This window comes from Aeromonas sp. JL9, assembly GCF_024436075.1.
GTDB classification, from domain to species: domain Bacteria; phylum Pseudomonadota; class Gammaproteobacteria; order Enterobacterales; family Aeromonadaceae; genus Aeromonas; species Aeromonas veronii.
This window is the reverse complement of the sequence record NZ_JANFNV010000017.1, coordinates 1-57,321: the sequence shown is the minus strand read 5'-3', so window position 1 is coordinate 57,321 and position 57,321 is coordinate 1. Positions and strand designations below refer to the sequence as shown.

The window sequence follows — 57,321 nt, the reverse complement described above, 5'->3', positions numbered from 1 at the left end:
CAGGTTGCCACGGCCGTTGACCAGCCGTCCCATTGCCTTGTCGTAGCTCTCCTGCGCCTTGTGCAGGCTGCCGCCCATCTGCTGCATCTCCTCGACAAACAGCCGCAGCTTTTCGTAGAGGCGACCGGCCCGCTCGGCAATCTGGCGGGCATTCTGGTTCTGCCGCTCGTAGCGCCACAGGTTCTCGATAGTGCGCAGCGCCACCATCAGGTTGGTGGGGCTCACCAGCAGGATATTGTTGTCGAGACCGTAACGCACCAGCGAGGGATCGGCTTCCATGGCAGTGAGGAAGGCGGGCTCCACCGCTACGAACATCAGCACATAGTCGAGGGTACGCACACCGGGCAGCTGCTGGTAATCCTTGCGGCCCAGCTCGCGGATATGGTTGCGCACCGAGGCGACATGCTCCTTGAGCGCCACCGCCTTCTCCAGCTCGTCATCGGCGTTGTACCAGCGTTCGTAGGCGGTCAGCGACACCTTGGCGTCGATGATGATGTCTTTCTCTTGTGGCAGGTGGACAATCACGTCGGGCTGGTAGCGCTTGCCCTTCTCCACTTCGATATTGACCTGGGTGTGGTACTCGTGACCTTCGCGCAAGCCGCACTCGCTGAGGATCCGTGCCAGCACCACTTCCCCCCAATTGCCCTGCTGCTTGCTGTCACCCTTGAGGGCGCGGGTCAGCGCCGCCGCCTCCTCGGTCATGCGGGCATTGAGCTCGGCGAGGCGCTCCAGCTCGAACTTGAGGCTGTGGCGCTGAGCCGTCTCTTGGGCGTGAGTCTCCCCCACCTGACGGCGAAAGCCCTCGAGCTGCTCTTTGAGCGGGGTGAGCAGCAGATCGAGGCTGTTCTGGTTCAATTCGCGGAAGTTGCCGGAGTTTTGCTCGAAGATCCGGTTGGCGAGGTTCTCGAACTGCTGGCTGAGGCGCTGCTCCGCCTCCTGTTGCAGTTGCAGCTTCTCGGCGGCAGCCAGCCGCTCGCTGCGCAGGGTCGCTTCCGCATCCTTGAGGCGGGCGGTGAGCTTGATCAGCAGGGTCTGCTGCTGATCCAGCTTCTGCTGGCCCTGCATCCGCTCATCCTGCAACTCGTCGAAGCGATCCTGGAGCGCCTGATAACGCTCCTGCGCCAGCAGCAGCTCCTGAGCTTGCGCCGTGGCAGCCCGCCGCCCGATCAGCCAGCCAAGCCCGAGGGCCAGTGCGGCGGCAGGCAGCAAGATCCCCCAGAGTCCGGGGTCAATCATTTGCGGCTCCGCTGACGCAGGAAGAGTTCGAGATAACGGTTAACCAGGATCCAGATCACCACGTAGATGAGGTAGGCGGCCAGCACCACCCACTTGTGGGTGTTGACGCCGGTATCGAGCTCGGCGAACTCGATATCCTTGATGCGGCAGTAGGCCCACATCAGCAGGGGAAAGACATAGAGCAGGGACGCACGCCAGAGAAATAGCCACATATGTTTTCATTCAACCACGTAAAAAGACCCGCCTAGCTTACACAAGGGCAACTGCGCTTGCGATCCTGACGGCCGCTATTCTCTGGCCTGCTTCCCGAAACTTCGATAAAATTAACCCCTAATAGGTATCAGGGGCGAGCATGACTCACTATTTCCTCCGTTGGCTGACACAAGGTTGGCAAGCTTCCCGCAAGCCCGCCGTGGTTTGCCATGAAGCGCGCCCGCCATGGGCCATTGAGGAGTCCCAGTACCTCTCCCTCTGCACCCGCTGTGGCGAGTGTTTCAAGGCCTGCCCGCGCGGTCTGCTCAAACCGGCCACCCAGGAGGAGTACGAGGGGAGCCCCATCGCCGGTACGCCAGTGCTCGATCTCGCCTGCGGCCAGTGCAGCTACTGCGGCAGCTGCGCCAGAGCCTGTCCCACCGGCGCCCTCGACCTGCAACTGGGCCGGCAGGTGCAGACCCGGGTGCAGATTGAAGAGAGCTGTCAGGCACGGCAGGGCTTCTACTGCCTGCTCTGTGAAGATGCCTGCCCACAACAGGCGATCAAGGCCACCGCCGACGGCATCAACGTCAATATGGATGCCTGCAATGGCTGCGGTGCCTGCGGCCTAGCCTGCCTGCACGGCGCCATCACCCTGATCCGCCAGCCAGGCAGTCGCTAAAAACCACCTGCGTACAAAAGCAAAAGGGGCCATCAGGCCCCTTTCACATCTTGTTCGATATCCGCGCCCTGTCAGGCCATGGTCACAATAGTCTCTTGCTCGATACCCAGCAGGTGGCAGAGACGGTTGGGATCGCGCACCGCATCAGCCAGAGTGTACTCACCCAGCACTTCGAGGAAGGCGTTCATGGCGCGGCGCAGAATGCCCTGAATGCGGCAGCCACCGGAGAGACGGCAGTTTTCGCGCTTGCAGTCGACCGGACAGAGCACATGCTCCATGTCCATCACCACATCCCGCAAATTGATGGAGACCGCCGAGCGACCGAGGCGAATACCACCGTGCTTGCCACGTACCGTCTCGATGTACCCCTTGATGCCAAGCTGGTGCACAATTTTGACCACGTGGTTGCGAGAGATGCCGAAGGTATCGGCCACTTCGGTAATGGTCGACAGACGATCCCCCGGCTGAACCGCCAGGAAGGTCAGGGTACGCAGGGCGTAGTCGGTAAATCGTGTCAGTTGCATGGTCGCACTTGCCTCTTACTACAAGCCAGGAATCAGGACGACAACATTGAGCTAAGAGGCAGGAGACAACCGATTTGCCTCTGTTCGCCATTGGTTCACCAGAGGGGGCCTGTCTCTTAATCTGAGTTGCGGAGTGACAGGTTAAGAGCAGCACAACCGGGTGTCGATGAAGATGCACATAAATCGACACTTTCTTTGATTGATCGCAAACTTGCCGGGTTAGCCCGGCGTTTACCCGCTTTATAGCGGGTAAATCTCCCGAATAGTCCCCCTCACCAAGCCCCTTCGACCAGCGGCCATATGGCCCGCAAACCGCCCCTCAATCGACCGTCAAAGAGGTGGTTCAGTGGGGTTGTTTCAGCCAGTTTTTCAGCGCAACCGAGGGGATGGAGCTCTCGGAGGCGACGGCAAACGCCCCCCAGTCCACCGCGCACTGTAGCGCATCCTTGATCGCCATGCCCCTCGCCAGACCATGGATCAATCCGCCAGCGAAAGCATCCCCCGCCCCCGTGGTATCGACCACAGATACTGGCCGGGCGGCGACCCGGATCTGCTCGTCACCATGGATGGCCACCGCCCCCGCCTTGCCCTCAGTCAACACCAGCCATTCGAGCTGCTCCCCCGCCAGCTGGCGGGCATGCTGCCAGGGGTCGCTCACCTCGCCGAGATCAGAGCGGGAGGCTACCAGCACATGGCAGGGACGGCGCGCTTGGCCGCCCTTGGGATACTGGGCTACCACGAAGCTCTTGCCGAGCATCTGGCGCATGTAACTGATGATGGCGGTACCGGGATAGTTCACATAGAGGCAATCCACCCCATCCAGAGGCAGATCGCCGGGCAGGTCGGGACGCCGCGGGCGGCGCAGTATGGTGCGCTCGCCAGTGGAGTCCACCAGGATCAGCAACTCGCCGGTCTCACCGCCAAAGCGCTCCACATGGCTGCAATCCAGCCCGTAACCGGCCGCCTGCTCCAGCAGCCAGTCGCCGGTCTCGTCCAGCCCGATGCGGGAGGCGATGGTCACCTCGTGACCCGCCCATACCAGCCCGATGCCGGTATTGGCGGCGCCACCGCCGAGCCTGCGCCCCTGATCCACATATTGCAGCCGGGCCCCCGCCACCAGCGGTTCGGAGAGGGAGAGCACATGATCACAGTTGAGATTGGCAAGCAGCAGAATGCGGGACATAGAGACCTCGGACGATGGAGATAGCCCAAAAGAGACAGGCTGAACCCCGAGTAGAGCCCAGCCTGACAGAAGAGACAACCGGCAGCGATCGGGAATCCGATCGGGATCAATAGATGGGCAGCTCCACCCCGGCCAGCAGCTCGTCAATGCGCGCCTGACTCGGCTGCTGCATCACGCTCTGAATCACCTCTTTGGTGAGGTGGGGCGAGAAGGAGCTGATGAAGTCATACATGTAGTTCTGAAGCAGGATGCTCTTGCTGAAACAGATCTGCGCCGGGCAGGGCTTGAACAGGTGCTCCAGATTGATGGAGACCAGCCCGGGGCTATCGGTGTCGTTGGCTACCAGCGAGGAGATGATGCCGATGCCAAAGCCCAGCTCCACGTAGCGCTTGATCACCCCGGCATCCATCACCGTCATGTAGTAGCTCGGGGTGAGACCGGCGGCATGGAACACCTCGTCCTGCACCTGTCGGCCAGTGGCACCACTCTCGTAGCTGAGGATGGGGTAGTGGCAGAGCTGCTCCAGGGTCGGCTTCTTCACCTTGGCCAGCGGATGATCCTGCGGCACCACCAGCGAGAGGGTCCAGAGGTAGGCGGGCAGCGCGATCAGCTCCTTGTCGAAGCCAATCTCGTGGGCAACGATGGAGAAATCGGAGTAACCCTTGCTGATCTGCTCCTTACTCGCCGACATCACCGGATGGAGGTGGAACGAGATCTTGGGATACTTCTTGGTGAAGTAGGTGACCGACTTGGGCAGCAGATAGCGGGCGATGGTGTGGGTGGTGTGAATATTGAGGGTGCCCACGGTCGGATCCAGATACTCGCGGGAGATCGCCTTAATCTTGCTCTCGATATTGAGCATCGCCTCGGCACACTTGATGATCTCCTCCCCCACCGGCGTAATGCGGTGCAAATGCTTGCCACGGCGCTCGAAGATCCGCACCCCCAGCTCGCTCTCCAGCAGGCCAATCTGTTTGCTGACCCCCGGCTGGCTGGTGAAGAGCGCATCGGAAGCAACGGACACATTGAGGTTGTGGTCCCGGATCGCGATCAAGTACTTCAATTGCTGTAGTTTCAAGGCTTCACCCTCTCAAGCTGGTGCGGCGATCACGCCAGACAAACAGGCCGCCACAAAGGGCGGCCAGTGTATCATCCGATCCCGACATCGCAGCGCTTGATCCTTCATTTTGCTACAAAATCTAGCACCCGAAGGGGGTCGCTGACAAACCGGGCTCAGGCTGCGCCAGCCCGCAGCGGCAGGACCCCCAAAAACTGCAGCAACCACTGCATCATGGTGGTCGAATCCACCTCCCCCTCCAGCGAGGAGAGGCTGCTCTGGTAACGCTCGTCGGGCAGCAGGCCACGGCGTCGCTCGATCAGCGCCCGGTTGTACTCCACCGAGAACTCGGGATGCCCCTGAATGGCCACTATGTTGTCCCCCTGCAGGAACATGAAGTTGGGACAAAAATCGTTGCCCGCCAGCCGGGTTGCTCCGGGGGGAAGCAGCGCCACCTGATCCTGATGGCTCGCCAGAATGCGGATATGATCCCGCGCCGGCGCCATCCAGGGGGCATCTTCCAGCATGGGGTGAACCGACACCCCCAGCCCCCACCCCTTGGTTGATTTCACCACTTCGCCACCGAGCGCCTGGGCGATCACCTGATGGCCGAAACAGATCCCGGCCAACTTGACGTCGGCATCATGGGCATGGCGGATCCAGCCGCGCAGCGCCTGGATCCAGGGGATATCGCTGTAGGCGTCGTGGCGCGAACCTGTGATGAGCCAGGCATCGCACTCATGCAGATCCTCCGGTAATTCGCCATCGATGGCTGACCAGACCCGAAACTCCAGCTCGGGTGCCAGCGGCTGAAACCCCCTGATAAACATCTCGGAGTAGACGGGGCCAAAACGATCCGCCAGATCGGGATCCAGCCGGTCACAATCGAGAATTCCCAATCGCATCTGTTGCTCCTTTACAGAAGTGCCCCCGCAGACCAGCGATCTGCGGGGGCAAGAGAATCAAATCATGGTGGTGAGCTCTGGGCTCATCACTTCATGGTTGGCATGGAGAACTCGGCACCACTGCGCAGGCTCTGGGGCCAGCGCGCCGTGACCGTCTTCATCCGGGTATAAAAGCGAACCCCGTCCGGCCCGTGCATGTTGAGCGGCCCGAAGATGGAGCGCTTCCAGCCGCCAAAGCTGTGAAACGCCATCGGCACCGGAATGGGGACGTTCACCCCTACCATACCGACCTGAACTCGCGCCGTGAAGTCCCGCGCGGTGTCGCCGTCACAGGTAAAGATGGCGGTGCCGTTGCCGTACTCGTGCTCGTTGATGAGGCGCAGCGCCGTCTCGTAATCCGGCACCCGCACGATGGAGAGCACAGGGCCGAAGATCTCCTCGCGGTAGATGCGCATCTCGGGGGTTACCTCGTCAAACAGGCAGCCCCCGATAAAGTAACCCTCGTCGTGGCTCAGCGTGCGACCATCGACCCGCAGCACAGCTCCCTCGGTCACCCCCTGATCCACGTAGCCGCGCACCTTGGCCAGATGCTCCTTGCTGATAAGCGGCCCCATCTCGTTCTCCGGGCTCTGGCCCAGCCCCGGGCCCACCCGCAGTTTTTCCACCAGCGGCGTCAGCTTGGCCACCAGCGCATCGGCGGTCTCGTCCCCCACCACCACGGCCACCGAAATAGCCATGCAGCGCTCACCCGCCGCCCCATAAGCAGCCCCCATCAGGGCGGAGACCGCCTGATCGAGGTCCGCATCCGGCATCACCACCATGTGGTTCTTGGCGCCGCCCAGCGCCTGCACCCGCTTGCCGTGGGCAGAGGCGGTGGCATAGATGTACTGGGCAATGGGGGTGGAACCGACAAACGACACGGCTCCGACCCGCGGGTCGGTCAGCAGCACATCCACCACCTCCTTGTCACCATTCACCACGTTGAGCACGCCGTCAGGCAGACCGGCCTCCTTGAGCAGCTCGGCCATCCGCAACGAGAGGGAGGGATCCTTCTCGGAGGGCTTGAGAATGAAGGTGTTGCCGCAGGCGATGGCGACCGGGAACATCCAGAGCGGCACCATGGCCGGGAAGTTGAACGGGGTTATACCGGCGCAGACCCCCACCGGCTGCATCATGGAGTAGCTGTCCACACCGCGGCCGACGTTGAGGGAGTGCTCCCCCTTGAGCAGATGGGGAATGCCGCAGGCAAACTCCACCACCTCCAGCCCGCGGGTCAACTCACCCTGCGCATCGGAGAAGACCTTGCCGTGTTCACGGCTGATGAGCTGGGCCAACTCGTCCCTGTGCTGCTCCATCAACTCCTTGAAGCGGAAAAAGACCCGGGCCCGCACCAGCGGCGGGGTTTGCGACCAGTCGGCAAAGGCGCGCTCGGCGATGGCGATCGCCTCCTGACACTCGGCGGCGCTCGACAGCCCCACACTCCCCTGCTGGTTGCCGCAGGCGGGATTGAAGATGGCCCCCTGGCGCTCGCTGCGACTCTCCTGCGGCTGGCCGTTGATGAAGTTGCTGACCCTGTATGTCATGTATCCTCCGTGATAACTGATGTGGTAAATGCGCTGAGCAAACCAACGCAAGGCCCCGCAGTGCGGGGCCATCAAATGGATTAAGGTTGTACCTGCAGGGCATCCTGCAGCAGGGTGAAGAGATCGTCGATCTGGCTGCGCTCGATAATGAGAGGTGGCGACAGAGCGATGATGTCGCCGGTCACCCGGATCAGAGCCCCCTTCTCGAAGCAGCGAACAAACACCTCATAGGCGCGCCTGCCCGGTGCATCCGGCATGGATTCCAGCTCGATACCCGCTACCAGCCCGTAGTTGCGCACATCCTTCACATGCTTGCAGCCCTTCAGCGAATGGGCCGCCTCCTCCCAGTAGCCCGCCAGATCGGCGGCGCGGCTGAGCAGGTTCTCGTTGCGATAGATCTCGAGGGTCGCCAGACCCGCAGCCGCAGCCACCGGATGGCCGGAGTAGGTGTAGCCGTGGAACAGCTCGATGGCCCCTTTGCCTGCCGCCATCATGTCGTCATAAATGTGCTTCTGCACCAGCACCGCCCCCATCGGGATAGCGCCGTTGGTCAGCCCCTTGGCGCAAGTGATCATGTCGGGGATGACATCGAACTCCTGTGCGGCGAAGGGGGAGCCGAGGCGACCGAAACCGGTGATCACCTCGTCAAAAATCAGCAGGATGCCGTGCTTGGTGCAGATCTCCCGCAGCCGCTTGAGGTAGCCTTTGGGGGGCATCAGCACGCCAGTACTGCCAGCGATGGGCTCGACGATCACCGCCGCGATATTGCTGGCATCGTGCAGAAAGACGATCTTCTCCAGCTCGTCGGCCAGCGCCACATCCTCCTCGGGCAGCCCTTTGGTGAAGGCGTTCTTGGCGATGTTGAGGGTATGGGGCAGATGATCCACCCCGGTCAGCAGGGAGCCGAACCACTTGCGGTTACCGGGAATGCCTCCCACCGAGATGCCGCCAAAGCCGACCCCGTGATAGCCACGCTCGCGGCCAATCAGTCGGGTGCGAGTGCCCTGACCGCGAGCCCGCTGCCAAGCCAGCGCGATTTTTAGCGCGGTATCGACCGACTCGGAACCGGAGTTGGTGTAGAAGACATGGCCAAACCCCTTGGGAGCGATCTCCACCAGCCGGTTGGCCAGCTCGAACGGCAGGGGGTGGCCCATCTGGAAAGTGGGGGCAAAATCGAGGTGGGAAATCTGCTGGGAGACCGCCTCGGCAATCTCGCGCCGACCATGGCCCGCGTTGCAACACCAGAGTCCGGCTGTGCCATCCAGTATCTTGCGGCCATCCTCTGAGTGATAATACATCCCCTCTGCCGACTTCAGGATACGCGGCGCCGCCTTGAACTGCTGGTTGGCGGTGAACGGCATCCAGAACGCGGACATGTCGGAGGGCGTATTAATGTCGCTGATCGGTTTCATGGTCACCTCATCCTTAAGGTGTTTAGCAACTGTCGGCCAATGCCTATTAAATTAAACACCTGAATCCATAAAAAAGGGCCCGTTATCGCCCTGTCTGGTGCCACCCCTAGCTAGACGCATCAGCAGGGTGGTATAAGATATTTAACACAATTTTAATAATAGTAAACAGTCAAGGAGTGTCTATAGATGGATATCGGTCACCGCCTCAAGGCGGTTCGCACCAAGGCAGCCCTCTCCCAGCGCGAGCTGGCCAAGCGCTCCGGTGTGACCAACGGATTTATCTCCCAGATCGAGAAAAATCAGGTGAGCCCCTCTGTCGCCTCCCTGCGCAAGGTGCTGGAAGGGATCCCCATGTCGCTGGCCAGCTTCTTCACCGAAGAGACTGAAATGGGCACCGAAGTGATCTTCCGCGCCGCCGATATGCCGGATCTCGGCACCCATCCCATCAGCTACCGGCTGGTCGGGCACAGCCGTGCCAACCGCGCCATCGGCATGTTGCAGGAGGTGCTGCCACCGGGCGCCGACACCGGCGACGACATGCTGAGCCACGAGGGTGAAGAGTGCGGCATCGTCATCAAGGGCGAGGTTGAAGTGACCGTGGGCGAGCAGATCTACCTGCTGGGCGCCGGAGATGGCTACTACTTCGACAGCCGCACCCCCCACCGTTTTCGCAATAGTGGCGAGCAGGAGTGCGTGCTGATCTCGGCCAACACCCCCGCCAGTTTCTGACATTCAGAGGCGCATCGGCAGGAGAGCAATGTTTAATGAATTGTTACAATATGGATTTACAAGCGGCAGGATGTTTAGCATATTGATACGCGGAAACTGACTTTTGCCGGTTCAAGGAGTGAACATGAGTGACCTGACCCTGGCCCAGTGGCAACACAAGGCCGCCCATCTGACCCTGCCCTCGCAAGCCTTTATCAACGGCAGCTATCGGGATGCCGTCAATGGCGCCACCTTCGATTGCATCAACCCGGCCAACGGCAAGCTGCTGACCAAGGTGGCGGCCTGCGATGCCGCCGATGCCGAACTGGCGGTACAGGCTGCCCGTGACGCCTTCAACGACAAGCGCTGGAGCGGCCTGCCGCCGAAACAGCGCAAGCAGATCATGCTGCGCTTCGCCGAGCTGATGCGCCTCAACAAGGTGGAGCTGGCGCTGCTGGAGTCGCTGGATATGGGCAAACCCATCGGCGATGCCATGGGCTATGACGCCCCCGCCGCCGCCAACTGCATCGCCTGGAACGCCGAAGCCATCGACAAGATTTACGATCAGGTCGCCCCGGTGGAGGAGTCAGCACTGGCGCTGGTGACCCGCGAAGCGCTCGGGGTGGTCGCCGCCATAGTGCCCTGGAACTTCCCGCTGGTGATGGCCTGCTGGAAGCTGGGCCCGGCGCTCGCTACCGGCAACTCGGTCATTCTCAAGCCTTCCGAAAAATCCCCCCTGACCGCCCTGCGTATCGCCGGTCTGGCCAAGGAAGCGGGCATTCCGGACGGCGTGTTCAACGTGCTGCCGGGCTTTGGCCATACCGTGGGCGAGGCGCTGGCCATGCATATGGACGTGGATTGCATCACCTTCACCGGCTCCACCAAGATCGGTAAACATCTGGTGGAGTGCTCCGGCAAGTCCAACCTCAAGCGCGCCTTTATGGAGTGCGGCGGCAAGAGCCCCAACATCATACTGGCGGATGCGCCGGATCTGGACGCTGCGGCCAAGAGCGCCGCTGGCGCCATCTTCTACAACCAGGGCGAGGTATGTACCGCCGCCTCTCGGCTGCTGGTGCAAAACAACATCAAACCGCAATTTATGGAGCGACTGCTGGCCCATGCCCGCGAGTGGATCTCGGCCAACCCGCTCGACCCTGCGACCCGCATCGGCGCCATGGTGGATCACATCCAGATGGAGCAGGTGCTGCGCTATATCGAAATTGGCAAGCAGGAGGGGGCCAAGCTGCTGCTGGGGGGCAACCGCACCAATATGGAGAGTGGCGGCTTCTATATCGAACCCACCATTTTCGACAACGTGACCCCGCAGATGCGCATCTTCCGCGAGGAGATCTTCGGCCCTGTGCTGGCGGTGACCGGCTTCGATACCCTGGAGGAGGCTATCGCGCTGGGCAACGACACCGACTATGGGCTGGCGGCGGCGATCTGGACGGCGGATCTCAACAAGGCGGTGAAAGGCTCCCGCGCCCTGCGCGCCGGTACCGTGTTCGTCAACAACTGGGACGGTGGTGACATGACCATGCCATTTGGCGGCTTCAAACAGTCCGGTAACGGTCGCGACAAGTCACTTCATGCGCTGGAGAAGTACACCGAGCTGAAAAGCACCTGGATTCAGCTGGAATAACACGACAAAGCAGCACTATCGGATCAAAAAGGGGGAGAAATCCCCCTTTTGCATTTTTGGCCTTCCATCACCGGGCTCAATCCTTATAATGATAAAAAAGCCAACATGTTAAATATAAAGACAAAAATGCTATTTTTTCTGGGAAGCGTACTTTTTCTGGTGATCGGTTTGCCCCTGCTGTTCTTCGTGCTGGGGCACGGCGAGGCCTACGTGACCTGGGGCCCCTGGATCTCCGCCATCGCCCTGATGTTGTGGCTGTTGATGGACGTCGACAAGATCCGCCGCGGTAAAGGCTGATCGGCCAGCCACAATCCTCTTATTCCTCAAACTTCGTTTATTCGCTTCTTTCCCCGCAAAAGGATCGCTACACTGATTTTTTGCGATGTTTTCCCGCATCCAACGCTTCAGTAAAGGTCATCCGCATGCCGCAACAGATCCAGCGTCAGGGCGTCATCTACGCCCTGTGCGCCTATACCCTTTGGGGCATAGCCCCCATCTATTTCAAGACCATCTCTGCCGTCCCGGCCGCCGAGATCCTGACCCACCGGATGATCTGGTCCTGCGTGCTGCTGATGGTCCTGACCCTGGCAGGCCGTCAGTGGCACAAAGTGCAGGCGGTGCTGCGCCAGCCAAAAGTGCTGCTCACCCTGGCGTTTACCTCGGTTACCGTCGGCGGCAACTGGCTGCTGTTCATCTGGGCCATCAACAACGGCCATATGCTGGATGCCAGCCTCGGCTACTACATCAACCCGCTGTTCAACGTACTGTTGGGAATGGTGTTTCTGAGTGAGAAGCTGCGCCGCCTGCAGTGGTGGGCGGTGGCGCTGGCCTTTGCCGGCGTGGCGATCCAGCTTATCGCCTTTGGCTCCTTACCCTGGATTGCGCTGGTGCTGGCGTCGAGCTTTGCCATCTATGGGCTGGTGCGCAAAAAACTGGCCCTCGATGCCCTCACCGGTCTGCTGATCGAAACCATGATCATGCTGCCACCAGCGGCCATCTATCTGTGGGGCTTTGCCGACAGCCCCACCAGCCATCTCACCCAGAACGACTGGCACCTCAACCTGCTGCTGATCGCCGCTGGCGCCGTCACCACGGCCCCCCTGCTCTGCTTCACCGCCGCCGCGACCCGGCTCAAGCTCTCCACCCTGGGCTTCTTCCAGTACATAGGCCCCAGCCTGATGTTCATCCTCGCGGTCACCCTCTATGGGGAAGCGCTGGCGATGGACAAACTGCTCACCTTTGCCTGCATCTGGAGCGCGCTGGTGCTGTTCAGTCTTGATGGGCTGCGCAGCGGCAAAGCCGCGCCAAGCCGGACCTGACACCGCCTCACCACCATCGACCCCGGCTCATCAGCCGGGGTTCTTTTTCGTGCCACCGGAGGTTTTCAGACTGCTACTCCCCCTTTTCCAGAGCCGACTGACCATCAACAGACCACACCCGAGTCTCACTATCCCGCCAGAGAGCTATGCTATCCATGAACGGAGCCGAATGGAGGCAACATGCTCAAGCACATTCACGACAGATCTCTGCTTTTTGGTCAGGTTCTGGGGATCATGGTCATTATCACACTGATCTCCATCAGCTTTTTCGGGCTTTATTCGGTCCGGAGCGCAGCCGATCAGATGGGACAGGGGAAGGATGTGGTAGCCGATATTCTGCCGCCGCCCCTCTACCTCATCGAATCCCAGTTGCAGGTCTACACCCTGCTCCATGCCAAACCGGAGGAGCGGGAGCCCCTGCTGCAAACCCTCGCCCGACTGCAGCAAGAGTTCGAGAGCCGTAACCGTTTCTGGCAAGAGAGCAGCCTGAACGAGCCCCTCAGGGAGCTGCTGCTAGGGGAGCAAAAAGTGCAGGGGGAACTGTTCTGGCAGTTGCTCAACGACAAGTTTGTCCCCGCCATCAAGGCGGGGGACCTGGCGCAGGCGGGCGCGATTGCGGCACGCCTGCACACCCTCTATAACGCCCACCGGCTAGGGGTGGACGCCACCGTCATCCGCGGCAACGAGTATGCCGCCGAGCAGATGGCCCATCTCGCCAACACTACCCGACTCTGCTACGGCCTGCTGTTGTGCGCCGCACTGCTGGGGGCCGGGCTCATCTTCTGGCTGGGACGCCCCACCCAACAGCGGCTGCTGGCCGCAGGCAAAGCCACCGCCGCCATCGCCGAAGGGGAGTTGAACCGCCCCATGCCGGAGCCAGGGCTTGATGCCATCGGCGAGCTGATCCACCAGATCGGGGCCATGCGTGACCAGCTGGCAACCCTGGTGGAATCGCTGCAACGCAGCGCCAGTACGCTGGATGATCGCGCCACCAGCCTGACCGCCATGGCACAACGGCACACCGATGACAGTCAGGCTCAGGTCGGGGCGGCCCACCATATCGAACAGGCCATCGAACAGCTCACCCACTCCATTGAACAGGCGGGTAGCCAGCTACACCAAGTGGGGGAGCAAACCCTGCAGTCAGCAGAGCGGGCACAAGAGGCGACGATCGCCATCCACACCGTGGAACAGGTGATCGGGGAGCAAGTCACGGGAGTGAAGCAGGTCTCCCATACCATTTCGGATCTGGCTGGCCTCTCGCAGCAGATTGCCGGGCTGGCGGGCGCCATTCACGATATTGCGGAGCAGACCAATCTGCTGGCGCTGAACGCGGCCATTGAAGCGGCGCGGGCAGGTGAACAGGGACGCGGTTTTGCCGTGGTGGCGGATGAAGTACGCTCGCTGGCGACCCGCACCGGCAGCGCCACCACCGAGATCAACACCATCATCGGCAAGATCCAGGATGTCAGCCTGCGCGCCGCCAGCGAGATGGATACCGAGCTGGCCCGGGTCGAACAGGCGGTCACTCACACGATGACAGCGCGCCAGAGCGTCGCCCGGATCGCGCAGAGCTGCGAGGAGATCAACCAGCGCATCGCTCAGGTCGATCAGTTGATGAGCGATGAGACCCGGCTGGTGCAGGGGATCCACCATCAGGTCGGCGAGATGTCGCGGTTGGCGGCCGAAGTCAATCAGAGCGCCAGCCACGCCGCCGAAGAGGCGACCATGGTCGCCCAGCACGCCCGCATCCTGACCAGGCAGACTCACCACTTCCATCTCGACACCACCCGCCATTGATCCCCGGCGCTGACGGGAGTCAGCGCTCCCCTTTTTCTCTGCACTGGTTAAATGGGTAGCATTAGACTCCATGAGGGAATAGGATCCGCCCCTCTGAAAACCAACTGCAAGGATCAACTGACATGACTCGAAAATGGTCGCTCCCCATCGTGATAATCGCGGGGGGAGCGTTACTCTGGCTTGGCAACACCTTTGGTATGAAATGGGCTCTGATGGCCCTGATCGGATTCGGCTTCGGCTTCACCCTCTCCTTCAGTCGCTTCGGCATCGTATTCGGTTGGCGCGAAATGCTGACCAAACGCAACAGCTACTACGTGCGGGTTCACCTGCTCACCATCGCCATCGAAATTCTGCTGTTCACCACCTTCCTCTCCTTTAGCCACGCCCTGTTTGGCGATGCCATGGTGGGTAACGTGATGGCTATCGGCATTCCCTTCATCGTCGGAGCCTTCCTGTTCGGCATCGGCATGCAGCTGGCAGGCGTCTGTGCCACCGGCACTCTTTACTGCTGCGGCGAGGGGCAACCCCGCTTCTGGCTGGTGCTAATCTGCTACGGCATCGGCACCCTCATCAGCAACCAGTTCCGCCCCGAACTGGAGGCTACCTTCTCCAGCCATGTGGTGCTGGCCAAGGATTTGACCGGCAATATCTGGAGCGGCATGCTGCTCAACCTGGCGCTGGTCGCCGCGCTGTTCCTGCTGTTTCGCAAGAGCGAACTCAAGCGTACCGGCGAACTCAAGCCCCTCTTCAGCGGCGGCAATCTGTTCTGGCGCGATGGCCGCTTCACCGTGCTGACCGGCGGCATCATCATCGCCATACTCAACTCAACTGTCGTCGCCCTGCACGGCTCGGCCTGGACCATCACCGGCGCCGTCTATGACATGGCGCTGCGCGGCGCCTCCCTGTTTGGCCTGTTCGAGGGCAACCCCAAGCTGGCCCAGCCACTCTTTATCAACCCCATGGTCGGCATGTTCTGGCTCGGCATTCTGGGGGCCATGCTGGCGCGCTGTTTGAGCGGTGGCGGCACCTTCGCCCCGATGCGACTCGGCAACAGTCTGGCATCCATCATTGGCGGCCTGTTGATGGGGATGGGCGCCATGTACGCCGCCTGCAACCTCGGCGGCTTCTTCGATGGCACAGCCTCTGGCAGCCTGCACGGCTGGGTCTGGATGTTGATGGCCCTCGCTGGCAGCCTGATCGGCATTCGCCTGCGCCCGCTGTTCGGGCTCTGAGGCTCGACATCGTAAACACCCCATAAGAAACGGGAGGCCAAGCCTCCCGTTTTTACATTTACTGCTCCCGTCGCTCTGCTTATTGGACAGGCTGGGAAACCCCTTCCAGATGGATTTCCACCCGGCGATCCGGTGCCAGACAGGCAATCAGCTCCTGCTTGGAGCGGCTGGCACAGCTGCTGCCAGTGACCGGATTGGCCTTGCCACGCCCCTCGACTCGTACCTTGTCGGCATACAAGCCTTTGGATACCAGATAGCTGGCCACGCTCTGGGCCCGCTTCTCGGAGAGGGCCAGGTTGTAGTTGTCGGAACCGATGCGGTCGGTATAACCGATGACAGTTGCGACACCATCTTTCGGATTGGCCGCCACAATCTGGCTGAACAGGGCATCGAGCGCCTGATTGGCAGCCGGTTTCAGGGTCGCCTTGTTGAACTCGAACAGCACATCGGAACTCAGGCTGAAGGTCTTGGGCTCAACCACGGCTACAGGTGCCGGTTCGGCGGCCGGAGCTGGCGCCGGTGCAGCGACCTCGCCACCTTGCTGACCGAAGCGATAGAGCATCCCGAACGAAATCAGGCCGTTATCCATCTCGATACCGGAGCGATCGAGAGACGCATCTCCCAGCGGCGTAGTGTACTGGTACTCCAGACGGGCGGCCCAGTCACGATCGATGGCGTATTCGGCACCCAGCGCACCAACGAAGGCGGCGCCATGCTTCTTGCCGGTCTCGCTGGTATTGGCGAAGCTGATCTCGCTATCCGTCCAGGCATAAGCACCGCCCAGTCGGCCATAAAGATCGAGCACATTCGTTGCCGGGAAGCTGATCTTCATGGTGGCCTGAATCATCTGGCCTTTGGCTTCGGTATTGAGGGTATTGGTGCCAGTGCCCGAAGTGGTGTCGTATTTGCCAAGCCAGTCATAGCCCAGCTCGAAACCCAGGTTGGGGTTGAGCTGGTAACCGGCGAACAGGCCCAGACCCAGATCATCCGTGTTCTCGCTGGTATTACCCAACGTCTGGGCAATCGACTCGGCATACTGATTGTGGTCAACGCCATAGTAATTGGACCAACCGGCCTTGCCACCGACATACCAGGTATTGTCCTGAGCGGCGGCCTGCACGGCACCGGCCGCCAGCAAACCACTGACCAATACGGCAAGCATGGATTTATTCATATTTTCGCCTCTGCAATAAGTCGTTATGGGCGCCTGAGTGCGCACTTTCCCTGTGTGAAGCCGTCAGGCGGCCTCTCCGCTATTCAGGGTATCCCATCCGAACGCAGCCTCAAATGACCAAGCCATCAGGAGTGTGAGCTTGCCAGCAATATCCGGCGTAAAAATCACCTGTGTACCTATTCACACTGTTTTGCCAGTTAAACCATGACGTTGCGTCGTACGGAGTGAACCTATCTACACGCAGCAATAGAAAAGGGAGGCATAACGCCTCCCTCCTGATGAGTTGTTGCAGCCCCCTTGCTCAACTAGCCAGGAATAAACGGTAGGCGGGGTCGTCGCTCACCTCTTTCCAGCCGTAACCAATCTCGCGCAGGTAGTCGTGGAAGGCGGCCACGTCTTCGTCTGGCAGCTCAAAGGCACACAACACCCGGCCGTAGTCGGCACCGTGGTTGCGATAGTGGAACAGGCTGATGTTCCAGCGACAGCCCAGAGTCTCGAGGAAGCGCATCAGGGCGCCCGGCTGCTCCGGAAACTTGAAGCTGTAGAGCCGTTCACCAAGGGGCCGGGCCGGGCGGCCGCCAATCATGTAACGCACGTGGTTCTTGGCCAGCTCGCTCTCGGTCATGTTGACCACCGGGTAGCCGTTGCCACCGAGCTGATCGATGATCTGGCCCAGCTCCTCGTCACCGCCGGTGAGGCGCACCGAGACGAACAGCGACGCCTGCTCGGCATCGGCGTAGCGATAGTTGAACTCGGTCACCATACGGGGCCCGAGCTGACGGCAGAAGTCGAGGAAGGCCCCCTTACGCTCGGGGATGGTCACCGCCAGCATGCCCTCGCGCTTCTCGCCGATCTCGCAGCGCTCCGACACGTAGCGCAGGCTGTGGAAGTTGACGTTGGCACCGGAGAGAATGGCCGCCATCCGCCCCCCTTTGACCTGCTCCCGCTCGCTGTAGGCCTTGAGGCCCGCCAACGACAGGGCGCCCGACGGCTCGGCAATGGCGCGGCAGTCGTCGAAGATGTCTTTCAGCGCGGCGCAGATCTGGTCGTTGGAGACGGTCACTACCTCGTCCAGATACTGGTTGCACAGGCGGAAGGTCTCCTCGCCGATCCGCTTGACCGCTACACCATCCGCAAACAGCGAGACCCGCTCCAGATTGACCGGCTCGCCAGCAGCCATGGCTGCCTTGAGACAGGCGGAGCCTTCAGCCTCCACCCCGATCACCTTCACATCCGGCAGCAGCTGTTTGATGTAGACCGCCACCCCGGCGGCCAAGCCGCCGCCACCCACCGGCACGAACACGTGGGTGAGGTGGGTATCCTGCTCCAGCAGCTCCTTGCCGATAGTGCCCTGCCCGGCGATCACCTCAACGTCGTCAAACGGCGGGATCAGGGTGTAGCCCTCAAGCGTGGCGAGGCGGCGACTCTCGCCATAGGCCTCGTCGAAGCTATTGCCAAACAGCATGACGTTGCCGCCCTGACGGCGTACCGCATCGATCTTGATATCCGGCGTGGTCTTGGGCATCACGATGATCGCCTTGATGCCGAGCTTGGCGGCCGACAGGGCGACCCCCTGCGCATGGTTGCCAGCAGAGGCGGCGATAACGCCGCGCGACTTCTGCTCCTCGGTCAGGGTGGCGATCTTGTGGTAGGCACCGCGCAGCTTGAAGGAGTGGACCGGTTGCAGATCCTCCCGCTTCAAACTGACATGGTTGCCGAGCCGCTCGGAGAGTTTTTTCAACGTTTGCAACGGGGTCACTCGCGCCGCCTCGTAGACGGGAGAGAGCAACACCTTGCGTAGATAATCCGCCGCAGAGACCATGATTTATTCCCCCAGCATCGAGCGATCGCGAACCGCGCCTTTATCGGCGCTGGTGGCGAACATGGCGTAGGCACGCAGGGCAAAGGAGACCTGGCGCTGACGATCGAGCGGCTTCCAGCCACGGGCTTCCACGGCGACACGGCGGGCGGCCAGCACGCTGTCGGCCACCTCCAGCACCATGCTGCGGGCCGGGATATTGATGCTGATGATGTCGCCATCCTCCACCAGACCTATGGTGCCGCCGGAAGCGGCCTCCGGCGAGACGTGGCCGATGGAGAGGCCCGAGGTACCGCCGGAGAAGCGGCCATCGGTGATCAGGGCGCACGCCTTGCCGAGCCCCATGGACTTGAGATAAGTGGTGGGGTAGAGCATCTCCTGCATGCCCGGGCCCCCTTTCGGCCCTTCGTAGCGGATCACCACCACCTCGCCCGCTTTCACGGTACCGTCGAGGATGCCGCTCACAGCGCTCTCCTGACTCTCGAATACCCGGGCCGGGCCACGGAAGGTGAGGTTCTCCTCATCCACCCCGGCAGTCTTGACGATGGCTCCATTGACAGCGAGGTTGCCAGAGAGCACCGCCAGACCACCCTCCTGACTGTAGGCGTTGTCCAGCGAGCGGATGCACCCTTCGGCTCTGTCCAGATCCAGCTCCGGCCAGCGGCAATCCTGGCTGAACGCCTTGGTGGTGCGGATGCCGGCCGGGCCAGCGCGATAGAAGTCCACCACCTCCTGACTCGGCTGGCGGCTGACGTCATATTCATCGAGCTGTTCGACGAGGGAGCAACCCAGCACGGTACGGGTATCCCCATGCACCAGACCCGCTTTTTCCAGCTGGCCCAGAATGGCGACCACGCCACCGGCACGGTGCACATCTTCCATATGGTATTTCTGGGTGGAGGGTGCCACCTTGCAGAGCTGTGGCACCTTGCGCGACATGCGGTCGATATCGGCCATGGTGAAGTCGACACCTGCCTCCTGCGCCGCCGCCAGCAGGTGCAGCACGGTATTGGTAGAGCCGCCCATGGCGATATCGAGCGCCATGGCATTCTCGAATGCCGCCTTGGTAGCGATGTTGCGCGGCAGTGCCGAGGCATCGTCCTGCTCATACCAGCGCTTGGCCAGAGTCACGATGCGCTGACCCGCCAGCTTGAACAGCTGCTCGCGATCGGCGTGAGTCGCCAGCATGGAGCCGTTGCCCGGCTGGGAAAGGCCGAGCGCCTCGGTCAGACAGTTCATGGAGTTGGCGGTAAACATGCCGGAGCAGGAGCCACAGGTGGGGCAGGCACTGCGCTCCACCTGTTCGCTCTGGGCATCGGAGACCTTGGGGTCGGCGCCCTGGATCATGGCATCCACCAGATCCAGTTTGATGATCTGGTCGGAGAGCTTGGTCTTGCCCGCTTCCATGGGGCCGCCGGAGACGAAGATCACCGGAATGTTGATGCGCAGGGCCGCCATCAGCATCCCCGGGGTGATCTTGTCGCAGTTGGAGATGCAGACCATGGCGTCGGCGCAGTGGGCGTTGACCATGTACTCCACCGAATCGGCGATCAGCTCCCGCGATGGCAGGGAGTAGAGCATGCCGCCGTGGCCCATGGCGATGCCGTCATCCACGGCGATGGTGTTGAACTCCTTGGCAACGCCGCCCGCAGCTTCGATCTCGCGCGCCACCAGCTGACCCAGATCCTTGAGGTGGACGTGACCCGGCACAAACTGGGTAAAGGAGTTGACCACGGCGATGATGGGTTTGCCGAAATCCTGATCGGTCATTCCGGTGGCGCGCCACAGGGCGCGGGCCCCGGCCATGTTACGTCCGTGGGTGGTGGTGGCGGATCTCAACTTCGGCATGTCTCTACTCCCTGAATGCCCATATGGGCTCGATGCGTTATGCGGTGATGATACGAGTGGATCGGAATCGATCCTGGTGAGCACTCCTCTGGGAAGCTCTCACCGGAAGCGACTCGGGGAGGCTCCGCGCCTCCCCTCTCTCATCAGTCGTTGACGGGCGTCAGCCAGCCCCACTTGTCCTCGGTCTGGCCGCTGAACAGGCCGAAGAAGGCATTTTGCAGCTGCTCGGTCACCGGACCGCGGCAGCCAGCACCCACCTTCATCCGATCGACGGAGCGCACCGGGGTCACTTCGGCGGCGGTGCCGGTCATAAAAATCTCGTCCGCAACATAGAGCGCCTCTCGGGGCAGCGCCTGCTCGCGTACCTCGTAACCCAAGTCACGCGCCAGCGTCATGATAGTGTCGCGGGTGATGCCGGGCAGGATGGCGGCGGTGGCAGGCGGGGTAAACAGCACGCCGTTCTTCACCAGAAACAGGTTCTCCCCCGCGCCTTCGCTCAGGTAGCCGTTCACATCCAGCGCCAGCCCCTCGGCGAAGCCGTTGCGCTTGGCCTCGCGGCTGATCAGCTGGGATGACAAATAGTTGCCGCCCGCCTTGGCGCCGGTGGGAATGGTGTTGGGAGCGAGTCGATTCCATGAGGTGACACAGACATCCACCCCGTTTTTCAGCCCCTCTTCCCCCAGATAAGCGCCCCAAGGCAGGGCTGCCACCATCAGATCAGCCTTGGCATCCAGCGGCGGATGCAGCCCCAGCCCCACGTTGCCGACAAAGGCCAGCGGGCGCAGGTAGCCGCTCTTCAGGCCGTTCTCGCGCACCACGGTGCGGCAGGCTTCATTCACGTCGGACTCGCTGTAGGGGACGTCCATCCAGTAGATCTTGGCGGAGTCGAACAGGCGGCGGGTGTGCTCCTGCAGACGGAAAATGCAGGTGCCTTTGGGGGTATCGTAGGCACGCACACCCTCGAACACCGAGGAGCCGTAGTGCAGGGCGTGGCTCATCACATGCACCTGGGCATCCTGCCAGGGCACCAGTTTGCCGTTGAACCAGATGTATTGGGGGTGAGTGGCGGATTGGGAAGGCTGTGACATTGGCTTGGCTCCTTAAGCTCTGATCCGGGGTTGCTGTTCCAGTGCATCGACCCGGGAGACGTCCACCAGCTTCACCAGCTGGCTCCACAACTGCTGGATGGGACGCACCGACTCGACAGTAACCGTGATCCGCAGCTGTTGGCAATCCTGCTCCATGTTCAGAGCGCAGAGATTGAAGCCGCGGTGGCGCACCACCCGCAGCACCCGCTCCATCACTTCCGGTCTGGGCTGGGCGTGGATATGCAGGGTGTGCTGTGCAAATGCTGGCTGGGCAAGGGGGTGCGGGTTCATGGGCGTTGCTCCATCATCTGGTGATTGGCGACTCCCGGCGGAACCAGGGGCCAGACGTTTTCTTCCTCTGAAATGGCCACATGCAGCAGGTAGGCACTCTCGCTTGCCAGCAGGCGATCGAGGGCGCCGGCTATCTGCTCCTTGCATGTGATGGTCTCGCCCGGAATGCCGAAGGCGGCAGCCAAGGCGACGAAATCGGGGTTATCGGAGAGGATGGTCTCGCTGTAGCGGCCGTCGAAGAACAGCTCCTGCCACTGGCGCACCATGCCGAGGCGCTGGTTGTCCAGCAGCACCATCTTCACCTTGAGCTGGGCTCGGCGGATGGTGCCAAGCTCCTGCACGTTCATCATGAAAGAGCCATCACCGCTCACCAGCACCACTTCATCTTCCGGGCGCGACATCTTGGCGCCGATGGCGGCGGGCAGACCAAAGCCCATGGTGCCGAGACCGGCACTGGAGAGGTGGTTGCGCGGGCTGGTGAAGCGCATGTGCTGGGCGACCCACATCTGGTGCTGACCCACATCGCAGGCCACCACGCTGCTCTCCGGCAGCCGGGCAGAGAGCTGCTTGAGCAGGGCCGGGGCGTAGATGGCCTGACCCGGGTGGTCGTAGCGAAACGCATACTCGCGGGCCATGGCGGCGCAGTGTTCACGCCAGGGGGCGATGTCGAGAGTCATGGCGAGGCGCGGCAGCACCTGTTTGAGATCCGTGGTGATACCCACCTCGGCAGCGCGGCGCTTGCCGAACTCGGCAGCATCCACATCGAGATGGATCACCTTGGCTTCAGGGGCGAACTCCTCCAGCTTGCCGGTCACCCTGTCATCGAAACGGGCGCCCACCACCAGCAACAGATCGCACTGCTGCACCGCATAGTTGGCCGCCTTGGTGCCGTGCATGCCGAGCATACCCAGATAAACAGGACTGTCGGGGTCGAGCGCGCCAATCCCCTTGAGAGTGGTGACCGCAGGCATGCCGGTGGCGGCAGCAAAGTTGCGCAACTGCTGCTCGGCATTGGCCATGCCTACACCGCCACCGACGTAGAGTACCGGGCGCTCGGCAGCAGCGATCAGAGTGCGGGCTGCGGCCAACTCCGAGGGGTTGAGCACCTCCGGCTCTTCCACTGCAAACAGCGGGCTCTGGGGCGGCACTGCAGCAAGTTGCACATCCTTGGGGAGATCGATCAGCACAGGTCCGGGGCGCCCTTCGGTGGCAATAGCGAAAGCTTCTGCCAGCACCCGCCCCAGATCGGCGGCATCGGTCACCATGAAGGAGTGCTTGGTACAGGAGAGGGACATGCCGAGCACGTCGACCTCCTGAAACGCATCGGTGCCGATGGCGGAACAGGGCACCTGACCGCTGATGGCCACCAGCGGCACCGAGTCGAGCAGCGCCTCCGCCAGACCGGTTACCAGATTGGTAGCGCCGGGGCCGGAGGTGGCGATGCAGACCCCCACCTGACCGGAGGCGCGGGCGTAGCCCACCGCCGCCATGGCGGCACCCTGCTCGTGGCGGCAGAGCTGATGGGCCAGACCACCGTCATACAGGGCATCGTAGACCGGCATGATGGCCCCGCCCGGGTAACCAAACACCTGGGTCACACCCTGTTTCTTGAGAGCCTGTACCAAAAACTGCGCGCCGTTCATGTGGAAAATCCTGTCCTTTGGTCGAAAAAAAACCCCCGAGCTGTGAGGCTCGGGGGTCGCTTGTTTCGTTCTGTCCGGTGGTGGGTCTATCCCTTGTTCCGTGCAGCTAAACGAGCCCCGAGCGGTGAGATAATAATCACCACTAGGACCACAATAATGCTGACGAAACGGGAGGCCATGTTCATAGTTACAACCGGAAATCCTGTGAAATTGGGGCGGTTTCTACCGCGAATGGCTATTAGAACTAGCACGGTGATTTTTATTGGGCAAGCCTTTTTTCTGTGACAACCCACTGATTTTGGCTATTCCCCAGCCGGAACTCTGGAATAAAAAGCCAACAACAAGCAGTTAGTCAGAACATATATCAACTCAAGGACGGGATTTATGTCATTAGCTGTGGTTTATAGCCGTGCCAGCCTCGGGATCGCGGCCCCGCAAGTTACAGTGGAAGTTCACCTCTCCAACGGCCTGCCCGCCTTCAACATGGTCGGCCTGCCGGAAACCTCGGTGAAGGAGTCGCGAGATCGGGTCCGCAGCGCCCTGCTCAACGGCAATTTCGAGTTCCCGAGTAAACACATCACCGTCAATCTGGCCCCCGCCGATCTGCCCAAGGAGGGAGGCCGTTTCGATCTGGCAATCGCCATCGGTATTCTTGCCGCTTCCAAGCAGATACCGGCAAAATACCTGCTCGATCATGAATTTTTGGGGGAGTTGGCCCTGACCGGCGAAATTCGCCCCGTGCTCGGGGTGCTGCCCGCCGTGCTCGCCTGCCGGGATGCGGGGCGCACCCTGCTGGTACCGCGAGAGAACGGCCCGGAAGCCTCTCTCATTCAGGATGCCGAGGTGCGCACCGCCCACCAGTTGCTGGCCGTTACCGCCTGGCTGACCGGTCAGTACGAACTGCCGCTACCGGATCCACAAAGCTCGGAGAGCCTGCCCGATGTACCGGATCTGCAGGATGTGATTGGTCAGTCTCAGGCCAAGCGGGCGCTGGAGATCGCCGCCGCCGGCAGCCACAACCTGCTGTTCATCGGCCCGCCCGGCACCGGCAAGAGCATGCTGGCCAGCCGCTTGCCCGGCATCTTGCCACCGCTGAGCGAGCAGGAAGCGCAGCAGACCGCCGCCATCCACTCCATCGGCGGCCTCACCCCGCGCGCCGGTCACTGGCACCACAGACCCTATCGCACGCCCCACCACAGTGCCTCAGCGGTGGCGCTGGTGGGCGGTGGCAGCCACCCGCGGCCCGGCGAAATTTCGCTGGCCCACAACGGGGTGCTGTTTCTGGATGAATTGCCCGAATTCGAGCGCAAGGTGCTCGACTCCCTGCGTGAGCCGCTGGAGACGGGCCACATCACCATCAGCCGGGCCGCCCGCCAGGTGGATTTTCCCGCTCGCTTCCAGCTGGTGGGCGCCATGAATCCCAGCCCCTGCGGCCACTATGGCGACGGCCAGACCCGCTCCAGCCCGGATCAGATCCTGCGCTACCTCGGCAAACTCTCCGGCCCCTTTCTCGACCGCTTCGACCTGACGGTGGAGGTGCCGCTGCTGCCCAAGGGGAGTCTGACCGGCAAGGCGGAGCGGGGGGAGTCTAGCCAGCAGATCCGCGATCGGGTGCTGGTGGCGAGAGAGCGCATGCTGAGTCGCAACGGCAAGCTCAACAACCTGCTGGATAGCCGTGAGATAGAGGATATTTGCCGCTTATCACCGCAAGATGCCGAATTTTTGGAGAACGCCATCCAGAAGCTGGGGCTCAGCATCCGGGCCTGGCATCGCATCCTGCGGGTGTCACGCACCATCGCCGATCTGGCCGGGCAACCCGCCATCGGCAAGGAGCATCTTATCGAGGCGCTCGGTTACAGGGCCATGGACCGGCTGCTGTCGCGACTGCGCAGCAGCTGACAGAAGGGAAAGGGTGAGTCCAACCCCGTAACGGCTCTGAATGGTCTCGCAGGCAATCGGCTGATATTATGGCCACAGATCTGACCACTTGATGGCCCTTTATCGACAGCAAGACGGACCCGACTCATGCCCAACAAGCTGACAGAGCGACTGCGCGGCAGCCTCTCCACCCTGCTCTATTTTTTCAACACCCTCTTCTGGTTTGTCCCCATCTTCTCGCTGGGTCTGCTCAAGCTCCTGCTCCCCCTCAAGGGGTGGCGCACCCTCTGCAACTGGCTGCTCGATGGCTGTGCCAGCTGCTGGATCGGTTTCAACAATCTGATCCAGAAAACCATCATCAAAACCCCTTTCGAGGTGGTCGGAGTGGACAAAGGGCGCCGGAATGAGTGGTATATGGTGATTGCCAACCATCAATCCTGGGTCGACATACTGGTACTGCAGCGGGTTTTTAACCAAAAAATCCCCTTCCTGAAGTTTTTCCTCAAGAAAGAGCTGATTTGGGTACCTTTTCTCGGTCTGGCATGGTGGGCGCTCGACTTCCCCTTCATGCGGCGATATTCCAGGAAATTTCTGGAAAAGCATCCCCATCTGAAGGGAAAAGACATAGAGACAACCCGTAAAGCCTGTGCCAGGTTCCGCCACATTCCGGTGAGTGTGATGAACTTCGTCGAAGGCACCCGCTTCACCAAGGGCAAACATCAGAAGCAGGGTTCGCCCTATCGTCACCTGCTCCACCCGAAAGCAGGCGGCATCGCCTTTACCCTGGCAGCCATGGGTGACCAGTTGCATCAACTGGTGGATGTCACCATCGCCTATCCGGACGGCATTCCCAGCTACTGGGACTTCATGTGTGGCCGGGTCGGGCAAATCAAGGTTCAGGTCCGCTATTTGCCGATCGACCGCAAGCTGGTGGGGGATTACTTCAATGACCCCGAGTTCCAACAAGAGTTTCAACAGTGGTTGAACGGGATCTGGCACGAAAAGGACCAGACCATGAGCCAACTGCTGGCAACCAAGGCGCAGTAAACATTCATGCTATCCCTGCTTCCCGGCCCGCTGGTGCTGATCATCAGTGCGGGCCTGACCATCCTTTTCACCGCCTTGTGCGCCAGTCTGATCCTGCTGGTGTCGCTGGCCAAACTGCTGCTGCCGATCCCGGCCTTTGGCCGCGCCTGCAGCCGCCTCAACAACCGCTTCATGCGCCTGTGGCTGGCCTGCAATGCGCTGGTGATCCGCCTCACCACCCGTATTGACTGGCAGGTGGAGGACAATACCAAGCTGCGCAAGGATGGCTGGTATCTCATCATCAGCAACCATATGAGCTGGACTGATATCGTGGTGCTCGGCCACCTGTTCCGGGATCGGCTGCCGGTGCCCAAGTTCTTTATGAAGCACGAGCTGATCTACATCCCGCTGTTGGGGCTCGCATGCTGGGGACTCGATATGCCCTTTATGCGCCGCTATTCGCGAGAATTTCTGTTAAGAAATCCGCACCTGCGCGGCAAAGATATAGAAACCACCCGCAACGCCTGCGAGAAGTTTCGCCACATCCCTACTACCGTCATCAACTTCGTGGAAGGGACCCGCTTCACCGAGCAGAAACGGGATGCGGCCCGCTCCCGCTATCGTCACCTGATGCCGCCCAAGGCGGCAGGACTGGCCTTTACACTGGCGGCCATGGGCGAGCAGTTCGACAGCCTGATCAACGTCACCATCCGCTATCCGGACAACGCCGAGACCCCGTTCAAGGACTTCCTGATGGGACGGGTAAAACGCATTCAGGTACGGATCGAGGAGCTGCCGGTGGATGAGGCGCTCATTGGGGATTACTTCAATGACAAGCAGTTCAAGCGCGGTTTTCAGGAGTGGCTAAACCAGCGCTGGCAGGAGAAGGACGAGGTGCTGGAGGGGTGGCAGAGCGGTCAGGCGCCGCTGCCGGTAGCCGCCAAATCCGGGGATGAATCTAAAGAGAGCGCAGAAGCCAACTCGGCCAACTGATCTTCCGAGAACACTGCAATACCGTTGCGGCGCAGCAGGGCGGTGGTCTTGCCCTCGCCCGCCACAGAAACACCTTCGAAGCGGCCGTTATAGATACGGCCGCTGCCACATGAGGGGCTCCCCTCTTTCAGCAGGGCGAAGCGAATGCCCTGCGTCTGACAGATTTCCAGCGCCAGCTCGGCGCCGCGATCAAACTCGGCAGTCACATCCAGCCCGCTCGCCGTCACTACGCGCTCGCCCTGTCGCTCGGCAGGGGGGCGTGGGGTCGGCAAACCGCCCGCCACTTCGGGGCAGAAGGCCAGCACCCGCCCCTCGGCACCCAGCGCACTCAGCCAGTCGCTGACAATCCCCTTGCTCTGACCGTCGTAACGCACTGGCTGACCCAGCAAACACGCGCTGACCAGCACACGAACGGGATTCGCACTCACGCTTCCGCTCCGTGCATCACTTGATCGAACATCACGCAGCAGGGGCTCTCCAGCCGGTAGAGGATGGCAGGACGCTGTTTGCCGGTGCGCTTGCGGCCGGTATCCACCAGAATGTCGGCGCGATGGATCCGCTTGCGAAAGGCGGCCGTATTCATGGGTGTTTGCAGGATGATTTCGAAGGCACGTTGCACCTCGGAGAGGGTGAACTCGGGCCCCAGCAGTTGCAGCGGCAGGGTGCTGTAGCGGCTCTTGATCCGCAACCGCTCCAACCCCTTGGCGATGAGCTGGACATGGTCGAAGGCGAGGCTCAGCCCCGGCAGGTTGGCGAGTGGATGCCAGCAGCCGTGGATCGCCTCCACTTCCGGATCCACCAGACAGAGATAGACCAGGGTCGTGGACCAGCCGCGGGGATCACGCTCCAGATTGCCGAGGGTGCAGACCTGCTCGCTGTAGCAGTGACCGAGCCCCCATTCCGCCAGCAGACGGCGCTGGGCGGCATCGAGATCCCGATCCCGGGTCTCGTCGATGCGCAGCGCAGGCAGTTGCCAGCAGTGGGCAAAGGGGGGGCGATCGCGGGTCTCGAGCAGCAGCTCGAGCCGCTCCTCATGCAACCGCAGCACCACCATATCCAGACTCATTCTCAGCATGCCGATCGCCCTGCTCGCCTTCCATTAATGTTTGGTAGATAATATCACACGAATAGTATGTGCAGGAGCCAATCATGGGAACCGTCGCCAGCCTGGATATTGATGCGCAGAAGGGCTTTACCCCCCTCTGCCCGAACGAACTGCCCGTTGCGGGCGGTGATGATATTGTGGCTGCGCTCAACGCTCAGGCCACCCTCGCCACGCTGCGGATCGGCAGCAAGGACTCTCACCCCGCCAATGCCGACTGGGCCGTCTCTGATCCCGCAGGGATGCTGCTGCCGCTGGATCTGCCCAATGCAGACCTCACCTGGCCGGTACACTGCGTACCGGGCAGCAAGGGCTTCGAGCTGCTCGACGGCCTGCCCGCCCCCATCGACTATGACTTCTTCGTCTGGAAGGGGGTCGAGCCTGATCTGCATCCCTACGGCACCTGCTTCCACGACCTGGCCGAACGGCGCAGCACTGGACTCATCGAATTCCTGCAAGCCCGCAAGGTCGATACCGTGCTGGTCGGCGGCCTCGCCACCGACTACTGTGTCAAAACCAGCGTGCTGCAACTGCGCCGCGCCGGTTTCCGGGTAATCGTCCATCTCGATGCCTGCCGTGGCATTGCACCCGCGACGGTTGCCAGCGCCCACACCCAGATGATCGAGGCAGGGGCCGAACTGGCCCAGACCCTGATCGATGTACAACGCCTGCTGGACGCCTGATATGCCACCGATTCTTACCAGCCTGCTCGATACCGACGCCTGCACGTTACATATGCGGCAGGGGAGCTCCATCGTGCTCACCAGTCTGCGAGGAGCCTGATATGCCCCCAATCCTCACCAGCCTGCTCGACACCGATGCCTACAAGCTGCATATGCAGCAGGCGGTGTTCCATCGCTATCCGGATGCCGAGGTGGTGGCCGAGTTTCACAGCCGCAATGAAGAGGATCTGCTGCCCATGATGGGGCAGATCGAGGAGCAACTGCGCCTCGCCGGTTCCCTGCGACTGACCAAGCCAGAGCTCGATTTTCTGGCCGAGCGTCCCTTCTTCACTCCTGACTACCTCGACCACCTGCGCCGCAAGCCGCTCGATGCCTCCCTGCTCAAGGTGTTCGAGCAGGATGGCCGCATCAATGTGCGGGTCGAGGGCCCCTGGCAGGATGTGATCCTGTGGGAGATCCCGGTGCTCGCCATCATCAGCGAGATGCGCAACCGCTTCCGCTATCCCCAGTTCGGCGTCAGTCATGCGCTGGAACGGCTCGATCAGAAGATCGACAAGCTGGAACGGGAGCTGAGCAGCGACGAGATGAGCGAGTTCAACCTCATCGACTTCGGCACCCGCCGCCGTTTCTCCCACGCGGTGCAGGATGCGGTAGTGGGTCGCCTCAAGGACCGACTGCCGGCATTTCGCGGCACCAGCAACTATATGCTGGCGCAGAAGTACAAGCTGCCCGCGGTCGGCACCCAAGCCCATGAGTGGTTCCAGGCGCACCAGCAGCTCGGCTTCCCGCTGGAGCACAGCCAGCGCGCCGCCCTCACCAGCTGGCTGGACGAGTTCACCGACCATCTCGGTATCGCCCTGACCGACTGTATCACCATGGATGCCTTCCTGCGGGACTTCGACTTCGAGCTGGCCAGCAGCTATCAGGGCTTGCGTCACGACTCCGGCGATCCGGTGGTGTGGGGCGAGAAGGCGATCAGCCACTATCAGCGCCTCGGCATCGATCCTACCGACAAGACCCTGGTCTTCTCCGACGGGCTCAACCTCGACAAGGCGGTGCAGCTGTTCCGCCACTTCCGTGGCCGCATCAACACCAGTTTCGGCATCGGCACCAAGCTCACCTGCGATCTGCCCGGTGTCAGCCCGATGAACATCGTCTTCAAGCTGATCGAGTGCAATGGCGGCCCAGTCGCCAAGATCTCCGACAGTCCGGGCAAGACCCTCTGTCGGGATGCGGAGTTTATCCGCAACCTCAAACAGGCGTTCCACGTCGGGGTCTGATCTTCGAGATCGCCAGAAAACAAAAAGCCCGCCGGTTCACACCGGCGGGCTTTTTATCGACTCAAGGGGTATCAGTCTTTCTTGGCCAGCAGGAACTGCACCAGCTTGTTGAACTGCTCTTGAGAGGTGATGGATTCAATCTTCACCATGTACTTGCCGTTCACCAGGAAGGCCGGTACACCGCGAATGTTGTAGCTCTCGGTGTTGCGATCGAACTGGGAGACCATGCCGGAGACGGCGAAGCTGTCGACGGCACCGTCGAACTCTTCAGCCGGTACGCCGTTGTCCACGAAGATCTTCTTCACATCGTCACGGCTCATCGGCGGCTGACGCTGGGTGTGGATCTTGGTGAAGATGGCCGGGGTCAGCTTGGCTTCGGCGTTGAGCAGGCTGGCAACAGCGTAGGCACGCTGCATCTCGGGGCCCATCTCGCGACCGAGGAAGGCAACCGGGTTCTTCTTGAGGGGCACACCCTCTGGCAACCCGGCCTTCAACTGTTCAACGATCGGTTCGAAGGTAGCGCAGTGCGGGCAGTAGTAGGAGAAGAACTCCATCACTTCCGGCTGGGCACTGCCAGTCTGTTTGACCACATCGTAGTTGACGCCTTCCTTGAACTCGGGGGCGGCGTGAACCATGGGGATCATCAGCATGGCAGCAAGGAAAAATAGAACTTTTTTCATGATGTTTCCTGTTAAGGGATCACAGTGAGGCACGCCCGGCGAACCGAAGCAGTGCCAAGCCTATTGTTTCGCCATGCTGACGTCAATGGTCAGGGCCGGAGATCGAGCCCCCCTTGCCGCGCAAGATCCCTTCAATTTCACCAGTTTGGCATCAGACTCAACGGCGGCGCCTTGAGTGCCTCCAGCTGATCGTGCAGTGTCGCTATCTGTTGACGCCAGTAGTGATCGGTATTGAACCAGGGGAAGTGACGGGGGAAGGCGGGATCTTCCCAGCGCCGCGCCAGCCACGCCATGTAGTGAACGATGCGCATCGCTCGCAGCGGCTCGATCAGCGCCAGCTCCCGCGAGTCGAACTCCATAAACTCCTCGTAGCCCGCCAGCAGGGTGTCGAGCTGGATCTGCTGCTCGTGGCGCTCGCCGCTCAGCATCATCCAGAGATCCTGAATCGCGGGGCCGGTGCGGCAATCATCGAGGTCGACAAACATGGGGCCATCACGCCACAAGATGTTGCCCGGGTGGCAATCGCCATGCAGGGAGATCTGCGCCACATCCAGGGTCATGGCGTCGCTGACATGCTTGATCAGCTCATCCAGCACCCCGAAGAATTGCTTCGCCAACCCGCTTGGCAGCCACTCGCCAGACGCCAGCAGCTGGCGCGGTTCGTGCAGCATGCTCTCCACATCGAGCCGCACCCGATGGTGAAACGGCTTGCTGGCACCGATCTGATGGATGCGACCGAGGAAACGCCCCACCCACTCCAGCTGATCGAGGTTATCCACCTCGAACTGGCGGCCACCGACGCTCTGCCAGATGGCAAAGGGGTACCCCTCGCACTCCAGCAGGGTCTCGCCCGCGAAGGCGAGCGGTGCGGCGACCGGGATCTCAGCCTCTGCGAGACGGGTGGCAAACTCGTGCTCCTCGAGGATCTGGGCCCGGCTCCAGCGGCCGGGACGGTAGAACTTCACCACATAGCGGCGACGATCCTCATCCTGAAACTGATAGACCCGGTTTTCGTAACTGTTGAGCTCGATAAGGCCGGAGTCGAGCCGCAGGCCACTGAGATCGAGCGCATCCATGATGAGGTCGGGATTGAGGTCGGAATAGTTGAAACGCATGTCATCCACCATAAGAAAGGGGCGCCGTTGCGCCCCATTCTATCACTACTGACCGGCATTGCCGTGCTCGCTGGTGACCGGACTATTGCCACGCCCGACCCGCAATCACACGCAGTTACAACCGGCTGATAAACTTGCTGCCCTGGCGCAGGTTGCCCTTGCTGTCATCGGGCGCCGCCCCCTCCCGTTTCAGCACGAACTGGATATCCAGCGCCGGCCGCTTCAGGTTGTAGGGATCGACCGCCAGACTGACCGGCAGGGTGTAGATCTCGCCCGCCTTCAGGGTCACTTCACGGGGGCCGAACCACTGATACTCGGGCAAGCCCTCCACATCCAGTTGGTAGGTCTGGGACTGCAGGGTCTTGTTGAGGATCTTGAGGGTGTAGGTGTTCTCAATCAGCCCCTCACTGTTTTCGCGGAACAACTGGTTGCGATCCCGCAGGATATCAAGCCCCATCGGCATAATGGACATGGCGTTGTAGACAAAGACCCCCAGCATCACCGCCATCACCAGCCCGTAACCAATCAGCTTGGGCCGCGCCACATGGGTGGAGTCGTTGGCCAGCTTGTGCTCTGTGGTGTAGCTGATGAGCCCTTTCGGGTAGCCCATCCGCTCCATGGTCTGGTCGCAGGCATCGACGCAGGCGCCGCAGTTGATGCATTCGTACTGCAGGCCGTCGCGAATATCGATACCGGTCGGGCAGACCTGCACGCAAAGATCGCAGTCGATACAGTCACCCAGCCCCATCGCCTTGGGATCCGCCTTGCGGGAGCGGGCGCCACGGGTCTCGCCACGCTTGGTGTCATAGCCGACGATGAAGGTGTCCTTGTCGAACATGGCGGACTGGAAGCGGGCATAGGGGCACATATGGATACACATGATGGCACGCATCCAGCCCGCGTTGCCGTAGGTGATGATGGTGAAGAAGATCACCCAGAACAGCACCCATCCGCTGGCCTGCAGAGTGAAGAGGTCCGGCACCAGTTCAGTTACATCCTGGAAGTAGGCGACGAAGGTCAGGCCGGTTACCAGCGAGATCGCCAGCCAAGCCAGATGCTTGGCTCCCTTGCGGGCCAGCTTCTCGCCGCTCCAGGGCGCCTCGTCCAGCTTGCGCCGCTTGTTGGCGGGCCCTTCCAGCTTCTCTTCAAACCAGATGAACATGAAGGTCCAGACCGTCTGCGGGCAGAGATAGCCACACCAGACCCGACCGAGGAAGGTGGTAATAAAGAAGAGTCCGAAGGCGGCGATCATGAAGAGCCAGGCGAGCAGGGTCAGATCCTGCGGCCAGATGGTGGCGCCAAAGATATGGAACTGCTGGTGACCGAGGTCGAACAGCACCGCCTGTCGTCCATCGTAACGCAGCCAGGGCAGCAGCACGAACAGCGCCACAAAGAACCAGCCCATGGCCTTGCGCATCCGCTGCCAATACCCTTTCTGGGCCCGCACATAGATGCGGTTGCCCGGGTTGAATCTGTCGTCGCTGGCTTTGAACGTATTGGGGTTGAAGGTCCCGGTTACGCCCTTGTCGGTGACGTCCTTGATATCGATTTTATCGTGGTCGGCCATTGCAAGACATCGCTCCCTTATTTGTTATGGAGCGGATTATATCTTAAACAGCATGCTAATTGTGTGGATTAGATGTATCTAATATTGGGGTTGGATCGCAATTTTCGGCAACAAAAAAGCGCATCACCCCGAGGTGATGCGCTTCCGCTAAAGATTCACTTGATTCCGCGTGCCTTGAGCAGTGCCTCTTTGAAATCGGGTACATGATCCTTGGCCAGACCGGGGATCATCGCCTGCTTGTCGGATTCCCGCATCTTGAGGTGATAGATCAGCATGTCGTCGGTCAGCTCGGACAGAGGCCCTTCAAATCCCGCTTCTTGGGCCAGTTTGGCAACAAACTGCACCAGGCTGAGATCCTGTTCCTTGATCCAGGCAGGCTGCAACAACTCCAGCAGCTCTTCGATACGATGACATTGCATAGACAACCTCTTTAATCTGTCACGTTAAATTCAGGCAACCTTACCCATCAAGGCTACTTCGATTCGATCCCGCCCATTATGCTTGGCCTGATACAGGGCCGCATCCGCTTTTTGGATCAAATCGGCGATTTTCATGCTGTTGTCCGGTATCAGTGTCGCAACACCAAAACTACATGTGACCCGACCGGAGACCAGTGACTTCTGGTGCGGGATGGCCAGCTCCTTGAGCGCCTGCCGCACATTATCCGCCACCTGCAATGCCCCCTGCATGCCGGTGCAGGGCAGCAGCAAGGCGAACTCTTCGCCCCCGTAACGGGCCGCCAAATCGTCCTCGCGCCGCTCCACCTCGGCCAGCAAGCCAGCCACCTGTTGCAGGCAGTCATCCCCCAGCTGATGGCCGTAGAGATCGTTGAACTGCTTGAAGTAATCCACATCCACCAGCACCAGCGACAACGGCGCCCGGGCGCGATGGCAGCGCCGCCAGGCCCGCTCCAGAGAGTCGTCGAGATGGGCGCGGTTGGCGATGCCGGTCAGGCCGTCGAGGCGAGAGGTGAGGCGCAAATGCTCGGAGACCGCCTTCAGTTCGGCCACCAGTTCGGCGTTGGAGAAACGGTGGTGGAGCGAGGCGATCTGATCCCGCCGCATCCGGCGCAGCAGGGTCGGCAGAAAGACAAACAGATAGCCGGCCAGCATGCAGGAGACAATCCGCTCCTGCTCGTTGCCATTGCCCAGCTCGAACAGCATCGCCATACCCAGCGGCAGGGCGGAACCATAGAGGGTACGGCGGCTGCCGAACAGCATGATGGCGCTGCCGGTAAGAATGAGGCTGGAGAGCATCATCATGGCGGCCCGGTAGGTATCGGGCAGCTTGTCCATGTAGAGCAGCACCCCGAGGGCCCAGATGATGGAGGTGATGGTGGCTCCGATAAAGAGCTCCCGCTCCAGCACCGGCAACGGCGTCTGGTGCAGGCGGGCTCGGCGCCAGCGCAGGTGCCAGCCCCGACCCAGCAGCCACAGGAAAGTGCCTGCCAGCCAACCGAGCGCTTCGATGGCGGGTAGATAGTCGTGAAACAGTAGACTCCAGCCAAATGCCAACACGCCCAAACAGGGGAGACTGAACGATGCATGGGTATAGAGCTGGGCCATAATGGCCTGCTTAACCTGGCGTGTCACACTCTGGGTCAACTGAGTACTCCTGTACAAGAGCCGGGCAGTCTACCATTACCCCCTGACCCGCAACAATAAAGCGCCGCTTATTAAGAAGTTAATCAATCAATAACGATTTCTTCTGCGCTGGCAGGTGAGTCCTTGCTCACCCCTTCTCCAATTCGTCGAGGATCGGGCACTCGGGATTTTCATCCCCGTGGCAGCAGCAGACCAGCCCTTCCAGGGAGGTAAGCATGGCCTGCAGCCCGGCGATGCGAGCGCGCAGATCGACGATCTTCTCTTGCGCCAGCTTCTTCACTTGGGCGCTGGTTCTGTGTTCGTCCCGATAGAGCGCCAGCAGCTCCTGACACTCCTCCAGATTGAAGCCGGTCTCCCGCGCCCGCTTGACGAAACGCAGCTCCCGCAGCGCCCCCTCGGTGTAACTGCGATAGCCGTTGTCACTGCGTACCGGGGCTGTGATGAGGCCAATGCTCTCGTAATAACGGATGGTCTTGGCAGTCAGCCCTGTGGCCTTGGCAACCTTGCTGATGTTCATTTATGCCTCCTTATTGATCGGGTTGGATGCTGGCCCGTGCGCCGCCCTGGGCTGCCAGCGTTTCAATAACAGGGAATTGCTCAAAACGGTGATGCTGCTCAGGGCCATGGCCGCCCCCGCCAGCTCGGGGCTCAGGTAGCCCAGTGCCGCCAGCGGAATACCGATGATGTTGAACACGAAGGCCCAGAACAGATTCTGCTGTATGGTGCGCCAGGTCGCCGCCGAGATATCGATGGCATCAGCCACCAGCCGCGGGTCGGAGCGCATCAGGGTGATGGAAGCTGTCTCCATCGCCACATCGGAGCCGGAGCCCATGGCGATGCCGACGTCCGCCGCGGCCAGTGCCGGGGCATCGTTCACCCCGTCCCCCACCATGGCCACCAGCCCGCGGGTTTGCGCCCGCAGCGCCTCCACTTTCTCCACCTTGCCCGCTGGCAGCACGGAGTCAAAGGCCCCGTCCAGCCCCAGCTTGGCGGCAATATGGGCCACGGGGGCCGGCGCGTCGCCGCTCACCAACCAGCTGGCAATGCCGCGCTGGCGCAGGGTGGCGATGGCTTCCGGGCTCTCGGGGCGCAGGGTATCGGCCAGCGCCGCGATGCCGGCCACCACGCCGTCGATGGCCACCCAAACCCGGGTCGCCCCATCGGCGGCTTGTTGATCCTGTTGCGGCGGTTCAATGCCGAGCTGGGCCAGCAGGGAGCCATTACCGATGGCGACTGTGCGACCAGCTACCTGACCGACAATACCGGCACCGACCCGCACTTCCACCGCGTCGGGCTGGGGCAGTGCCACCCCGCTGCCGACCGCCTCGCGCATCGCCAGCGCCAGCGGGTGTTCGCTCGCCTGCTGCAGGGCGGCGGCCAGATGCAACTGCTCGTCATTGCCGCTCCAGCTAGCCAGTACCGGCTTGCCCTGAGTGAGCGTGCCGGTCTTGTCGAAGATCAGCGCCTTGATGGCGTGGGCCTTCTGCAAGGTATCCACATCCTTGATCAGGATGCCGTGGCGCGCCGCGACTCCGGTACCGGTGACGATGGCCGCCGGGGTCGCCAGCCCCAGCGCACAGGGGCAGGCGATCACCAGCACCGCCACCGCTGCCAGCAGCGCCTGAGCAAAGTCGTTGCTGATGGCGTACCACACCAGCAGGGTGAACAGGGCGATGGCCATCACCACCGGTACGAACACGGCAGAGACCTTGTCCACCAGCTGCTGCAGCGGTGCCTTGCCCATCTGGGCACTCTCCACCAGTGCGATGATCTTGCTGAGGCTGGAATCCTCCCCCACGGTAGTGGCTTCGATCTCCAGCACGCCGGAGCGGTTGATGGCGCCGCCCAGCACCTTGTCGCCCGCACTGCGCGGCACCGGCAGACTCTCCCCGGTGAGGATCGACTCGTCCAGCTCGCTGGCGCCGCTCAAGATTTTGCCGTCCACCGGCACCCGCTCACCCACCAGCACCCGCAGCCGATCGCCACGCAGCACCTCGTCGATGGCGACGCTCTGCCAGCTCTCGCCACGCCAGACGGTGGCAGTTTCCGGTCGCAGCGCCATCAGTTCGCGAATGGCGGACTGGGTGCTGCGGCGGGCTCTCGCCTCCAGCAGTTTTCCCAACGAAATCAGGGTGATGATGATGGCGCTCGCTTCGAAATAGAGCTTGCCGCTGGCTGCCATCCCCAGCGTCAACAACAGATAGAGGCTGTAGAAGTAGGCGGCGCTGGTGCCGGTTGCCACCAGCACATCCATATTGGCTGCGCGGTTCTTGATGGCGAGCCAGGCGCCGCGATAGAAGCGGGCGCCGATCCAGAACTGCACCGGGGTGGCGAGCAGCAACTCCAGCCAGGCGGGCAGATGCCAGGGGAACAGTCCGGCCATGGCCAGCATCCCCACCAGCAGCGGCAACGTCAGCAAAGCCGAGACGATGACCCGGGTTTGAGCCTGACGGGCTGTGGCGGCCTCCTGCGCTTCCCGCTCCAGCAACTGCTGGCGGCGGCCGCTGGCCGAGCCTTGTGCCAGCTGGGCGCCAAAGCCGAGCGCTTCGATCTGCTCGCGCAAAGCGGCGGGCGTCTGCATCCCGGGGACCAGCACGATGCGGGCCTGTTCGATAGAGAAATTGACCTCGGCCGAGATAACGCCGGGCAGCGCGGCCAGCATCTTGTTCAGTCGAGCTGAACAACCGGCACAAGTCATGCCGGTAATTTGAAACAAAAAGGTCTCGCTACCGTAGTCGTAACCCTGACTCTTGATGCTGTCGAGCACCGCAGACAGACTGTCGGGGCTGGCCAGCTCGATGGCCGCCTGCTCCAGCGCGAAGTTGACGGTGGCCGATACCCCGTCGAGCTTGTTGAGGGCGGTCGTGATGCGGCCTGCGCAGTTGGCGCAGCTCATGCCGCTGAGCGGCAACTGCAGATGAATGGGTGATTGAAGATGAGTGGTCATATTGTTCCTCCCCGGAACCCGTCGGCACCACAAAACGCCGACTGGCAAACCCTAACCTTTACTGTAAGGGCAAGCTCAAGCCACATGATCCACTTTTTGCAGATGAAAAAAACGGCGCCCGTTTGCTGTCAGAGAACAAACGGGCGCCGCATTCAGCTATTGCGCGGTATGAGCGGAACTCAGATACCGTACTGAGCGCGGTAAGCCTTCATGGCCGCCAGTTGCGCTGCCAGCTCCGGCTGTTCGGCCTGCTTCTCTTCCAGATACTGGATCAAGTCGCTCATCTGGATGATGGCGATGATGTGGGCGCCGTAGTCACGCTCCACTTCCTGAATGGCGGAGAGCTCGCCCTTGCCCTTCTCCTGACGGTCCAGCGCGATCAGCACGCCCGCCAGCGAGGCGCCGTTGGCCTGGATCAGATCCATGGATTCGCGGATGGCAGTGCCGGCGGTGATGACGTCGTCCACCAGCATGACGCGCCCCTTGAGCGGGCTGCCCACCAGATTGCCGCCCTCGCCGTGATCCTTGGCCTCCTTGCGGTTGAAGCACCAGGGCACGTCCACATCGTGCTGCTCCACCAGCTGCACGGCAGTGGCGGAGGCGATGGGGATCCCCTTGTAGGCCGGGCCAAACAGCACATCGAACTCGATACCGGCATCCATCAGGGCGGCGGCATAGAAGCGGCCGAGACGGGCCAGATCGCGGCCGCTGTTGAACAGACCGGCGTTGAAGAAGTAGGGGCTTTTACGACCGGATTTCAGGGTAAATTCACCGAATTTGAGGACCTGTTTCTCCAGGGCGAACTCGATAAATTGACGCTGGTAGGCTTTCATTCTGGCTCCTTGCTTGGCTTGTCGTTGTCTTGTGTGGGGGGATAAAAAAACGCGGTCAATGCCGCGTTTTTAAAATCAGGAGAGCGACTGCTTCTGCAGCGCAATGATGTCGGCGATGCCGCCCTTGGCGAGCGCCAGCATCTCCAGCAACTCTTCATGGGTGAAGGGCTCGGCCTCCGCGGTGCCCTGCACCTCGATGATGCGACCATCTTCGGTCATCACCACGTTCATGTCGGTCTCGGCGGCAGAGTCTTCGATGTACTCCAGATCGCAGATGGCTTCGCCCTGATACATGCCGACGGAGACTGCAGCGATCATCTGCTTGAGCGGGCTCTGCTTGAGCATGCCCTTCTCGACCATCCAGTTCAGCGCATCCACCAGCGCCACGCAGGCACCGGTAATGGAAGCGGTGCGGGTGCCGCCATCGGCTTGCAGCACGTCACAGTCAACTGTGATGGAGTGCTCGCCCAGCGCAGTCAGGTCTACCGCCGCGCGCAGGGAGCGGGCGATCAGACGGGAGATCTCCAGAGTACGGCCACTCTGCTTGCCGGAGGCCGCTTCGCGGTTCATCCGGGAGTGGGTGGAGCGTGGCAGCATGCCGTATTCGGCAGTCACCCAGCCCTGGTTCTTCCCTTTCAGGAAGCGCGGAACGCTGGTGTCTACGCTGGCGGTGCAGAGCACGCGAGTGTTACCGAACTCCACCAGCACTGAGCCTTCTGCATGTTTGGTGAAATTGCGGGTAATGGTAACCGGGCGAAGTTGCGCGGCACTGCGATCGCTTGGACGTGACATGGAACGGACCTCTGGGCTGGCTCAAATTGGCGGGGGATTATAAGTGATCCCGCCCCAAATATCAGCCGCTAAAACCACGGCATCGGCTGACGAGCAGGGCCGGGCTGAGTATACTGGCCGCACACTTCATCAAGCCCGGAACAATCAATGATTCACAGCATGACCGCCTACGCCCGCAAGGAATTCAAGGGCGACTGGGGCACAGCCGTTTGGGAAATTCGTTCGGTCAACCAGCGCTATCTGGAAACCTACATTCGCCTGCCGGAGCAACTGCGCAGCCTGGAACCGGTTCTGCGTGAGCGTTTCCGCGCCAAGCTGCAGCGCGGCAAGGTGGAGTGCAACCTGCGTTTCGAAGCCGCTCAGGCCGCAGCCAGCCAGCTCCATATCAATGAAGAGCTGGCCAAGCTGATCATCGACAGCGCCAGCTGGGTAATGAAAGAGGCGGGTCAGGGTCAGCTCAATCCGGTCGATGTACTGCGCTGGCCGGGTGTCATGGCTGCCGCCGAACAGGACATGGACGCGGTTGCCACCGAGCTGCTCGGCGGTTTTGACCAGACCATGGAAGATTTCCTCGCCTCCCGCGCCAGCGAAGGGGCCAACCTCAAGGCGCTGATCGAACAGCGTCTGGCCGGCATTCAGGTGGAAGTGAAGAAGGTGCGCGTCCACCTGCCGCAGATCATCGAATGGCAGCGCCAGAAGCTCACCGACCGTCTGGCCGAAGCCAAGGTGGAGCTGGATCCGGCCCGCATCGAGCAGGAGATCGTCATGCTGGCCCAGAAGATCGACGTGGCCGAAGAGCTGGATCGTCTGGAGATGCACATCAGCGAGACCAACAAGATCATGAAGAAGGGTGGCGCCTGTGGCCGTCGTCTCGACTTTATGATGCAGGAGTTCAACCGCGAGTCTAACACCCTCGGATCCAAGTCCATCAACGCCGAAGTGACCCAGTCCGCCGTCGAGCTGAAGGTGCTCATCGAGCAGATGCGCGAGCAGATCCAGAACATCGAGTGATGGGTCGCTGACTCTCCGGTTGTTACCTGCAAAAGAGCCCTTGATTCCTCAAGGGCTCTTTTATTTTCCGGCCATCGCACCTGTCGTCCGCCGCCAGTGAGTCAACGAGCGGGGAATGCCCTAGCCTATCGGCATCACCAGCGCCGGTTGGTGCGGGTCGCTCAGCCGCTCGGCCAAATAGTCCACCAGCAGCCGCACCTTGGGAGAGAGGTGGCGGTTATGGGGATAGAGGGCCCAGATCCCCTCCGCCGGCGCCCGCAGCTCGGGCAGCAGCTCGATCAGCTCGCCTCGGGCAAGATGGTCGTTCACGTAGTAATCCGGCAGCTGGATGATGCCAATCCCCTTGAGCGCCGCATCCAGCAGGGCGTGGCCGCTGTTGCACTGCAACAGGCCACGTACCCGCACGCTGTGGGGACGACCATCCAGGGTGAAGTACCACTCGTCGCTGTTGCCCACCAGACAGGTATGGCGGGTCAGCTCGGAGAGGCTGTTGGGCATGCCGTGGCGGGCGGTGTAAGCCGGTGAGGCACAGACATAAGGCACCCGCTGCGCCAGCTTGCGCGCCACCAGCGTCGAATCCTTGAGATGGCCGAGCCGCAGCGCCAGATCGTAGCCTTCGTGCACCAGATCCAGCTGCTGATTGGTGAGGTTGAGCGTCACCTCCAGCTGGGGGAAACGCACCATGAAATCGTTCACCAACGGGGCGATGCGGCTCTCGCCGTAGGAGACGGGTGCCGTAATGCGCAGCGACCCTTGCGGCACCGCCTGATGGCGGCCTACCGCCAGCTCCGCCTCGTAGAGGTTGTCGAGCAACTGGCGGCAGTGGCGATAGTAGATCTCGCCAAGCTCGGTGAGCCGCACCTGACGGGTGGTGCGCAGCAGCAGTTTGGCCTGCAGCCGATCCTCCAGCTGTGCCACCTGACGGCTCACCTGGGCTACCGACACCCCCAGCTTGCGCGCCGCCGGAGTAAAGCCCCCCTGCTCCGCCACGCTGACAAATTCACAGATCCCTTCCCAGCCGAACATTATTACCTGTGTGTAAAAGTGATTTGATATTTCACCTTATTATCACCAAATCGAATGGAAACTACACTGGGTACCTGAGTTCATTTCTGTCCATCTACCTCAAAAGATAAGGATCTCATCCATGACACAGGTTCAAAGCATCAAGTGTAAAGCCGCCATCGCCTGGGGCCCGGGTCAGCCCCTCTCCATCGAAGAGATCGAGGTCATGCCGCCGCAAGCGGGCGAGGTGCGGGTGCGCATCGTCGCGACCGGCGTCTGCCACACCGATGCCTTCACCCTCTCCGGTGAGGATCCGGAAGGAGTCTTCCCCTGCATTCTCGGTCACGAGGGGGGCGGCATTGTCGAATCGGTCGGCGAAGGGGTCACCAGCGTCAAGGTGGGCGATCACGTGATCCCGCTCTACACCCCCGAGTGCGGCGAGTGCAAGTTCTGCAAATCCGGCAAGACCAACCTGTGCCAGAAGATCCGCGCCACTCAGGGCAAGGGGCTGATGCCGGACGGTACCACCCGCTTCTCGAAAGATGGCCAGCCCATCTATCACTACATGGGCACCTCCACCTTCAGCGAATACACAGTGCTGCCGGAGATCTCCATCGCCAAGGTAGACCCGGCGGCCCCGCTGGAAGAGGTCTGCCTGCTCGGTTGTGGCGTCACCACCGGCATCGGCGCAGTGATGAACACAGCCAAGGTGAAAGAGGGTGAGAGCGTCGCCATCTTCGGGCTGGGGGGCATCGGCCTCTCGGCGGTGATCGGTGCCCGTCTGGCCAAGGCCGGTCGCATCATCGCCATCGACATCAACGAGAGCAAGTTCGAACTGGCCCGCAAGCTGGGTGCCACCGACTGCATCAACCCGAACGATTACGACAAACCGATTCAGGAGGTGATCGTCGAGCTGACCGATGGCGGCGTCGACTTCTCCTTCGAGTGCATCGGCAACGTCAAGGTGATGCGTGCGGCGCTGGAGTGCTGCCACAAGGGTTGGGGCGAGTCGGTCATCATCGGCGTGGCCGGAGCGGGTCAGGAGATCAGCACCCGTCCGTTCCAGCTGGTGACCGGTCGGGTCTGGCGCGGCAGCGCCTTCGGCGGGGTTCGCGGTCGCAGCGAACTGCCGAGCTATGTGCAGCGCTATATGCAGGGTGAGTTCCGCCTCAATGACTTCATCACCCACACCATGCCGCTGGAACAGATCAACGAGGCGTTCGACCTGATGCACCAAGGCAAGAGCATCCGCACCGTCATCCACTACTGAGCATGATCACCCCGCCCGCCATCGTGGGCGGGGCGCAGGAGTCCTTCGATGAATCTGGAGATTATCAGCAGCAACAAGAGCTTCGGCGGCTGGCACAAGCGCTATCGCCACCACGCCAGCGTGCTCGGCTGCGAGATGAATTTTGCCATCTATCTGCCGCCCCAGGCCCTCACCGGCCAGAAGGTGCCGGTGCTCTACTGGCTCAGCGGCCTCACCTGCACCGATGAGAACTTTATGCAGAAGGCGGGTGCCCAGCGCATCGCCGCCGAGCTCGGCATCGCCCTGGTGGCGCCGGACACCAGCCCCCGCGGCGACGGCGTAGCGGACGATCCCGGTTATGACCTCGGCATGGGCGCAGGCTTTTACGTCAATGCCAGCCAGAGCCCCTGGCAGGCGCACTACCAGATGTATGACTACGTCACCCGCGAACTGCCTGACTTGATAGAGACCCACTTCCCGGTCTCGACCCGCCGCGCCATCAGCGGCCACTCCATGGGCGGTCATGGTGCGCTGATCGCCGCGCTGCGGGAGCCGGGTCGCTACCGCTCGGTCTCGGCGTTCAGCCCGATCTGTCACCCGAGCCGCAGCCCTTGGGGCCAGAAGGCGCTCGGCGCCTATCTCGGCAGCAATCCTCTGCTGTGGCAGGAGTGGGATGCCTGCCAACTGCTGCGCCACCAGCCGGTCACACCGCTGCCAACCTTGGTGGATGTGGGGCGGGATGATCCCTTCCTCGCCGAGCAGTTGCACATCGATGCGCTGGCCGAGGTGGCCACCAGCAAGGAGTGGCCGCTGGAGCTCAACCGCCACGAGGGCTATGACCACAGCTACTACTTCGTGGCGAGCTTTATCGAGGCGCACCTGCGCTTTCACGCCCGCCACCTCTGATCAACACAGGCCCGTTGCGGGCCTGTTTCAGTTGTGGTGATCGGTTGATATCAGCTGCCCGCTCGGGTCACGCCGCCGGAGCCTGCGATCTGCTGCTCTACCTTGGGATCGCCCCAGTAGGCGATGTTGCCTGAACCGGCGATGCCGACTTTCAGCGTCTCCTGCGCCCGTACCGCCACATCACCGCTGCCGGCGATATTGACCTCTACCTCGTTGCCGCGCATCTCGCTCCCGAGCACGTCGCCAGATCCGGCAATGTTCAGCTCGATGGCCTGCGCCGAACCGCTGCCCAGCTCCAGACTGCCGGTGCCAGCGATATTCCCTTCCAGCCGTTTCAGCTCCAGCTGACTGGCGACGATGTCACCGGTACCGGCCACCGACAGCACCAGCTCATCGCCCTTGAAGCCGCTCAGATCGCCGTTGCCGGTCCCGGCCAATGCCAGTTCGTTCAACACCGGCAAGGTGATGGTCAGCTCCAGCGGCTCGGTAGGATCGAGCCGGTAACCCTCCTTCACCTCGATCTCCAGCTTGTCGCCGCTCTCGGTCAGCACCAGATAGGGCAGCAGGTTCTCCTGCCCCTTGATCAGGATACCGCGCGGCTCCCCCGCAACCAGATGGAGGGTGGCAGGCACCCCCGCCAGCACCCGGGTCATCCCGTCACCAAGCGCCTGCTGGCGCTCGACCACAGCTCCCGTTCCGGTCATTCTGGTCTGATCCAGCCAGTGACAACCACTGAGCCCTGCCATCAACATGACAACCATCATCCATTTCATCACTACTCTCCTCCTTATGTGTTGGCCATCCAGGGCCAATTGGTTTTCATGCTTTGCAAAGCGTGAGCCAAAAATTAACTTAATGATTCAAAACGAAATAACCATTAAACCCAGAACAAACCGAAGAATTCAGAGAGCCATTTAGACCATATTTTGGTGAAAATAACCATTCTCGAACGGATATGATTGTGGCTGATTGGCGGGTCACCCTGCCGGTCACTATGCTGACAGCCCGTGGAAGTTTTTAATTGCCCAGCCGGTCTGTTGAGCCAATAGTGGTACTTCGTGCGTACCAAGCTCTCCATTGCGGTAATGTCATTACCACTGTCTTGTCAGTCTTCACTGCCAACAAGGAGTCAGAGCGTGACCCAAGCAAGCCCTCTCTATGCCACCGCCACCGGTCTGCCGGAGCCGACTCACACCCCGTTGCTGACCGGCAGCGATCCCGAGCAGAAACGGCGCGAGCTGCTCGCCTACTTCTGCCAGACCTTCGATCTCTACGACTCGCTGTTCGACTGTCTGGCCGATGAGCGGGCCTGGTTCAACAAGGCGATCCCCCTGCGCCATCCGCTCATCTTCTACTACGGCCACACCGCCGCCTTCTTTATCAACAAGCTGCTGGCGGCACGCCTGATCGATCAGCGGCTGGATGCCCGCATCGAGGCCATGGTCGCCATCGGGGTGGACGAGATGAGCTGGGACGATCTGGACGAGACCCACTACGACTGGCCCAAGGTCACCGAGCTGCGCAGCTATCGGGCCAAAGTCCGTTCGCTGGTGTGCGACTTCATCCGCCAGATGCCGCTCACCCTGCCCATCGACTGGCAAAGCCCGGCCTGGGTTATCCTGATGGGGATAGAGCACGAGCGCATCCACCTCGAGACCTCCAGCGTGCTCATCCGCCAGTTGCCGCTCGCCTGGGTGCGGCCGCAGCCTTATTGGCCCGCCTGCCCCGAAGCCCGCCACCGCATTGATCAGGTACCCGCCAACAGTCTGCTGCCGGTGGCCGGCGGCAAGGTGCGCCTTGGCAAGCAGGACGCCACCTACGGCTGGGACAACGAATATGGCGAGCGCCAGATCGAGCTGGCCCCGTTTCAGGCCAGCCGCATGCTGGTGAGCAATGCCGAGTACCTCGCCTTCGTCCAGGCGGGCGGCTACGACCAGCAACAGTGGTGGGATGAGGAGGGATGGGGCTGGTGCCAGTACGCCAAGGCGCAGATGCCCACCTTCTGGGTGGGTGACCCCGCCGAGCCCGAACAATTGCAGCTGCGGCTGATGACCGAGCAGGTCGCCATGCCCTGGGACTGGCCGGTCGAGGTGAATCAGCTGGAAGCGGCCGCCTTCTGTCGCTGGAAGGCGGCACAGACCGGACTCCCCATCCAGCTGCCGAGCGAGGCGGAATGGATGCTGCTGCGCGAGCAAGTTCCCGGCGATCAGCCGGACTGGACTGAGGCACCCGGCAATATCAATCTGGCCCGCTTCGCCTCCTCCTGCCCGGTGGATGCCTGCCCGCAAGGGGAGTTCTTCGATCTGGTGGGCAATGTCTGGCAGTGGACCAGCACCGCCATCGATGGCTTCGACGGCTTTAAAATCCACCCGCTCTACGACGACTTCTCCACCCCCACCTTTGATGGCAAGCACACCCTGATCAAGGGTGGCAGCTGGATCAGCACGGGTAACGAAGCGCTCAAATCATCCCGTTACGCCTTCCGGCGTCACTTTTTCCAGCATGCGGGTTTCCGCTATCTGGTCTCCCGTTATCAGGAACCCGTTATCGTGAATCCCTATGAAACCGACACGCTGGTCGCTCAATATCTCGACTTCCAGTACGGCCCGAGCCACTTCGGGGTAGCCAACTACGCCAAGACGCTTGCTGATCTTGCTGGCGAGCTGTGCAGCAACCACCAGCGGGCACTGGATATCGGCTGTGCCACCGGCCGCGCCAGCTTCGAACTGGCTCGCCACTTCCAGCACGTGGACGGGGTGGACTACTCGGCCCGCTTCATCGATGTGGCGCTGGCCCTCGCCAGCCAGGACAGCTTCCGCTACGCCATTCCGCTGGAGGGTGAACTGGTGGAGTATTGCGAGGCGCGCCTGTCGAGCCACGGGCTGGGGGCGAGTCAGGCTGAGCGCATCCACTTCAGTCAGGGGGATGCCTGCAACCTCAAGCCCAAATATGACCACTACGATCTGGTGCTCGCCTCTAACCTGATCGATCGGTTGCGGGAGCCCGCTCGCTTCCTGCGGGATATCGCCCCCCGGCTGCGCAGCGGTGGCCTACTGGTGCTCACCAGCCCCTATACCTGGCTGGCGGAATATACTCCGCCCGCCAACTGGCTCGGCGGCATTCGTGAAAACGGCGAGGCGCTTACCACCTATCAGGCGCTGCAACGGCTGCTGGCGGCGGAGTTCGAGGAGCACTGCCCGCCGCGGGATGTGCCTTTCGTCATCCGCGAGACCGCCCGTAAATACCAGCACACGGTGGCGCAGCTGACTGTCTGGCGCAAACGCTAATCCGCCGGTCGACATGCAGATGAGAAGAGGGAGGCCAACGAGCCTCCCTCTTGTTATGACAGCCAAAACGGCGCGAGTATCACTCTCCCTGCTCGTGATAGCGGCGCGCCAGCACGGCGCAGACCATCAGCTGGATCTGGTGGAAGATCATCAGCGGCAGCACCATCACCCCGACACTGGCGGCGGGGAACATGACGTTGGCCATCGGCACCCCGTTGGCGAGGCTCTTCTTGGAGCCGCAGAAGACGATGGTGATCTCGTCCGCCTTGTCGAAGCCGAGGCGACGACTGATCCAGACGTTCCAGCAGAGCACCAGCGCCAGCAAGACGCAGCTCAGCAGCACAATACTGGCCAGATCGTACCAACTTACTTGACGCCAAATCCCCTGCACCACCGCCTCGCTGAAGGCCACATAGACCACCAGCAGGATGGAGCTCTGATCCAGTTTGCCGATGAGCGGCCGATGGCTGTCGACCCAGCGGCCAATGAGCGGGCGCGACAGGTGGCCCACCACGAACGGCAGCATCAGCTGCATCATGATGGACTGGATGGAGTGCCAGGTGTCGATCCCCTCCCCTTGCACGTGGATCATCATCCCCACCAGCACCGGCGAGAGGAAGATGCCGAGGATGCTGGAGGCCGAGGCGCTGCACACCGCCGCCGACACATTGCCCCCTGCCATCGAGGTAAAGGCGATAGCCGACTGCACGGTGGCTGGCAAAGCGCAGAGATAGAGGAAGCCGAGGTAGATGGCCGGACTCAGCCAGCTGGGCACCAGCGGGGTGAGCAGCAGCCCGAGCAGCGGAAACAGCACGAAGGTGCTGAGCATCACCACCAGATGAAGCCGCCAGTGACCGAGGCCCGCCAGCAGGTTCTGGCGCGACAGCTTGGCGCCATGCATGAAGAACAAGAGCGCCACCGCCAGCTTGGTCAGCAGACCGAACCAGACGGCTGCCTGCCCCTCGCAGGGAAAGAGGGAGGCCAGGGTGACCACCGCAATCAGCACAACAGTAAAGGGATCCAGACGCACGAAAGGTCTCCATCAGAAGGGCATCCTGCTGCCGTGGCGACAGTCAGGATTGGGGAGGACAAGAAACAGAGCGGGAGATGTCTGGCACCTCCCGCTAAAACGAACCTCCAGCTTACCCCGATAACAGAGAGGCGCAACGTTGTGCAGCGGTTAATTGTTCATCAATGCTTAACGCCTTTGCTTTGTCTTTGTCGAATAGCGGAAGTTGATGACCCGCGGCCAGATAGCGCCAAACCGGCGCGAAATGGATAAAAAACGGGCGACCAAGGCCACCCGTTCCGCTTTCTCACCCAGCCGATCAGCGCTGGCTGGCCAGCTTGCCGTTGCCGCTTTTCTTCTCATTGCCACCGAGCTTGCGGGCCTGCCGCTTCTCGAAGCGGGAGATCCACCAGTAGGCCAGCGCCGAGAAGACCGCGGTCATAAAGACGTTGATGAAGAAGGCACGCACCAGATCCACCCCGGCCGGGAAGGCGGAGGCGCTCATGCTCACCACGAAGATGGCGATCAGCACCGACACCACGCCCATCCCGAACTTGCGCGACCCCATACGGAAGTCGCGCGGGGTGTCGTCATGTTTCCAGCGGAACACGAAGTAGGCCACCATGATGAAGATCGGCGGCAACATGGCGGTGCCGGCGGTAAGGTTGATGGCGGTGTTCATCATCTGCTGCACCGACTCGGAGCCGAAGCCGTTGACCACCAGCATCGCGAACACGAAGACAAACTGCCACCAGGCGGCGCGCACCGGCACGCCGTGCTCGTTGAGCTGGGTGGTCTTCTCGCCGTAAACCCCCTGCGGGATCTCGGAGAAGTGGATCTTCACCGGCGCCTCGGAGAGCCCGAAGTACTGGGCCATGCCGGTGAAGATCTCCACCATGCCGCCGGCATAGGTGAGGCTCTCGCGCGGCACGAACACGTTCACCAACAGGGAACCGACCGCATACATGGCACCGATGACGATACCGGCACTGATGATCACCTTGATAAAGGACTTCTGGCCGCCCTTCACGTCATTGAGGTAGGCCGCTGCCGTTTCGGCACCGCCCGCCGCCTGGAAGATCCAGCACATGATGCCGAGGGTCGCCCAGTTGACGGTGGGAGTCATCGCCTCCAGCGTGATGGGCTGGGCCGGCACATGATCGCCACTCAGGGCCATGAGGGCGCCCAGCACATAGATGGCGAACAGGGCAAATACCCCGTAGGCCACTATTTCGGCAATCTTGCCGAGCCAGCTCGCCCCCTTGGTGGAGATGTGGGTCGCCGCCGCAAACAGCACGATGGAGATGATCGAGGTGACCATGGGCGAGAAGCTGTACTCGTACCCCAGCATGGCGTAGGAGGCGTAGGCGATGACGTTGGGCAACAGGGAGACGAACCAGAACAGGTTCACGAACCAGTAGAGAAACGAACCCAGATAGGCCATCCGGGTGCCGAGCGGTTTTTTAAGCCAGTCGTACATCCCCGACTCGGAGTTTTTGTTGGCCGAGACGAACTCGGCGATGATGAAAACAAACGGGATGAAGTAGACGATGGTCGCCAACAGGAAGATAGGGGCGGAGCTGAGCCCCAGCTCGATGTTGTTGTTGACGATGTTGCGCACGTTGAACACGGCGGCAAAGGTCATCGACAACAGGGCAAACTTGCCTATGGTGCCGCGTACGGATTCAGACATGGTGTCCTCCAGTGGACTTGCGCTCCCTGTGGGGAGCGCTGTGACTCTGTGATGTGTTCGGCAAGGGTCTGTCGGCCCCGCGCTTTACTCTCTTGTTATGATCGGGCCGCGTGCACGGCCTCGTTGCTGAACCGGTACCGTCTCCCGCACCGGCTCGCAATACCATTCAGACGATCGGAGTGCCCGGCGCCATCGGCACCCGCGGTTGCAACAGCACGCTCTGGCTCTCGTCCGGGATCTCGGCGCACAGCAACATGCACTCGGATCGCTCACCGCGCATTTTGGTGGGCTTGAGGTTGGTCAGTACCACCACCTCGCTGCCCATCAGCTCCTCTTCGCTGTAGTAAGGCACCAGACTGGTGACGGTCTGCAGCGGCCGCTCGCCACCCACGTCGATCTGGACGATGTAGAGTTTGTCGGCACCGGGGTGACGCACCACCTCCAGCACCTTGCCCACCTTCATCTCGACCCGCTTGAATTCGGCAAACTCGATCGTCTCGCTCATGCTCTTTTCCTTTTCTGGTTCAACGGTTTGCGGGTGGCCAACGGCCACCCGGTTTGATTGGTATTCAATACCGTGCCTATGGCGTCTGCATGGCAACCTGCGCCGTCGGCTGGGCCTCTTTGGCACGCGCTTCGGCACTGAGGGAGGCCTCGTATCTGTTGTATTTCCACCAGGCGAAGCCGAGGAAGATCACGATCCCGCCGACGTTGTAGAAGATGATGGTCATGATGTCGGCGCCGGTCGGGAAGGTGGAGGCGAGGAAGCCCACCGAGAAGATGGCGATCAGCACCGAGACCACGGCGATGCCGGTAGTGCGCGAACCCATCTTGAACTCCCGCGGCAGGTGGTCGAGCTTCAGGCGCAGATTGAGGTAGGCCAGCATGATGAACAGCGGCGGCAGCATGGAGGCGGCGGTCATGTTGATGACGGTGTTCATCAGATCCTGCGCGGTGTTGGAGCCCAGGGTCGGGATCACCATCAGCGGCAGCACGATGAGGTACTGGATCCAGGCTGCGCGGGCGGGCACGCCGTTCTCGTTGAGCTCGACTGTCTTCTTGCCGAAGATGCCGGCCGGGATTTCGGAGAAGAAGATCTTCACCGGGGTCGCCGTCCACATCAGCAGGGAGCCGAACATGGCGGTGAAGGAGACCAGCCCGACAAAGCGGTTCATCAGGATCTCCGGCAGGCCGAAGTAGGCTGCCAGCCCTTCAAACACCTGCACCGAGCCGCCGGTATATTTCAGGGTGTCGCTCGGTACGAACACGTTGATCAACAGCGATGCAATGGAGTAGAGCACCCCGATAAAGATCCCGGCGATGATGATCACCTTCACGAAGGATTTGGAGCCCCCTTTCACGTCATTGACGTAGACCGCCACCGACTCGGCGCCACCGGCTGCCATAAAGATCCAGGTGGTGATGCCGAGGAAGGCCCAGCTGAAATCGGGGATCATGGCCTCTACCGTGATGGGGTCAGCCGGCTGCACGCCGCCCACCAGTGCCGCACCTGCCAGCAGAATGTAGGAGAGGGTCAGCAGCAGCATCAGGGACGAGGTCACCGAGGTGATGGGGCCCAGCATCTTGGCACCGTTGGTGGAGACGTAGGTGGCAAAGGCAAACAGCACCATGCTCAATGCCGTGGTCGCCACCGGGGTGAGAATGTACTCATAGCCGAGGAAGGCATAGGAGGCGTAGGCAATGACCCGCGGCAGCAAGGAGGTGAAGAAGAAGAGGTTCACGAACCAGTAGGTGTAGGCGGAGATAAAGGCCCAGCGACCGCCGAGGGAGCTCTTCACCCAGGCATACACCCCCGCTTCGGAGTTCTTATTCAGTGACACAAATTCCGCAATGATCAGGCAGAACGGAATGAAGTAAAAAATGGTGGCCAGAAAGAACATCGGGGCGGAGGCCAGACCGATCTCGATGTTGTTGTTGATGACGTTGTTAAAGCTGAATACCGCCGCGAAGGTGAGCGACAGCAGACCAAACTTGCCTATCGTATTGCGTTTGGAATCAGACATGGTGCATCTCCAGACCTGTAGTTATTGCCGCGAAAGGGCGAGGCATGGGTTGTAGGGTGAGCCCCGCCCTTCCGGCTTTTGTCAGTGCAGAACCGGCGGCTTGTTATTTGTTCTTGAAGTAGCCGCCTTCGACGGTGACCTTGATGATCACCTTGCGCACCGGCCCGTCGCCGACGAACCGGTAGGCTTCATCGTTCTCGAAGATCACCACCTGCCCGTTGCCCACCTGCTGGCGCTCACGCACCTCGCCAGCCAGCCACTCTCGGTCTGTGGTGTCGTCATAGGCCTGCTCGACCGCCAGCTCGCTCTTGGCAGCCCACTCCACCGTCTCTGCCCCTTCCAGGTAGTAGTGAACGTCGAAGTAGCGGCGCTGCCCCTCGAACAGGGAGGTGGCCGGGCTGGCCCCCTCCTGCAAGCGGTAGGTGAGGGAGTCACCGATGGAGTGGCAGATACCTGGCTTGAGGTTGGCCAGGTTGTCGATGGCCTCCACGCAGCGGCCCCACTTCTTGCCCTCCCGGTAGATGTTTTTGAACAGGGTCAGGTTGTCCAGGGTGATCATGCGAGGTTCCTCCCGCCGTTGATGGTGAGATCGAGCCCGGCCAGCGCAGCCGGATTGAGGTTGCCGCGGGCGATGGGCAGCAGGGTCAGGCCGAAGCTGAACGGCTCGAAGCGCACCCGCCAGGAGTCCAGCACCTCGGAGCCCCAGGAGTTGGAGCCGAGCCCCAGTACCTTGTGATCCAGATTGAGGGTGAGATAACCGCTCGGTTCCAGCTCATTGATGTGCTGAGCCGCGTGGATATGCTCCCAGCTGTAGGGCCAGACGCTGAGGTTGATGGGGGCATCGGGTCGCACGTAGAGACCGGCACCGTGACGATTGGTCAGGGTCGCCCAGCGCACCTGCTGGCGGTTGCCGTTGTCCTGCGGGAAGGGGTAGTGCTCCCACATCTCGCTGACTGTGCTCTGGAAGCTGTCGATCCAGTTGCTCTGGCGGCTGTCCTGATAGTTCTCGCCCGGCCCCATGCCGTAGTAGTGCACCCGGTCGAGATCCTGACGAATGCCCAGCTCGAAGCCGATCTTGGGGATGATGTCGTCATAACCGCCGTAGGGCTGGCCGGACAGTGCCACGTGCAGTTGGCCGTTCGGGCTCAGGGTGTAGACGTAGCGGCAGCGCATGCCGAAGTCGAACACCGGCGGCGCGATCAGGCTCTCCACCGTTACCTCGACCGTCTCGCCCAGCTGACGCCAGCTCAGGGTACGGAAGTGCTCCTGCATGATCTGCAGGTGGTTCGGGTGCCACAGGCTCTCGTACTCCTGCTTGTGGTTGTCGATCATCGGCTTGAAGAAAGTGAGGCGCGGCGAGCGCTCGATGAGCTCATTGCCATCCTGCTGCCAGCTCACCAGCTTGCCGTCGAGGCGCGAGAAGCGCAGGGTGAAGCCGCTGCCGCTCAGGGTCAGGTCGAGCCGCTCATCGGCAATCTGCAACGGAGTGGCGTTGGGATTGGCAAAGGGCTGCAGCTGACGAGTCGACTCTTTCAGCTGGAACTGGTACTGGCCCAACTCGTGCTCCGCCGCACTGTAGCGGGTGGCAGTGGCCTTGATGACCCGCAGCTGGACGAAGGTTTCCCGCCCATCGAGAGAAGGCAGCTCGAGTTGCAGCTCTGTGATGGCACCGGGGGCAACCCCTTCCAGCCGGATTTGCTGGCTGGCCAGCAGTTCGCCTTCTGCCTTCACTTCAACCAGCAGGCGGATGTCATCGAGATTGGAGAACCAGTAGCGATTTTCCACCGCCAGCTTGCCGCTCGCCAAATCCAGCGCCCGCACCTTGACCGGGCAGATCACCTGCTTGTATTCACGCAGGCCCGGCCCCGGGGTCTGATCCGGATAGATAAGGCCATCCATGCAGAAGTTGTAGTTGTTGGGGTAGTCGCCGTAGTCGCCGCCGTATTTGTAAACGGGGCGGCCCTGCTCGTCCTGATCCAGAATGCCGTGATCGCACCACTCCCAGATGTAGTGACCCTGAATGTGGAGATGACGGTCGAACACCTGCTGATATTCGCTGAGGCCACCCGGGCCGTTGCCCATGGCGTGGGCGTATTCGCAGATAATGCGCGGCTTCGCCATCGGGAACTCGCCGAAGCAGTTCATCTGGGAGACGCGCGAATACATGGTACTCACCACATCCACCACCTCGGCATCGCGATCCTCTTCGTAATGCACCAGCCGGGTCGGGTCGATCGCCTTGCAGCGCTGGTACATGGCTTTGATGTTGCAGCCGTAGCCGGACTCGTTGCCGAGCGACCAGATGATGATGGAGGGGTGGTTCTTCTGGGCGTGAACATGGCGCTCGATGCGATCCACGAACACCGGCTCCCAGAAGGGGTCGTCGGTGATGCGGCTGAGATCGCCGACGTTGGCAAAACCGTGAGTTTCCACGTCGGTCTCCGCCATCACGAACAGACCGTACTGGTCGCACAGCTCGTAGAAGCGCGGGTCGTTCGGGTAGTGGGCAGTGCGCACCGAGTTGAGGTTGTGCTGCTTCATCAGCACGATATCGCGCTCCACCCGATCCATGCCGACCGCGCGGCTCTTGAGGTGGTCGTTGTCGTGGCGGTTCACCCCATGCAGCTTGAGGTAGTGGCCGTTGACGTAGAAGAGGCCATCTTTGACCTTGATTTCACGCACCCCGACCCGCTGCGGGATCACTTCCAGCAGCTCGCCCTGACCGTTGTAGAGGGAGAGTTGCAGCTGGTAGAGGTAAGGATCTTCGGCGCTCCACAGATGGGGGTGAGCCAGATCCATCGTGAAGCGGCAATCACACTTGCCGTAGATGGCGAGATGATCGAGCGAGCCGCTGGCGATCTCGCGGCCCTGATCCAGCAGCGACCAGACCAGACGGTGATCTCGGGCAGCCGACCCCAGATTTTCCAGCTGGATATCGCAGCTCAGGGTGGCGCTTTGATTGTCATCGGCCAGCGCGGTGCGGATGAAGAAGTCCTGCACATGGGCGGCCGGTTTGCCCACCAGATAGACGTCGCGGAAGATCCCCGCCATCCACCACATGTCCTGATCTTCGATATAGGTGGAGTCAGCCCACTGCATCACCCTTACCGACAGCAGGTTCTCGCCGATGTTGGCGTAGGCGCTGATATCGAACTCGGCGGTGAGACGGCTCCCCTTGCTGAAGCCGACATAGTGGCCGTTCACATAGACCTCGAAGTAGGTCTCTACCCCGTCAAACTTGATGATCACCTGCTCCCCATCCCAGGCCGGGCTCAGCGTGAAGCTGCGCTGATAGGCACCGGTGGGGTTGTTGGTCGGCACGAAGGGCACGTCGATGGGAAAGGGAAAACCCTCGTCGGTGTACTGCAGCTGACCATGTCCTTCCATCTGCCACATGTTGGGCACGGTGATCTGGCCCCACTCGCTCATGGGGCTGTGATAGAAGGCCTCCGGCACCTGCAGGGGGTGGTCGAAGTAGTGGAACTGCCACTGGCCGCCAAGGCTCAGAAAACGGCGGCTCAGCTCGCGCTGCATGGTGGCCGCCAGCGCGTGGTCGGCATAAGAGAAGAAGTAGGCACGCGGGGCCAGCCTGTTTTCACCAACGAATTGGACGTTTTCCCAGTTATTCACATGTCCTCCCAGAACAAGGCAACTTTGACTGGGTAAACTCTAGATAAACATTTACTAAATATCAGCTTTGAATTGGTAAAGTTTTAACCTGATCACAATGAACAGATGGTTTTGTGAGCGAGATCAGAAGCGGGAGATAAAGGAGGGCAAGATATGGATGAGTGGCATGGATGTTGATAGTAGCTTGCTGAGCAGCAATAAAATCAATTATAAAACAATATAATATGAAATTGTTGGATGATATGGGAAAGAGGTTTGCTTGGGAGATGTGTCGCACCACCGCAAGATGGCGCGACTAAAAAGCAGAATGTTTTACTAAAATCAGCGAGTAGTGCCACGCAGGGTCAACTTGCTCGGTACCAGCACCCGGAGTGGAATATCCCGCTCGTCTCGCAGCCGCTCAACCAGCAAATTGACCCCCTGGGAGCCCATCAACTCGGAGTGGATCCGCACCGTTGAGAGCGGCGGGAAGGTGAACTTGGCGGTCGGAATATCGTTGACGCTGATAAGCTCGATCTGCTGGGGAATCGCCAGTCCCTTCTCGTGGATGGCACGCAGCACACCAATGGCGATGGAGTCGGAGGCGACGAACAGCGCCTTGGGCCAGTCACCCGCCAGCATCTCCTTCGCCAACTGGTAGCCGGAAGCGCTGGAGAAGTCCCCACGATAGAGATCGCTCTCCTGCACCACCCCCAGCCGCTGGCCATAATCCCGGAAGGCCAGTTCGCGCAGATCCGGATTCTCATCCTGGCCACCGATATAACCGATGCGCTGATGCCCCTGCGCGATGAAGTAATCGACGACCTGCTGGCTGATCAGGGCAAGATCCACATCGACCGAGTCAAACTCTCCCTGTGAACGGCAGTCGACAAACACCAGCTGGCTGGAACAAGCCCTTAGCTGGACGAGACGTTCGGCTGTGAGGGTACCGACCACCAGAATGCCATCCACGGCGCTCAGTTCGCGCCCTTCACCACAGTTGTAGAGATGGGTCAGTTCGATATTGAGGCGGGCACTCTGGGTTTCGATACCATAACGGATGGCGAGATAGTAAGGGTCGTTGACCTCGGTACTCTGGGGATAGGCATAGACCACCAGAAAGTGCAGCTTGCTCTTGTGTACCCCCTTGCGGGCGCTGCTGGTCTTGTACTCCAGCCGTTCGGCAATCTCGAAGATCCGCTGCTTGGTCTCTTCCTTGACGCTCAGGCTGGGATCCTCGTTCAGTACCCGGGATACCGTGGCGAGAGAAACCCCCGCTTCCTGTGCAATTTCCTTCAACGTAGCCATCAATACCTCGCTGGCAGCATCACGTGTTAATCGGCAACGGCTAAAGAGTAACGGGCAATCCCTTGATAGCCCAGCACTTTTACTAAAATGCCGGCGGCATGACAGATTTTTGTAACGCAGAAATGCAAAAAGGCCTCCCGAATGGGAGGCCTCTTCTAAATAGGTGCCTGGCAGTGTCCTACTCTCGCATGGCGAATGCCACACTACCATCGGCGCTACCGCGTTTCACTTCTGAGTTCGGCATGGGATCAGGTGGTTCCACGGCGCTATTGCCGTCAGGCAAAAGCTTTTAAAACTAACTTGAAAATGGTGCTGATACCCAGAATCGAACTGGGGACCTCATCCTTACCAAGGATGCGCTCTACCGACTGAGCCATATCAG

50 protein-coding genes and 1 rRNA gene (1 of these 51 only partly in view) are annotated in these 57,321 nt (G+C 61.2%); 16 read left to right on the top strand and 35 right to left on the bottom strand.

Annotated features, from left to right (window positions below; translation table 11 throughout):
* Both rmuC and NOM06_RS13395 read right to left on the bottom strand, forming a co-directional pair.
* Positions 1-1,236 carry the 5' portion of a DNA recombination protein RmuC gene (rmuC, locus tag NOM06_RS13400; RefSeq protein ID WP_236353801.1) on the bottom strand. The gene continues 105 nt to the left of window position 1, outside the view, so the window shows 1,236 of its 1,341 coding nt (coding positions 1-1,236); the start codon lies at positions 1,234-1,236; its stop codon lies beyond the left edge, outside the window.
* Positions 1,233-1,448 carry a hypothetical protein gene (locus NOM06_RS13395; RefSeq protein WP_021231493.1) on the bottom strand — a complete coding sequence of 72 codons (216 nt, stop codon included), beginning with the start codon at positions 1,446-1,448 and terminating at the stop codon, positions 1,233-1,235. The genes rmuC and NOM06_RS13395 overlap by 4 nt, the downstream gene beginning before the upstream one ends.
* Positions 1,449-1,588: 140 nt before the next feature.
* On the opposite strand from NOM06_RS13395, the gene NOM06_RS13390 reads away from it, so the two are divergent.
* Positions 1,589-2,110, top strand: coding sequence for a ferredoxin-type protein NapF (locus NOM06_RS13390; protein ID WP_005339657.1), 522 nt, complete (start codon positions 1,589-1,591; stop codon positions 2,108-2,110).
* A 71-nt stretch (positions 2,111-2,181) separates the two neighbouring features.
* Here NOM06_RS13390 and NOM06_RS13385 read toward each other — a convergent pair whose 3' ends face one another.
* From NOM06_RS13385 to NOM06_RS13360, 6 genes are all read right to left on the bottom strand, one after another.
* Positions 2,182-2,634 (bottom strand): Rrf2 family transcriptional regulator, encoded by a 453-nt coding sequence (locus NOM06_RS13385; RefSeq protein WP_005339654.1) that lies wholly within the window; start codon positions 2,632-2,634, stop codon positions 2,182-2,184.
* Positions 2,635-2,977: 343 nt separating this feature from the next.
* Entirely contained in the window at positions 2,978-3,817 is an 840-nt protein-coding gene (locus tag NOM06_RS13380; RefSeq protein ID WP_100647089.1) for a PfkB family carbohydrate kinase, read from the bottom strand.
* 106 nt (positions 3,818-3,923) lie between these two features.
* Positions 3,924-4,895, bottom strand: coding sequence for a LysR substrate-binding domain-containing protein (locus NOM06_RS13375; protein ID WP_005356189.1), 972 nt, complete (start codon positions 4,893-4,895; stop codon positions 3,924-3,926).
* Positions 4,896-5,050: 155 nt separating this feature from the next.
* Positions 5,051-5,779: a glutamine amidotransferase gene (locus NOM06_RS13370; RefSeq protein WP_255911942.1), complete on the bottom strand. Its 729-nt coding sequence runs from the start codon at positions 5,777-5,779 to the stop codon at positions 5,051-5,053.
* An 86-nt stretch (positions 5,780-5,865) separates the two neighbouring features.
* The gene (locus tag NOM06_RS13365) at positions 5,866-7,362 is read right to left on the bottom strand and encodes a CoA-acylating methylmalonate-semialdehyde dehydrogenase (RefSeq protein ID WP_255911940.1); all 1,497 of its coding nucleotides are present in this window, start codon (positions 7,360-7,362) and stop codon (positions 5,866-5,868) included.
* Between the two features lie 80 nt (positions 7,363-7,442).
* Positions 7,443-8,774, bottom strand: coding sequence for an aspartate aminotransferase family protein (locus tag NOM06_RS13360; RefSeq protein ID WP_255911938.1), 1,332 nt, complete (start codon positions 8,772-8,774; stop codon positions 7,443-7,445).
* Between the two features lie 186 nt (positions 8,775-8,960).
* Here NOM06_RS13360 and NOM06_RS13355 point away from each other — a divergent pair, with 186 nt between their 5' ends.
* The 6 genes from NOM06_RS13355 (at position 8,961) to NOM06_RS13330 (ending at position 15,475) form a co-directional block, all read left to right on the top strand.
* A complete protein-coding gene (locus NOM06_RS13355) occupies positions 8,961-9,503 on the top strand; it encodes a cupin domain-containing protein (RefSeq protein WP_005339643.1) in 543 nt (180 codons plus the stop codon).
* 124 nt (positions 9,504-9,627) lie between these two features.
* Complete coding sequence (locus NOM06_RS13350; protein WP_255911936.1) at positions 9,628-11,124, top strand: aldehyde dehydrogenase; 1,497 nt, start codon at positions 9,628-9,630, stop codon at positions 11,122-11,124.
* Positions 11,125-11,250: 126 nt separating this feature from the next.
* A complete protein-coding gene (locus tag NOM06_RS13345) occupies positions 11,251-11,421 on the top strand; it encodes a hypothetical protein (RefSeq protein WP_005341999.1) in 171 nt (56 codons plus the stop codon).
* Positions 11,422-11,546: 125 nt separating this feature from the next.
* Complete coding sequence (rarD, locus tag NOM06_RS13340) at positions 11,547-12,443, top strand: EamA family transporter RarD (protein WP_005356175.1); 897 nt, start codon at positions 11,547-11,549, stop codon at positions 12,441-12,443.
* A 180-nt stretch (positions 12,444-12,623) separates the two neighbouring features.
* Positions 12,624-14,243: a methyl-accepting chemotaxis protein gene (locus NOM06_RS13335; RefSeq protein WP_255911934.1), complete on the top strand. Its 1,620-nt coding sequence runs from the start codon at positions 12,624-12,626 to the stop codon at positions 14,241-14,243.
* A 122-nt stretch (positions 14,244-14,365) separates the two neighbouring features.
* Positions 14,366-15,475 (top strand): YeeE/YedE thiosulfate transporter family protein, encoded by a 1,110-nt coding sequence (locus NOM06_RS13330; RefSeq protein WP_227016257.1) that lies wholly within the window; start codon positions 14,366-14,368, stop codon positions 15,473-15,475.
* A gap of 79 nt (positions 15,476-15,554) precedes the next feature.
* Here NOM06_RS13330 and ompA read toward each other — a convergent pair whose 3' ends face one another.
* The 6 genes from ompA to ilvG all read right to left on the bottom strand — a co-directional run bounded on the left by ompA (position 15,555) and on the right by ilvG (position 23,338).
* Complete coding sequence (ompA, locus tag NOM06_RS13325; protein WP_236317127.1) at positions 15,555-16,649, bottom strand: porin OmpA; 1,095 nt, start codon at positions 16,647-16,649, stop codon at positions 15,555-15,557.
* A gap of 301 nt (positions 16,650-16,950) precedes the next feature.
* The gene (gene ilvA / locus NOM06_RS13320; protein WP_236296537.1) at positions 16,951-18,471 is read right to left on the bottom strand and encodes a threonine ammonia-lyase, biosynthetic; all 1,521 of its coding nucleotides are present in this window, start codon (positions 18,469-18,471) and stop codon (positions 16,951-16,953) included.
* 3 nt (positions 18,472-18,474) lie between these two features.
* Complete coding sequence (gene ilvD, locus NOM06_RS13315; protein WP_255911932.1) at positions 18,475-20,316, bottom strand: dihydroxy-acid dehydratase; 1,842 nt, start codon at positions 20,314-20,316, stop codon at positions 18,475-18,477.
* Positions 20,317-20,459: 143 nt separating this feature from the next.
* Positions 20,460-21,404: a branched-chain amino acid transaminase gene (locus NOM06_RS13310; protein WP_255911930.1), complete on the bottom strand. Its 945-nt coding sequence runs from the start codon at positions 21,402-21,404 to the stop codon at positions 20,460-20,462.
* A 12-nt stretch (positions 21,405-21,416) separates the two neighbouring features.
* On the bottom strand, positions 21,417-21,695 hold the full coding sequence (gene ilvM, locus NOM06_RS13305; protein ID WP_064337574.1) for an acetolactate synthase 2 small subunit: 279 nt from the start codon (positions 21,693-21,695) through the stop codon (positions 21,417-21,419).
* Positions 21,692-23,338, bottom strand: coding sequence for an acetolactate synthase 2 catalytic subunit (gene ilvG, locus NOM06_RS13300; RefSeq protein ID WP_255911928.1), 1,647 nt, complete (start codon positions 23,336-23,338; stop codon positions 21,692-21,694). Before ilvG ends, ilvM begins: the two co-directional genes overlap by 4 nt.
* A gap of 384 nt (positions 23,339-23,722) precedes the next feature.
* Here ilvG and NOM06_RS13295 point away from each other — a divergent pair, with 384 nt between their 5' ends.
* From NOM06_RS13295 to NOM06_RS13285, 3 genes are all read left to right on the top strand, one after another.
* A complete protein-coding gene (locus NOM06_RS13295) occupies positions 23,723-25,237 on the top strand; it encodes a YifB family Mg chelatase-like AAA ATPase (protein WP_255911926.1) in 1,515 nt (504 codons plus the stop codon).
* Positions 25,238-25,363: 126 nt separating this feature from the next.
* A complete protein-coding gene (locus tag NOM06_RS13290) occupies positions 25,364-26,263 on the top strand; it encodes an acyltransferase (RefSeq protein ID WP_255911924.1) in 900 nt (299 codons plus the stop codon).
* Positions 26,264-26,269: 6 nt separating this feature from the next.
* On the top strand, positions 26,270-27,235 hold the full coding sequence (locus NOM06_RS13285; RefSeq protein WP_255911922.1) for an acyltransferase: 966 nt from the start codon (positions 26,270-26,272) through the stop codon (positions 27,233-27,235).
* Here NOM06_RS13285 and NOM06_RS13280 read toward each other — a convergent pair.
* Positions 27,160-27,663: a DUF523 domain-containing protein gene (locus NOM06_RS13280; RefSeq protein ID WP_255911920.1), complete on the bottom strand. Its 504-nt coding sequence runs from the start codon at positions 27,661-27,663 to the stop codon at positions 27,160-27,162. The genes NOM06_RS13285 and NOM06_RS13280 overlap by 76 nt on opposite strands.
* The gene (locus NOM06_RS13275) at positions 27,660-28,310 is read right to left on the bottom strand and encodes a DNA mismatch repair protein MutT (protein WP_005339607.1); all 651 of its coding nucleotides are present in this window, start codon (positions 28,308-28,310) and stop codon (positions 27,660-27,662) included. The genes NOM06_RS13280 and NOM06_RS13275 overlap by 4 nt, the downstream gene beginning before the upstream one ends.
* Before the next feature lie 74 nt (positions 28,311-28,384).
* Here NOM06_RS13275 and NOM06_RS13270 point away from each other — a divergent pair, with 74 nt between their 5' ends.
* Together NOM06_RS13270 and pncB are read left to right on the top strand one after the other, a co-directional pair.
* Positions 28,385-29,020 carry a nicotinamidase gene (locus NOM06_RS13270; protein ID WP_005357452.1) on the top strand — a complete coding sequence of 212 codons (636 nt, stop codon included), beginning with the start codon at positions 28,385-28,387 and terminating at the stop codon, positions 29,018-29,020.
* Positions 29,021-29,121: 101 nt separating this feature from the next.
* Positions 29,122-30,300 (top strand): nicotinate phosphoribosyltransferase, encoded by a 1,179-nt coding sequence (gene pncB, locus NOM06_RS13265; RefSeq protein ID WP_255911918.1) that lies wholly within the window; start codon positions 29,122-29,124, stop codon positions 30,298-30,300.
* 71 nt (positions 30,301-30,371) lie between these two features.
* Here the strand turns inward: pncB and NOM06_RS13260 are convergent, their stop codons facing one another.
* The 9 genes from NOM06_RS13260 to rph form a co-directional block, all read right to left on the bottom strand.
* Positions 30,372-30,980, bottom strand: coding sequence for a thiol:disulfide interchange protein DsbA/DsbL (locus NOM06_RS13260; protein ID WP_005339604.1), 609 nt, complete (start codon positions 30,978-30,980; stop codon positions 30,372-30,374).
* A 137-nt stretch (positions 30,981-31,117) separates the two neighbouring features.
* Positions 31,118-32,107 (bottom strand): serine/threonine protein kinase, encoded by a 990-nt coding sequence (locus tag NOM06_RS13255; RefSeq protein ID WP_255911916.1) that lies wholly within the window; start codon positions 32,105-32,107, stop codon positions 31,118-31,120.
* A 103-nt stretch (positions 32,108-32,210) separates the two neighbouring features.
* Entirely contained in the window at positions 32,211-33,662 is a 1,452-nt protein-coding gene (gene ccoG, locus NOM06_RS13250) for a cytochrome c oxidase accessory protein CcoG (RefSeq protein ID WP_005357450.1), read from the bottom strand.
* Positions 33,663-33,817: 155 nt separating this feature from the next.
* On the bottom strand, positions 33,818-34,081 hold the full coding sequence (locus NOM06_RS13245) for a YihD family protein (protein WP_005339598.1): 264 nt from the start codon (positions 34,079-34,081) through the stop codon (positions 33,818-33,820).
* Between the two features lie 30 nt (positions 34,082-34,111).
* The gene (locus NOM06_RS13240; protein WP_005339596.1) at positions 34,112-35,266 is read right to left on the bottom strand and encodes a GGDEF domain-containing protein; all 1,155 of its coding nucleotides are present in this window, start codon (positions 35,264-35,266) and stop codon (positions 34,112-34,114) included.
* A gap of 127 nt (positions 35,267-35,393) precedes the next feature.
* On the bottom strand, positions 35,394-35,783 hold the full coding sequence (gene cueR / locus NOM06_RS13235) for a Cu(I)-responsive transcriptional regulator (protein ID WP_005356117.1): 390 nt from the start codon (positions 35,781-35,783) through the stop codon (positions 35,394-35,396).
* Positions 35,784-38,213 carry a heavy metal translocating P-type ATPase gene (locus NOM06_RS13230; RefSeq protein WP_255911914.1) on the bottom strand — a complete coding sequence of 810 codons (2,430 nt, stop codon included), beginning with the start codon at positions 38,211-38,213 and terminating at the stop codon, positions 35,784-35,786.
* A gap of 179 nt (positions 38,214-38,392) precedes the next feature.
* The gene (gene pyrE / locus NOM06_RS13225) at positions 38,393-39,046 is read right to left on the bottom strand and encodes an orotate phosphoribosyltransferase (protein WP_139460235.1); all 654 of its coding nucleotides are present in this window, start codon (positions 39,044-39,046) and stop codon (positions 38,393-38,395) included.
* Between the two features lie 75 nt (positions 39,047-39,121).
* Positions 39,122-39,838: a ribonuclease PH gene (rph, locus tag NOM06_RS13220; RefSeq protein ID WP_040067619.1), complete on the bottom strand. Its 717-nt coding sequence runs from the start codon at positions 39,836-39,838 to the stop codon at positions 39,122-39,124.
* 147 nt (positions 39,839-39,985) lie between these two features.
* Between rph and NOM06_RS13215 the strand changes: the two genes are divergently transcribed.
* On the top strand, positions 39,986-40,849 hold the full coding sequence (locus tag NOM06_RS13215; RefSeq protein ID WP_005357447.1) for a YicC/YloC family endoribonuclease: 864 nt from the start codon (positions 39,986-39,988) through the stop codon (positions 40,847-40,849).
* Between the two features lie 120 nt (positions 40,850-40,969).
* Here the strand turns inward: NOM06_RS13215 and NOM06_RS13210 are convergent, their stop codons facing one another.
* Complete coding sequence (locus tag NOM06_RS13210) at positions 40,970-41,875, bottom strand: LysR substrate-binding domain-containing protein (RefSeq protein ID WP_255911912.1); 906 nt, start codon at positions 41,873-41,875, stop codon at positions 40,970-40,972.
* 121 nt (positions 41,876-41,996) lie between these two features.
* Here NOM06_RS13210 and NOM06_RS13205 point away from each other — a divergent pair, with 121 nt between their 5' ends.
* Positions 41,997-43,124, top strand: a complete 1,128-nt coding sequence (locus tag NOM06_RS13205) for an S-(hydroxymethyl)glutathione dehydrogenase/class III alcohol dehydrogenase (protein WP_255911910.1) — start codon at positions 41,997-41,999, stop codon at positions 43,122-43,124.
* Positions 43,125-43,172: 48 nt separating this feature from the next.
* A complete protein-coding gene (gene fghA, locus NOM06_RS13200; protein ID WP_255911908.1) occupies positions 43,173-44,009 on the top strand; it encodes an S-formylglutathione hydrolase in 837 nt (278 codons plus the stop codon).
* 50 nt (positions 44,010-44,059) lie between these two features.
* Here fghA and NOM06_RS13195 read toward each other — a convergent pair whose 3' ends face one another.
* Entirely contained in the window at positions 44,060-44,782 is a 723-nt protein-coding gene (locus tag NOM06_RS13195) for a head GIN domain-containing protein (protein WP_255911907.1), read from the bottom strand.
* Between the two features lie 363 nt (positions 44,783-45,145).
* Between NOM06_RS13195 and ovoA the strand changes: the two genes are divergently transcribed.
* Positions 45,146-47,296, top strand: a complete 2,151-nt coding sequence (gene ovoA, locus NOM06_RS13190; protein ID WP_255911905.1) for a 5-histidylcysteine sulfoxide synthase — start codon at positions 45,146-45,148, stop codon at positions 47,294-47,296.
* Positions 47,297-47,375: 79 nt separating this feature from the next.
* Here ovoA and NOM06_RS13185 read toward each other — a convergent pair whose 3' ends face one another.
* The 8 genes from NOM06_RS13185 to rrf all read right to left on the bottom strand — a co-directional run bounded on the left by NOM06_RS13185 (position 47,376) and on the right by rrf (position 57,219).
* Complete coding sequence (locus NOM06_RS13185) at positions 47,376-48,326, bottom strand: bile acid:sodium symporter family protein (protein WP_255911903.1); 951 nt, start codon at positions 48,324-48,326, stop codon at positions 47,376-47,378.
* Between the two features lie 298 nt (positions 48,327-48,624).
* Positions 48,625-49,998 (bottom strand): amino acid permease, encoded by a 1,374-nt coding sequence (locus NOM06_RS13180; protein WP_255911901.1) that lies wholly within the window; start codon positions 49,996-49,998, stop codon positions 48,625-48,627.
* A 166-nt stretch (positions 49,999-50,164) separates the two neighbouring features.
* Positions 50,165-50,503: a tRNA-binding protein gene (locus NOM06_RS13175; protein ID WP_255911900.1), complete on the bottom strand. Its 339-nt coding sequence runs from the start codon at positions 50,501-50,503 to the stop codon at positions 50,165-50,167.
* 76 nt (positions 50,504-50,579) lie between these two features.
* Positions 50,580-52,022, bottom strand: coding sequence for an amino acid permease (locus NOM06_RS13170; RefSeq protein ID WP_255911899.1), 1,443 nt, complete (start codon positions 52,020-52,022; stop codon positions 50,580-50,582).
* A gap of 103 nt (positions 52,023-52,125) precedes the next feature.
* Positions 52,126-52,581 carry a beta-galactosidase subunit beta gene (locus NOM06_RS13165; protein ID WP_042864630.1) on the bottom strand — a complete coding sequence of 152 codons (456 nt, stop codon included), beginning with the start codon at positions 52,579-52,581 and terminating at the stop codon, positions 52,126-52,128.
* The gene (gene ebgA, locus NOM06_RS13160) at positions 52,578-55,652 is read right to left on the bottom strand and encodes a beta-galactosidase subunit alpha (protein WP_255911898.1); all 3,075 of its coding nucleotides are present in this window, start codon (positions 55,650-55,652) and stop codon (positions 52,578-52,580) included. The genes NOM06_RS13165 and ebgA overlap by 4 nt, the downstream gene beginning before the upstream one ends.
* A 321-nt stretch (positions 55,653-55,973) precedes the next feature.
* Entirely contained in the window at positions 55,974-56,939 is a 966-nt protein-coding gene (ebgR, locus tag NOM06_RS13155) for a transcriptional regulator EbgR (RefSeq protein ID WP_005342046.1), read from the bottom strand.
* A gap of 165 nt (positions 56,940-57,104) precedes the next feature.
* Positions 57,105-57,219: ribosomal RNA gene (rrf, locus tag NOM06_RS13150) — 5S ribosomal RNA — on the bottom strand.
* Positions 57,220-57,321 lie beyond the last annotated feature (102 nt).

What these genes read in the sequence shown, in the direction of transcription:
- NOM06_RS13395 (WP_021231493.1), bottom strand. Translation starts at nt 1,448, where the DNA reads ATGTGGCTATTTCTCTGGCGTGCGTCCCTGCTCTATGTCTTTCCCCTG.
- NOM06_RS13390 (WP_005339657.1), top strand. Translation starts at nt 1,589, where the DNA reads ATGACTCACTATTTCCTCCGTTGGCTGACACAAGGTTGGCAAGCTTCC.
- NOM06_RS13385 (WP_005339654.1), bottom strand. Translation starts at nt 2,634, where the DNA reads ATGCAACTGACACGATTTACCGACTACGCCCTGCGTACCCTGACCTTC.
- NOM06_RS13380 (WP_100647089.1), bottom strand. Translation starts at nt 3,817, where the DNA reads ATGTCCCGCATTCTGCTGCTTGCCAATCTCAACTGTGATCATGTGCTC.
- NOM06_RS13370 (WP_255911942.1), bottom strand. Translation starts at nt 5,779, where the DNA reads ATGCGATTGGGAATTCTCGATTGTGACCGGCTGGATCCCGATCTGGCG.
- NOM06_RS13365 (WP_255911940.1), bottom strand. Translation starts at nt 7,362, where the DNA reads ATGACATACAGGGTCAGCAACTTCATCAACGGCCAGCCGCAGGAGAGT.
- NOM06_RS13360 (WP_255911938.1), bottom strand. Translation starts at nt 8,774, where the DNA reads ATGAAACCGATCAGCGACATTAATACGCCCTCCGACATGTCCGCGTTC.
- NOM06_RS13355 (WP_005339643.1), top strand. Translation starts at nt 8,961, where the DNA reads ATGGATATCGGTCACCGCCTCAAGGCGGTTCGCACCAAGGCAGCCCTC.
- NOM06_RS13350 (WP_255911936.1), top strand. Translation starts at nt 9,628, where the DNA reads ATGAGTGACCTGACCCTGGCCCAGTGGCAACACAAGGCCGCCCATCTG.
- NOM06_RS13345 (WP_005341999.1), top strand. Translation starts at nt 11,251, where the DNA reads ATGCTATTTTTTCTGGGAAGCGTACTTTTTCTGGTGATCGGTTTGCCC.
- rarD (WP_005356175.1), top strand. Translation starts at nt 11,547, where the DNA reads ATGCCGCAACAGATCCAGCGTCAGGGCGTCATCTACGCCCTGTGCGCC.
- NOM06_RS13335 (WP_255911934.1), top strand. Translation starts at nt 12,624, where the DNA reads ATGCTCAAGCACATTCACGACAGATCTCTGCTTTTTGGTCAGGTTCTG.
- NOM06_RS13330 (WP_227016257.1), top strand. Translation starts at nt 14,366, where the DNA reads ATGACTCGAAAATGGTCGCTCCCCATCGTGATAATCGCGGGGGGAGCG.
- ompA (WP_236317127.1), bottom strand. Translation starts at nt 16,649, where the DNA reads ATGAATAAATCCATGCTTGCCGTATTGGTCAGTGGTTTGCTGGCGGCC.
- ilvA (WP_236296537.1), bottom strand. Translation starts at nt 18,471, where the DNA reads ATGGTCTCTGCGGCGGATTATCTACGCAAGGTGTTGCTCTCTCCCGTC.
- ilvD (WP_255911932.1), bottom strand. Translation starts at nt 20,316, where the DNA reads ATGCCGAAGTTGAGATCCGCCACCACCACCCACGGACGTAACATGGCC.
- NOM06_RS13310 (WP_255911930.1), bottom strand. Translation starts at nt 21,404, where the DNA reads ATGTCACAGCCTTCCCAATCCGCCACTCACCCCCAATACATCTGGTTC.
- ilvM (WP_064337574.1), bottom strand. Translation starts at nt 21,695, where the DNA reads ATGAACCCGCACCCCCTTGCCCAGCCAGCATTTGCACAGCACACCCTG.
- ilvG (WP_255911928.1), bottom strand. Translation starts at nt 23,338, where the DNA reads ATGAACGGCGCGCAGTTTTTGGTACAGGCTCTCAAGAAACAGGGTGTG.
- NOM06_RS13295 (WP_255911926.1), top strand. Translation starts at nt 23,723, where the DNA reads ATGTCATTAGCTGTGGTTTATAGCCGTGCCAGCCTCGGGATCGCGGCC.
- NOM06_RS13290 (WP_255911924.1), top strand. Translation starts at nt 25,364, where the DNA reads ATGCCCAACAAGCTGACAGAGCGACTGCGCGGCAGCCTCTCCACCCTG.
- NOM06_RS13285 (WP_255911922.1), top strand. Translation starts at nt 26,270, where the DNA reads ATGCTATCCCTGCTTCCCGGCCCGCTGGTGCTGATCATCAGTGCGGGC.
- NOM06_RS13275 (WP_005339607.1), bottom strand. Translation starts at nt 28,310, where the DNA reads ATGCTGAGAATGAGTCTGGATATGGTGGTGCTGCGGTTGCATGAGGAG.
- NOM06_RS13270 (WP_005357452.1), top strand. Translation starts at nt 28,385, where the DNA reads ATGGGAACCGTCGCCAGCCTGGATATTGATGCGCAGAAGGGCTTTACC.
- pncB (WP_255911918.1), top strand. Translation starts at nt 29,122, where the DNA reads ATGCCCCCAATCCTCACCAGCCTGCTCGACACCGATGCCTACAAGCTG.
- NOM06_RS13260 (WP_005339604.1), bottom strand. Translation starts at nt 30,980, where the DNA reads ATGAAAAAAGTTCTATTTTTCCTTGCTGCCATGCTGATGATCCCCATG.
- NOM06_RS13255 (WP_255911916.1), bottom strand. Translation starts at nt 32,107, where the DNA reads ATGGTGGATGACATGCGTTTCAACTATTCCGACCTCAATCCCGACCTC.
- ccoG (WP_005357450.1), bottom strand. Translation starts at nt 33,662, where the DNA reads ATGGCCGACCACGATAAAATCGATATCAAGGACGTCACCGACAAGGGC.
- NOM06_RS13245 (WP_005339598.1), bottom strand. Translation starts at nt 34,081, where the DNA reads ATGCAATGTCATCGTATCGAAGAGCTGCTGGAGTTGTTGCAGCCTGCC.
- cueR (WP_005356117.1), bottom strand. Translation starts at nt 35,783, where the DNA reads ATGAACATCAGCAAGGTTGCCAAGGCCACAGGGCTGACTGCCAAGACC.
- NOM06_RS13230 (WP_255911914.1), bottom strand. Translation starts at nt 38,213, where the DNA reads ATGACCACTCATCTTCAATCACCCATTCATCTGCAGTTGCCGCTCAGC.
- pyrE (WP_139460235.1), bottom strand. Translation starts at nt 39,046, where the DNA reads ATGAAAGCCTACCAGCGTCAATTTATCGAGTTCGCCCTGGAGAAACAG.
- rph (WP_040067619.1), bottom strand. Translation starts at nt 39,838, where the DNA reads ATGTCACGTCCAAGCGATCGCAGTGCCGCGCAACTTCGCCCGGTTACC.
- NOM06_RS13215 (WP_005357447.1), top strand. Translation starts at nt 39,986, where the DNA reads ATGATTCACAGCATGACCGCCTACGCCCGCAAGGAATTCAAGGGCGAC.
- NOM06_RS13210 (WP_255911912.1), bottom strand. Translation starts at nt 41,875, where the DNA reads ATGTTCGGCTGGGAAGGGATCTGTGAATTTGTCAGCGTGGCGGAGCAG.
- NOM06_RS13205 (WP_255911910.1), top strand. Translation starts at nt 41,997, where the DNA reads ATGACACAGGTTCAAAGCATCAAGTGTAAAGCCGCCATCGCCTGGGGC.
- fghA (WP_255911908.1), top strand. Translation starts at nt 43,173, where the DNA reads ATGAATCTGGAGATTATCAGCAGCAACAAGAGCTTCGGCGGCTGGCAC.
- NOM06_RS13195 (WP_255911907.1), bottom strand. Translation starts at nt 44,782, where the DNA reads ATGAAATGGATGATGGTTGTCATGTTGATGGCAGGGCTCAGTGGTTGT.
- NOM06_RS13180 (WP_255911901.1), bottom strand. Translation starts at nt 49,998, where the DNA reads ATGTCTGAATCCGTACGCGGCACCATAGGCAAGTTTGCCCTGTTGTCG.
- NOM06_RS13175 (WP_255911900.1), bottom strand. Translation starts at nt 50,503, where the DNA reads ATGAGCGAGACGATCGAGTTTGCCGAATTCAAGCGGGTCGAGATGAAG.
- NOM06_RS13170 (WP_255911899.1), bottom strand. Translation starts at nt 52,022, where the DNA reads ATGTCTGATTCCAAACGCAATACGATAGGCAAGTTTGGTCTGCTGTCG.
- NOM06_RS13165 (WP_042864630.1), bottom strand. Translation starts at nt 52,581, where the DNA reads ATGATCACCCTGGACAACCTGACCCTGTTCAAAAACATCTACCGGGAG.
- ebgR (WP_005342046.1), bottom strand. Translation starts at nt 56,939, where the DNA reads ATGGCTACGTTGAAGGAAATTGCACAGGAAGCGGGGGTTTCTCTCGCC.